Genomic DNA, 56,093 nt, shown 5'->3' with positions numbered 1-56,093 from the left:
GGCAGCGAGGCGTGGACGTGGCCTGATGGTGCCATGCAACATGCCGTCGGTGCGAGCCATCCTTTCGGAGTACGTCTGATGCCGTTGTTCCCGCTGTTCGCAAACCTGCAAGCACGTGCCGTGCTGGTCATCGGTGGTGGCGAGGTCGCCACGCGCAAGGTGCTGGCGCTGCTCAAGGCGGGTGCGCAGATCCGCCTGTATGCGCATGCGCTCTCGCCCGAACTGGCGGAACTGATGCAGGCTGGCCGTTTCGAACAACTGGACGGCGAGTTCGATCCCGCCTGGATCGACGACGTGTGGCTGGTGGTCGCCGCCACCGACGATGGCGAGTTGAATCAACGCGTCGCCGCTGCTGCCGGCGCGCGTCGGCGCCTGGTCAATGTGGTGGACGATGCCGAGTTGTCGACCTATCAGGTGCCCGCCATCGTGGATCGCGACCCGCTGGTCATCGCCATTTCCTCCGCCGGTGCCGCACCGATGCTGGCGCGCCGCCTGCGCGAACGGCTGGAACGCGAACTGGATGTCTCGGTCGGCCGCTTCGCCGGCATGTTCGCGCGTCATCGCGAGCGCATCCGCAGCCAGTTCCCCGACATGAACCGGCGCCGGCGCTGGTTCGATCGCGTCATCGACGGCGACGTGCCCTTGCTGCTGCAGGCCGGCAACGACGACGCAGCCGAAAGCGCCTTCATCGCGGCGCTGGACGATGCCGGCGCGGTGCCGGCGCGCGGCAGCGTGCAACTGGTCGGCACTGGCCCGGGCGATCCCGGCCTGCTCACCATCAAGGCGCTGCGTGCGATGAATCTGGCCGACGTCCTGCTGATCGGCGACGACATCCCCGACGCGGTACTGGAACTGGCAAGACGCGATGCCGCACGCCGCGCCTTGCCGCAGCAGGCCGACGCCCAACAGCATCTGGTGCTGGAACTGGCCACAGAAGGCCTGCATGTGGTCGCGTTGCGCAGTGGCGCCGGTTACAGCGATGCCGATGCTGCGGCCATCGAAGCGGCGCTGCAGGCGCGCGGCCTGGCCTGCGATCGGGTGCCCGGCATTGCTGCGGGGCTTGAAATCAACGCGTGAGCGCTGCGCGTGTGCGCTGATGACACTTCAGGCCTTCGGAAAGCGCTTGCGCGCACTGTCGCGCACATCGATATCGAAGGTCACCTGCAACGCCGTCGGTTCGGCATCGCCAGCACCGGCATCGAAGCTGAAGCGCAATCCCTCGCGGCTGGGCAATTGCCGTGCATGCTGTTCCAGCGCATGGCGCGGCACCGACAACTGCCAATGCTCCGCAGTGCAATTGCAGGCCGCGTCACCGTCGCTCAGGCTGACGCTGTGGCGCAGCAGTCGCGCGCCCTGCCCGCTCGGCAAGCGGCTCAGATTCTCGACCGTGCGTCCGGCAAGCAAATCGGCCAATTCGGCTTCGTCGATGCGGAAGCGCAGCTGCTGAGCTTCAATCTGGATTTTCATGAATGAGCTGACTCCACTGCTCGGGCGTATTGCAATTGACGAACGCGGCGCGTTCGCTGGCGGTGACAGCGATGCGATGGCATTGCAGCGCAGCCTGCAGAGCGCGCAGCGAACGTGACGAACCGGGGCCGGCCATCAGCGCAGTGAGCGCCTCACGCACCACGCCATCCACGGACAGGCGCATCGGCAGCATCTGGTCTTCAAAGGTAACGCAGCGCCGATGCGGTGGCGCCAGCAGCCGCTCCAGCAATGACCGGGACAGCAGCGGCATGTCGACCGGCACCACCACCAGTGTCGTTGCATCGGCCAGCTGATTGATCACGCTGGCCAGGCCACCAAGCGGCCCCAGGTCCGGCTGCGCGTCGGCAATCCCGGCGTAGTCCGGGCGATCGCCGCTGATCACCACATTATGTGCGCCGGCATCGCGCAGCAACGCCTGCATGTGCTCCAGCAATGGACGTCCGCGCCACTGCAGCAGCGCCTTGTCCTGCCCCATCCGCGAGGAACGGCCGCCGGCCAGCACCACGCCCGTCCATGCAGGCCTCGCGTTCATGCCGCCTGCTCGCCGGCACGGCATCGCACGACGTGCAAGTGCTGGCTCACGGCGCGATCGCCGGTGCAGCCGGCTGCAGATGGCCCAGCCCGAACACCTGCGCTGTCGTACCGGGCGCGGCGCCTTCGTCCTGCGGCTCCAGTACCGCCCACGCATTGGCCTGCAACAACGGCGCCACGCGGAACGACTCCTGCTGGGGCAGGATCTGCACGCAGAGCACTCCGGCAGCGCTGCAGGTCAAACGTGCGCGCAGGTGTTGCCGCCACAGCGGTCGTGCCTGCATCGCGGTTTCCAGCGCAACCTGCACGCCGCGCTCGGCCGGCATGCCAAGCAAACCGCGCAGCGCCGGCTCCACGAAAAAGCGCAGCCCGGCAGCGCTGGCCATCGGATTGCCCGGCAAACCGACATACAACGCACCGTCTGCGAAGCGCGCCAGCAGCACCGGCTTCCCCGGCCGCACCGCAACCTTGTGGAACAGCACCGCCGCGCCATGCCGTGCCAAGGCATCGGGCACGAAATCGTAGCGACCGCGCGACACCGCACCGGTGCTCAGAATCACCTCGGCGCCCGCATCTCGCGCCTGTGCAAGCGCGAGATCGAAACCGGCATCGTCATCGCCCACCTGTCCATGCCAGACCAGTTCGGCACCGGCTGCCCGCAGCTGGCTGAGCAGATAACTGCTGGTGCCATCGCGAATCTGGCCAGGCCGCAACGGCTGCGCCGGATCGCCAATCAACTCGCGGCCGGTCGCAATCAAGGCCACACGCGGACGCCGCACCACCTGCACCCGCGCACAGCCCAGCCCGGCCAGCAGCATCAGGTGTGCGGCGCGCAAGACGGTGCCGGCCTCGATCACGCGGTCGTGCAAGGCCACATCTTCCCCACGTCGACGAATATGCTGACCGGCGCGGATATCGGCGCGCAGCCGGACGCGACCGGGCCGCGCGTCATCGTGCGCCAGCACGTCCACCTGCTCGATCGGCACTACGGCATCGGCGCCCGCGGGCAAACCGGCGCCGGTCATGATTTCCCACGCGCTGCCCGCCGCAATGCCACCTACATCTTCGCCTGCGGCAACGCTGCCACCGATCACATGTTCGCTGCCGGCGATCGCGCCACGGCCGGCGGTGACCAACGCAAATCCATCCATCGCGCTGTTGTCGAACGCCGGCAACTCCGCCGGGCTCGACAACGCCTGCGCAAGCACACGCCCTTCGGCATCGGCACTGTCCACCCACTCGCCGGCAAGCACGGCGATCTGCCGATGGACAATCGCAAGTGCGTCGGCGTAGCTGATCATGAGCAAGGCACGGTCGACCGGTGGATGACCTGGCTAGGATACCGGCCCCCGACGTGGCCGGTACAGGCGCAGCGATCGCGGCATCACCGCACCCTGCTGCACGCATTCCCTCGTCTCGACCAGGGCGCACGTCGCTTGAAGCCGCTAGAACGCAGCGCCTACACGGCAGATCGCAAAGTGACACCCAGTTCCCCCACGGTATTCATGCCGCATGCAACTCGTTGACCTTGTGGGCTGGCTCGCCAGTGCCGTCCTGATTGCCACCTTGATCCGCCAGATCTACAAGCAATGGCGCTCGGATGCGGCACAGGGCGTTTCGCGCTGGCTGTTCATCGGCCAGATCAGCGCCTCGGTGCTGTTCATCCTCTACAGCTACCTGGTCGGCAATGCCGTGTTTATCGTCAGCAACGTGCTGATCCTGCTGACCGCCCTCACCGGGCATGTGCTGCACCGGATCAAGCAGCGTCGGATGGCGCGTCACGCGGGCAGTATCGGCTAGCGCTGCCGCGTTATTTGGCGCTTTTCTTCGCCAGCTTGCGCGGCTTGGCGGGTACGATTGACTTGCTGGCGGCAGACCGCGTTGCGGCCTTTTTCGCCGCGGTCTTGGGCGTTTTCTTCGTCGTGGACGTGCGTGCCGGGCTTGCCTTCGCCACGGCACGTTTTCGTGGCCTGGGCACGGCCTCGGCCTGCGTTGCTGGCTCGACTACCGCTTCGGGCACATGCACGCTGATCCAGGTCGGCGCATGATCGCTGGCCTTTTCCAGTGCACGTACCCACTTGTCCACGCCGGCGTCCTGCAGCCCAGGCGCCAGGGTGCGGTTGAGCAGCAGGTGGTCGATGCGCAAACCACGATCGCGCGCAAAATGCTGGCGAAAATAGTCCCAGAAGGTGTAGATCGGCGTTTCGCCATGCACTGCAAGCAGGCTGTCGGTCCAGCCCTGCTCGAGCAGGGTCTGGTACGCCTGGCGACTCTCCGGCTGCAGCAACGCATCCTTGCGCCAGCCCTTGGGGTCGTAGATGTCGGCATCGGTCGGCACCACGTTGAAATCGCCGATCAGTGCTACCGGGTGCGGTAAGTCCACCAGCGTCCTGGCGTGCCGGATCAGGCGTTGAAACCACGCCAGCTTGTAGTCGAACTTCGGCCCGGGCTGCGGATTGCCATTGGGCAGATACAGGCAGGCCACCACCACCCCGTGAATTGCAGCCTCCAGATAACGGCTCTGCGTATCGCCGCAGTCCCACGGCAGCCCGCGACGGATTTCCACCGGATCGGCGCCGTGCGCCAGCAATGCCACACCGTTCCACGACTTCTCGCCTTGCCAGATCACGCCATAGCCGGCATCGCGGATCGCCTGTTCCGGAAAGGCGTCCTGCGTGGCTTTCAATTCCTGCAAGCCGACGATGTCCGGTTGCTCGCGCTGTAGCCATTCCAGCAGATGCGGCAGCCGGCTAGTGATGCCATTGACGTTGAATGTCGCGATCTTGCGGGCGGTGGCGGACATGGGTGAGCGACCAGGCATGCGTAGCTGCGCAGCATCGCCGCCATGGCATTAAGCAGATGCTCAAGCGAGGTGAAGCTCCGTTGGATATCTGCGCACGCGCTCACGCCTCGCAAACCATCAGCCTCCGTAGGCTGGCCCCACCACTCATTGTTGGAGATCGCATGCGACAGTCCGCGCTCTGGATTGCCCTGCTGTGCGCCGGCTGCTCGCGCAGCCCGCCTTCGGTTACCCCGCCGGGCGCGCCTGAAAGCGCCAAGACCAATGTGCTGGAAGCCGGCGCCAGGGTCCTGCAACCGACCGGGCCGGTCGGCAAGCTCGACATCTACCTGGTGGGTTTCCATCCGATGAAAGACGCACCGGATGTACAGATGGAAGCGCATCACTACTGCCATCAGGTCAATGAAGACCTGGCGCAATGCGCGCTCTACGACGGCAACACCGATCAGGCCAACCTCACCGGTATCGAGTACATCATTTCCGAACAACTGTTCGCACAGTTGCCAGAGCACGAGCGCAGCTTCTGGCATCCGCACAATGGCGAAATCCTGTCGGGCCAGCTATCCGCGCCCAACCTGCCGCTGGTTGCGGAGAAAGAACTGATGCGCAGCAAGCTCAACAGCTATGGCAAGACCTGGCACACCTGGCACTCGCGCAACGGCACCGCCGCGGGCGATGCATTGCCGCTGGGCGAGCCGATGCTGGCCTGGTCGTTCAATCGCGATGGCGAGGTGCAGCAACCGCTGATCGATCAGCGCGACAAGCTGGCCACGTTCTCTACCGCGCAACGTCGCGCCAATCGCCAGGACCTGACCCCGGTGGCCAGGCCGCAGCACGGAGTGGATGCCTTGCGGCCGCACTTCGGCAATGCCGAACCGATCCCCGGGGTGGTCGACGCAAGTACCCCATCCGACTGAACCCTCAAAACCTGGCCGCCCGTAGCAACTGCAATCGGGGCCAGGCATTCGAAGTCCATCGACAAGGTGCGGACGAGCGGACGCGATCTCACACGTCCATACCGTCACGCAGGCGCCGTAACGCCTTGCCCATCCACAGATGCCGGACACGCTGCATGCGCTCGACCGATGGCCCAGCGCGCTCTCGCTCATCTGCACCCTGCAGGCTCAACGTGACACAACTGCCCTCGCATCCAGGCGCAGTCTGCACATGCAGCAACACGCCCAGCTGCAGGCCGCGACCGCCATCAACCTGGTAACGCACCGATTCACCCAGGCGCGCCTCACCACGCTGCAACCCGACAATACCGCGCCGGCACCAGGTGGCCTGCGGCGCCCAGCGCGATGCATGCCCATCGCCAGCGACCAGCTCCGCCACTCCACGCAGGATGCGTCGCTGCACATTGGCATCGCACCACGCATCCAGGATCTGGTGCGGCTCGGCCCGGATGATCAGGCGACGTATCCGCAGCATCGGGTCTTCAACAACGGCAACCGGTATTGCCGGCAAGCCAGGCATGCCTCAGCGCCCAGCACCCTTGCTGCTGGCCTGCAGCGTCTTGGCAGCCGCCAGATGCTCGGCGACATGGCTGCGCGTGGTCTGCAGATGCGCCAGCACCTGTGCCGTCTTGGCCGCAGGAATCAGTTGCTTGTCCAGCGCCGCCAGCGCATCGGTGTGGTCCTTGACCATTGCCGTGACGTACGCAGCCTCGAAGGCCTTGGTATCGAGCTTCTGCAACATCGCCAGTTCGGTCTTGCCCTTGCTCATCTGCGCCTTGGCAGCGGCAGCAGACAGGTCCGGCGACCACTTGGCCAGCTTCTGATTGTTGTCGGTATGCTCCTTGACCATCTGCATCGCATAGTCGCGCACGCCACCTTGCACCTGCTTCTGCAGCGCGAGATTGGCCGCACCGATTTCACTGGTGTTGATGGCGCTCAGGGTGCCTAGCGCCTCACGCTCCTTCGCGCTCGGGGAATTAGTGCCCGCCTGTTGCTGGGCAGTGGCGGGCATGCCGGCCTGCGTTGCGTTCTGCGCATGCGCAGCGGCGGTGATGCCTAGACACAGGGTCAGCGCCGCAAACATCGGGTGACGTACTTCCATATGGATCTCCAGCCAGAAGGTGTGCCTGCATGCTGGACCTCGTCGCGTGACCCGATCGTCGTACCGGCGTCGAAAGCTGGAGAGGAAACCGTGCTGCACCGCAGTGCGCTTCACATGGAGTGAAGGTGGCATGGCGTCCGTGTTGGGTGACTTCGGACGGTGCTGGCACACTGAGCAACCAGCTCCTGTTTCGAAGGACCATGGCTCGAGCCGTCCGGCTGACTTGGAATACTCAGCATTCAGGACCGCGAATGCGCACTTGCAAGACTGCCCGTAAAGCGAGGCCCGCCGGGTCAGGCACCGGGATCCGCAGGTCCGAGCTGATGCGCCGACAGGATTTCGTCGATGCGTTTGACGATTTGCGCCGCCTGCTCCTGCGACTCTGCGGCAGCGGTGATCTTCTCTGCACGTGCGTGGAATACATCCCAGAAATCGTCCGGATGCTGGCGACGAATATCAGGCAATGCATCGGCAAGTTGTTTCAATTGCGCGTCGATATCGGGGGTCATTGGGGGTCTCCTTGTGTGCCCACGCTACCGCCGTGCTGGTGAGCCTGATGCCAACATGGCAGTCTGTGCATCGCATCGCCTGTGTTTGCGCGACAATGGCGCCATGAGCAGCCACGACATCTCCCCTGCAAATGCCCGCATGCGCGCTCTGCAAGGCGCCTTGCTGATCGACATCCGGCAGTTGCACGAGCGTGCCGGCGGCCAGGCCGAAGGCGCGTTGGCGATTGCGCAACACGATCTGGAAACCGCACCCGCACAGCATCTGTCGGAGCAGGCGCGCGAGATCGTGCTGATCTGCCAGAGCGGCAAGCGCTCGGCACACACGGCGGAGATCTTGCGCGCGCAAGGCTATACGCAGGTGTCTTCGGTACTCGGTGGCACCGCCGCATGGACCGGCGCCGGCCTCCCCTTGGTACGCCCTACCCTACCGCCGGACGAGCAGGATTTTCTCGAGCGCTACTCGCGCCATCTGCTCCTGCCGCAGGTCGGTCTGGACGGCCAGCAGCGTCTGGCGCGTTCGCGCGTGTTGCTGGTCGGTGCAGGCGGTCTCGGCTCGCCGGCGGCGTTCTATCTGGCTGCCGCCGGCGTCGGCCACCTGCGGATCGCCGATGACGATGTGGTGGACCGCAGCAATCTGCAGCGCCAGATCCTGCATGTGGAAGACAGCGTCGGCGTCGCCAAGGTCAGCTCGGCCGCGCAGCGCATTGCCGCGCTCAATCCACGTGTGCAGGTCGAAGCGCTGCAGGCACGCGTGACTGCCGGCAATGTCGAAGCCCTGCTGAAGGACGTGGATGTCGTGGTCGACGGCGCCGACAATTTTCCTGCGCGCTATCTGCTCAACGATGCCTGCGTCAAACTCAGCAAACCGCTGGTCTACGGCGCGGTACAGCAGTTCGAAGGGCAATTGAGCGTGTTCGATGCCGGCCGCAAGCGCGGCCATGCACCGTGCTATCGCTGCCTGTTTCCCGAGCCGCCGCCGCCCGAATTCGCCCCCAGCTGCGCCGAGGCCGGCGTGCTGGGCGTGCTGCCCGGGGTGATCGGATTGCTGCAGGCCACCGAGGCGATCAAGTTGCTGCTGGGCATCGGCGAGACCCTCACCGGGCGCCTGCTCAGCTTCGATGCATTGGCAATGCGCTTTCGCGAAATCCGGCTGCCGCCCGACCCGCATTGCCCGGTGTGTGCTCCCGGTGTCGCATTCACCGGGTATGCCGACTACGCCGCGTTCTGCGGCAGCGCAGTCGGCTGAGAACGGCCTGATCGGCGCTGGTTGCAGCCTCGCGTCCGGACGCCGCGTTCTAGTGTGACGTGGAAGAGGCGGTCTACCACACCGGGCTGCGCCCTCCACGTGGCTGCCATCAGCTCGCGCAGCGTCGACGTTTAGTGCCGAAGGCACGAAAGGACCGACGTGCACCCAATGCCGCCCGCTTGGCGGCGAGCAGGGCCCCACTGTTTGTGGCGCGTGCTGTACCAAACGCTCAAAGCGCGTAAGGAATCACCCGCACGCTCTCGCCCGCCTCGAAACGCCGTGCCTGCTCGGGCAACACGATCAAGGCATTGCTGTCGGCCGCGCCACGCAGCAGGTGCGATGCATCGCCACGATGCGGCAATGCCGTCAGACGCCCGTCTTCGCCGCACTCCAGCCGCCCGCGCAGGAACTCCAGGCGCTCGTGGCGTTTTTCCCATGGACTGGCAAGGGCCGCATGCCATAGCGGGCGCGGCTCGCTACGTCCCTGCAGGCCATCCAGCAGCGGCACGCCGTAGGCGATCAGCGTCGCCAGCACCGAGACAGGATTGCCCGGCAGACCCAGTACCAGGCAGCGGCCGATCTGGCCCAGCACCGCCGGCATACCCGGCCGCATGCGCACGCGCCAGAAGTGGATGCGGCCCAGTTCGCCGATCAGCTGCGGCAGATAATCCTTTTCCCCCGCCGAGACGCCGCCGCAGGTGATCACCACATCGAAGGCCGCAGCCGCGTCCTCCAGCATGGTGCGGATGCGTTGCGGATCGTCCGGCAGGGTCGGCCATGCAGTCGGCGCGTAGCCTAGTGCGCGCAGCTGCGCCATCAGCATGTCGCGGTTGCTGTTGTAGATCTGTCCCGGCCCCAACGGCATGCCCGGCTCCACCAGCTCATCGCCGGTGGCCAGCACCGCAATGGTCGGCCGCGGCGCCACCGCAAGCCGCGACAGACCGAGCGCAGCCGCCAGTCCGATCCGCGCAGGCGTCAACACCTGGCCGCTCTGCACCACCAGATCGCCCGCGCGCAAGTCACTGCCGGCCTGGCGCACCGCCGCACCCGGCGCAGGCATGGTATGGAAACGCACCACGCCATCGCGTTCCTGCGCATCCTCCTTCGGGATCACCGTATCGGCGCCATCGGGCAGCGGCGCACCGGTGGTGATGCGCAGGCATTGGCCGGCGCTCAGCTTGCCGGTCCAGCGCTCGCCAGCGAATTGCTCGCCGATCAGTTGCAACGACGCATCGCCGCCAGCGACATCGGCATGCCGCAACGCGAAGCCGTCCATCGCGCTGTTGGCGAAGGGCGGCAACGCGATCGGTGCGATCAGATCGGCAGCGCTGATCCGCCCGTCGGCACGCGAGGTGGCGATGTTCTCGTCGGGCGGACGGCTGTTGGCAGCGACGGCCTGCAGGATCTGCAGCGCCTGTGCATAGGGAATGCGGGAGGGATAGTCGGTCATGGCACGCAGGATACCAGTGCACCACGACGACTCAGAATGCCAGGCACTGCCAGTGCAGATGCCAGAAGGAATCACTGCACCTTCCTGGCGTAGCTCGCGGCACTGGACCACGGCAGTTGCAGGCGCTGCGGCCACTCCATCTGACGATCATTGGCCAGGCACGGGCCGTTACCTGCTTACTTGCCCTTGACGTGCTTCATCAACCGCCTTTTGCGCGCCACCTGCCGTTCGGTGAGCGTGTTCTTCTTGCCCTCGTACGGATTGGCACCTTCGCGGAAGATGAAACGCACCGGCGTGCCGACCAGCTTGAAGCGCTTGCGGAAGAAGTTTTCCAGATAGCGCTTGTACGACTCCGGCAGCACCTTCAGGCGCGTGCCGTGCACGATGAAGGTGGGCGGATTTGCGCCACCCGGATGCACGTAACGCAGCTTGGAAACGTGGCCACGGATGCTCGGCGGCGGATTGGTCTCGTAGGCGATTTCCAGCGCCTGGTTGACTTCGCTGGTGCTGAATTCGTGCGTGGCCGACGCATGTGCACGGTGAATCGCCTGGAACAGCTCGCGCATGCCCGAGCCGTGCAGCGCGGAAATCCGCACCGCCTCGGCCCAGCTGACAAAGCCCAGCTTGCGCGCCAGCAGGTCTTCGGCCTGCGCACGCTGGTAGTCGCTCTGCCCGTCCCACTTGTTGATCGCCACCACCAGGGCGCGGCCAGCGTCCAGGATGGCGCCCAGAATGGTCGCGTCCTGGTCGGTAACGCCTTCGCCGGCATCGAGCATCAGCACCGCAACCTGGCATTGCTCGATCGCCTGCAGCGTCTTGAACGCGCTGAACTTCTCCACCGCCTCCTCGACCTTGCCGCGGCGACGCAGGCCGGCCGTATCGATCAAGCGGTACTGGCGCCCGTCGCGGTCCATGTCCACGGCGATCGAATCGCGCGTGGTGCCCGGCACTTCCGAGGCAATCATGCGTTCTTCGCCGAGCAGGCGATTGACCAGCGTCGACTTGCCCACGTTCGGGCGGCCGACGAAGGCGATGCGCACACGCGCCGGGTCGGTATCCAGCAGTTCGCCGGCACCTTCCTCGGGCAGACGTGCGCCGACTTCCTCGAGCAGTTCGTCGATGCCCTGCCGATGCGCGGCAGACAACGCCACCACATCGGAGAACCCGTAGCGCGCGAATTCCGAGCGCACGGTCTCTTCGTCGGTGCCGTCGATCTTGTTGATGACCAGCACGGTCGGCCGCGCCAGCTTGCGCAGCCAGGCCAGGATCTCGTCGTCCAGCGAGGAGGCGCCTTCGCGGCCGTCGACCACGAACAGCACCAGATCGGCCTCGCCGGCAGCGGCGCGGGCCTGCCGCGCGGTGGCGCCGGCCAGGCCTTCCTCGTCACCGGCAATACCGCCGGTATCGACGACGATGAACGGGCGTTCCTCGTCGAGACGACAGACCCCGTAGTTACGGTCGCGGGTGACGCCGGGCTGGTCGTGGACCAGCGCGTCACGGGTGCGCGTCAGCGCATTGAAGATGGTGGACTTGCCGACATTGGGCCGTCCGACCAGGGCGACCAGGGGCAGCATCGCGAAGTCCTTATTGTGCCAACCGGAAGGCGGTGATATCGCCATCGGTGTTTTGTACCAACAGAATGCCGTCCACGACGATCGGCTGCGCCAGCAGCGTGTCGCGTCCAGCGCGAGCGCGCGCGGCCAGTGCACCGTCGCTGAGTTTCAGCCAGTGCAGATAGCCCTTGTAATCGCCGACCACGGCGTAATCGCCCTGGATGGCCACACCGGTCAGGGAGCGACGCGCCAGCGCGGCCTGCGACCACATCGCCGCCCCGCTGCTCTTGTCCAGGCCCCACACCGAGCCGGCGTTGTCGGAGACCACCACCACTGCCGACGACACGCCAACGCCACCGGCGCCGCCGTGATCGCGCGTCCACAGCGGACGGCCGCTCGGGCCTTCCAGTGCGAGGGTTTCGTTCTTGAAGCTGGTCGCATACAGCGTGGTGCCATCGAGCACCGGGGCGCCGTCCACATCGGCCATGCGCTCCAGCTCGGTGCGGCCTTCCGGCACGCCGATCGCCTGTTCCCACAACGGGCGGCCGTCCTGCAGCGCCAGGGCGCTCAAGGTGCCGCTGTCGTTGCCGACGAACAGCACGCCCGGGCCGGTCACGATCGGCGCATTGCCGCGCACCGACAGGGTCGGGCCTTCTTCGGCATGGAACCAGCGACGCTCGCCGGTGGCCGCGTCGAAGGCGCTGACGCGACCATCGTTGCTGCGCACCAACACCAGGTTCTGTGCAATCGCCGGTGCGGCGATGACTTCGTTCGGCACCTTGGCACGCCATTTTTCGGTGCCATCAGCCTGGTTCAAGGCAATCACGTCGCCAGACAGGGTGCCGATCACCACCAGGCCTTCGCCGACGCCGGGGCCACCGGACAGGCGCTGCTTGAACTTGCGATCGTTACGCTCTTCCTTCTTGGGCTTGTATTCCCACACGCGCTTGCCGGTCTGCAGGTCCAGCGCCTGCACGCCGCCGGTAATCGCCGCGGCGTACACCTTGCCATCGGCCACCGCCGGACGCTGGCGCACGCCGATATGGCCTTCGCCCTTGCCCACGCCGGTGGACCAGATCTTGTCGACCTTGACCGACGGCTCGAACTTGACCAGCTCGGCAGGTTCCTGCGCCTTCTTGGCAGCAGCGTCCTTCCCGGCAAACCAGCCCTTGACGGTGCTGCAACCAGCCAGCGACACGCCCATCAGGGCGATCATTGCAATGCGCTTGTACATATCAACCTGCTTCATCAAATCGGCTCCGCCGGATCGGGCACCTTGCCGCCCACATCCATCAGCTTGGTTTCCAGCAAACGGCGCTGCGGCGAGGCCACGTCCACCGTGGTCAGGGCCTTGGCGTAGAGCGCACGCGCTTCGTCCGGCTTGCCCTGCACGACCAGCGCATCGGCGCGGATCTCCAGGCTGGTGTGGTCCTGCGCATCGGCCAGCAGCTTGATCGCTTCGTCCGGCTTGCCGCTTTCGGTCAACACACGCGCCAGGCGCTGCTGCACGATCTGCTTGAGCTCGCCTTCGGCCGGCACGTCGCGCAGGGTCTTGATCGCTTCGGCATGCTTGCCGGCATCCACCTGGGCCTTTGCCAGACGCAATGCAGCCAGTTCGGCGTAGACACCGCCCTTGCCGTCATCGAGCGCCACGATGTCCTTGGCCGCCTTGTCCAGGTCCTTGCCCTGGATGGACTTGACCACCGCTTCGTAACGGGTATTGGCTTCCACCGATTGGGTGGCGGTGTGCTTCTGCCACCACTGCCAGCCCAGGATCAGGGCCAGGCCCACCACGATGCCGCCTACCAGCCCTGCGCCATTCTTTCTCAACCAGGAACGAACGCGTTCGCCTTGTTCGTGTTCGTCCAGCAGATCGTCGATCGCCATGCGTACTCTCGCTCCGTCATCCCGGAGGCGCGGAACATCAATAGGGAAAAATGAAAAACCGCAGTCCGCTTCACTCGGAAGCAGGTACCACGGAGCCGTCGGAGGATACCGCAAAACGGGCCACGTTAGCGCGCTGGAACGGTTTCACATCGACGATACTGCCGCCTTGCTGAACCTCTACCGCCGACGCATTACCCAGCACGATGCGACCCACCTGCCCTGGCGAATAACTGCGACGCTCGCCGGCACGCACCAGTGCCTTTTCGACCGCGCTGCCATCCGGTGCCAGAATCTGCACCCAGCTGTCGCCGCTGAAACTCAACGACAAACTGCCGCCACTGGCGGCCGACACTGCAGGGGTCTCGACCTCGGGCGTGGCCCGTGGCACCGGCGTCATCGACGCGATGTACGGCGCCGGCTGCTCGCGCGGCGCGCTGGCCGGCTGCGTGGCAGCGTTGGCCGGGGTGCCGGTCCCGGGCGCTTCCGGCATGCTGTCCAGCGATACCGTGCTGGGCGCCTTGCCATCCAGATGCGAACGGGTCGCGTACCACACCGGCACCGCGAACACGCCGGTGATCACCACATACATCGCCTTGCGCGCCGTGCTTTCCAGGATGCGCCGCGCCCGCGGCGTATGCGTGTGGCTGACCAGCTTGACCGGCTCGATCGGCGCAATCGCCGCTTGCTGCAGCAGCGGCTCCAGGTCCACATGCAGCAAGCGCGCATAGCTGCGCAACTGACCGCGCACGAAGACCGGCGCACCCAGGCGTTGCCAGTCTTCCTGCTCCAGCGAGCGCACCACGTGCGCCGGCATGCGCAGCTTGCCGGCGACTTCGTCCACGCTCAGACCTGCCGCTTCGCGCGCGTCGCGCAAATGCTGTCCGCAGCCCTTTTCCTGCTCGAAAGGGTTCGGATTGGAATCACTGATCACAATGCATTGGCCCCGGGGTTAGCGGTCGCTGCGTCAGGAAATTCCTTGACCAACCGCTGTTGATAACGGCTGGCAGCTACCTTGTCGCCTAGCCCTTGCTCAATCTGAATGGCGAGTTGTAACACGGAAGCGGTTGCCGGTGCAGCCGCAAGCCGTCGTTCAATAAACGCACGCGCTTCGAAATAATTGCGATTGGTCACCTCGGAGCGCGCCATCGACTCGAGTGCGTATGGATTCCGCGGATCCAGTTCCAGCGCCTTGCGCAAGTCGCCGACCGCCCGCTGCGGCTGCCCGGCCTTGAGTGCGCAGCCACCTGCATTGCCCAACGCGGAGGCTGGCGATGCGTAGTTTCTGTCGGTCAGGGCGCGATCGAACCAGATCAGCGATTCGGCCGGCGAGCCGTTCGCGCACAACCACGCGCCGTAATTGTTCAGGACATCGCCGCGCTGCGGCGCAAGCTCCGCGGCCCGGCGGTATGACGCACCGGAGCCGGCAACATCGCCCTTGGCGCCTTGAATCAGCGCCAGCAGACCAATGGCATCCACCGACTGGGGATCTTTCTTCAAGGCTGCACGGACCTGCTCTTCGGCAGCGACGTAGTCGCCTGTCTGCAGCCGATTATTGGCCAGGCCCAGCTTCTCCTGCACCGCCAGACGATTCTTTGTCGCGGTGCTGTCGCGGAACGAATGCACCTGCGCGACCTCCTCGACCGTCTGGACCGAGCCGGCCTTGGCATTGCGACCACCGCAGCCGACCGCGCACAGTGCGATCGCCACAGCCGCCATGGCTGCTAGATCACGCTGCCGCATCTCGACCGGCCTGCCCTTCCAGGGTGCGCAGGAAATCCGCCTGACGACGGGTGCGGTCCATAACCTGCCCCTTGAGCTGCCCGCAGGCGGCGTCGATATCGTCGCCACGGGTCCGCCGGACCATCGTCAGCACTTGTGCGTCGAGCAGGATCTTCTGAAACGCGCGGATCTCGGTCTCGCCCGAGCGCTCGTAACGCGTGCCCGGGAATGGATTGAACGGAATCAGGTTGACCTTGCCGGCGTCCTTGGACTGCACCGCATTGTCGAACTGACGCATCAACCTGGCCAGCTGGCGCGCATGCTCGGGCTGGTCGTTGATGCCTTTCATCAAGGTGTATTCGAAGGTGACCGAATCGCGCTTCTTGTTGCCGCGCAGATAGCGCGCGCAGGATTCCATCAGCTCGGCGATCGGGTATTTCTTGTTCAACGGCACCAGGCTTTCGCGCAGCGTGTCGTTGGCCGCATGCAGCGAGACCGCCAGCGAGACATCGCTTTCGGTCGAGAGCCGGTCGATCATCGGCACCAGGCCGGAGGTCGACAGCGTCACCCGCTTGCTGGCCAGGCCGTAGCCCAGGTCGTCGCGCATCACGCTCATCGCGCGCACGACGTTGTCGAAATTCATCAGCGGCTCGCCCATGCCCATCATCACCACATTGGTGAGGCGGCGCTGCTGGTGCGGCACGTTGCCCAGATGGCGCGCCGCCACCCACACCTGCCCAACGATCTCGGCGGTGGTGAGGTTGCGGTTGAAGCCCTGGGTGGCAGTCGAACAGAAGGTGCAGTTCAGGCCGCAGCCGACCTGGGACGATACGCACAGCGTGCCGCGGCCCTTGTCGGGGATGTAGACGGTTTCGATCGCGTTCTTGCCGTCGGTGCCCATGGCCAGCAGCCACTTGTGGGTCCCGTCGGTGGACGGCTTGTCGAACACGACATTCGGGACGAGGACCTCGGCGTGCTGGTGCAACTTCGCACGCAGCGCCTTGCCGAGGTCCGTCATCTGGTCGAAATCGGTGACGTAGCGATGGTGGATCCACTTCATCACCTGATGGGCACGGTAGCGCGCTTCGCCGAGCGTGTCGGCGAAGAAGCGCTCCAGTCCCTCGCGGTCGAGGTCGAGCAGGTTCTGCTTGCGCAGTTCCGGGGTACGGACGGGAACGTCCTGCAGCACGGAGGGGATCACGACCTCATTCACGATTCGACTCTCTCGGCCTCAGCGCGAGACCACTTCGGTGGCGGCAAAGAAATACGCGACTTCGTTGGCAGCGTTCTCGACCGAATCCGAGCCGTGGGCGGCATTGGCATCGATCGAGTCGGCGAAGTCGGCGCGGATGGTGCCCGGCGCAGCGTCCTTGGGATTGGTCGCGCCCAGCAGGTCACGGTGTGCGGCAACGGCGTTCTCGCCTTCCAGCGCCTGGATCATCACCGGGCCGGAGATCATGAACTCGACCAGCGCGTTGAAGAACGGACGCTCGCGGTGCACGGCATAGAAGCCTTCGGCTTCGCGACGCGACAGCTGCTTGTACTTGGACGCCACGATCTTCAGGCCGGCCTTCTCGAAACGGCTGTAGATTTCGCCGATGACGTTCTTGGCAACGGCGTCGGGCTTGATGATGGACAGGGTGCGCTCCAGCGCCATGGGAGGATCTCCGTTGGGCGGGCCACTGAAGGCCCGAGGTTATCATGAAAAAAACCCGCGTCAAAACGCGGGCTTAGGCTTCTTTGCGATGGTCAATTCTATCCCTTCGTCGCTGCATTTGCACACCGCCCCCTGAATCGTGCTGCGTTGCCACATGACCGCCACAGCGTCCAGCCCGTAGACTCAAACAATCGTTTGATTGAGTTCCGCCCCGCGCATGCCCAAGCCCGCCCACTTCTCCACCAAGGACCGCATCCTCGGCGCGGCCGAGGAGCTGTTCGCCCAGCATGGCTTCGCGGGAACCTCGCTGCGCCAGCTGACCACCCAGGCCGACGTCAATATCGCGGCGGTCAATTACCACTTCGGGTCCAAGGAAAACCTGGTCAACGAAGTGTTCCGTCGCCGCATGGACGAGATGACCGCCGCGCGCCTGCAGCAACTGGAGGCGGCCAGGAAGTCACAGCCGGGCGAGCTCACCGCGGTGCTGGCGGCCTTCGTCGAGCCGGCGCTGGCAATGGCGCAGGACCGCCAGAGCGGCGGCGCGTTCGTGCGGGTAATTGCGCGCGCCTATGCTGAAAAGAACGACAACCTGCGCAAGTTCCTGTCCGACCACTACGGGCATGTGCTGCGCGAGTTCGGCAAGGCCATCGCTGCCTGCGTGCCGGGCCTGAGCAAGGAAGAGCTGTACTGGCGCCTGGATTTCCTGGCCGGTGCGCTCACCTATGCAATGGCCGATTTCGGACTGATCAAGCGCCCGGCCGGGGTCAGCGAGGCCGACCACCGCGCGCGCGCCGCGCGCGAACTGATTCGTTTTGCGGAACCTGGTTTCCGTACCCATTCCACACCGTAGTCGCTCACACCAAAGGCTCATCGCTATGTCCAATCCGTTGCTAGTCCGTCGTGCTGCCGTGCTCGGTGCCGGCGTCATGGGCGCGCAGATCGCCGCGCACCTCACCAATGCCGGTGTCGACACCGTGCTGTTCGACCTGCCTGCCAAGGAAGGTCCTGCCGACGGCATCGTGCTCAAGGCCATCGCCAACCTCGGCAAGCTCAGCCCTGCCCCGCTCGCCAGCAAGGCCCTGGCCGAGGCGATCACGCCGGCCAACTATGAAAGCGGTCTGGAGCAGCTGCGCGATTGCGACCTGATCATCGAAGCGATCGCTGAGCGCATGGACTGGAAGCAGGACCTGTACAAGAAGATCGCCCCGTTCGTGTCCGATCACGCCGTGCTGGCCTCCAATACCTCCGGCCTGGGCATCAACAAGCTCTCCGACGTGCTGCCCGAGCAATTGCGTCACCGCTTCTGCGGCGTGCATTTCTTCAATCCGCCGCGCTACATGCACCTGGCCGAACTGATTCCGGCCAAGGGCACCGACAAGGCCGTGCTGGAAGGACTGGAAAGCTTCCTGGTCACCACGCTGGGCAAGGGCGTGGTGTATGCGAAGGACACCCCGAACTTCATCGGCAACCGCATCGGCGTGTTCTCGATCCTGTCCACCATCCACCACACCGCCGAGTTCGGGCTGGGCTTCGATGAAGTCGATGCGCTGACCGGCCCGCTGGTCGGGCGCCCCAAGTCGGCGACCTACCGCACCTCGGACGTGGTCGGCCTGGACACCATGGCGCACGTGATCAAGACCATGGGCGACACCCTGCCCGACGATCCGTGGCACCAGTACTTCAAGTCGCCCAAGTGGCTGGAGGCGCTGATCGGCAAGGGCGCGCTCGGCCAGAAGGTCGGTGCCGGCATCTTCCGCAAGGTCGGCAAGGACATCGTGGTGCTGGACCTGGAGAAGCAGGATTACAGAACCGCCGATCGCAGCGCGGCGCCGGAAGTGGTCGAGATCCTCAAGATCAAGAACCCGGCCGAGAAGTTCGCCAAGCTGCGCGAAAGCCAGAACCCGCAGGCGCAGTTCCTGTGGGCCACCTTCCGCGACCTGTTCCACTACAGCGCCTACCACCTGGCCGATATCGCCGAAACCGCGCGCGACGTGGATCTGGCGATCCGCTGGGGCTACGGCTGGTCGCTCGGCCCGTTCGAGACCTGGCAGGCCGCCGGCTGGAAGCAGGTAGCGCAGTGGATTGCCGAAGACATCTCCAACGGCAAGAGCATGAGCAGCGCGCCGCTGCCGAACTGGGTGTTCGACGGCCGCGACGGCGTGCATGCGGCCGAAGGCTCGTACAGCCCGGCGCGCGACGCCAAGCTGCCGCGCTCGGCACTGCCGGTGTACAAGCGCCAGCGCTTCCCCGATCCGCTGCTGGGCGAGCAGTTCTCGCCGGGCGAGACGGTGTTCGAAAACGACGGCGTGCGCATGTGGCATGACGGCGACGACATCGCCGTGGTCAGCTTCAAGACCAAGATGAACACCGTCTCCGATCACGTGCTCAATGGCCTGCAGGAGGTCGTTGGCCGCGCCGAGAGGGACTTCGCCGGGCTGGTGATCTGGCAGCAGAAGGAGCCCTTCTCCGCCGGCGCCGATCTGGCCGGCGCGCTGGGTCTGCTGCAGGCCGGCAAGGTCGATGCATTCGAAGCGCTGGTCGCCAACTTCCAGGCCACCAGCCAGCGCATCAAGTACGCGCAGGTGCCGGTGATTTCGGCCGTGCGCGGGCTGGCGCTGGGCGGCGGCTGCGAGTTCCAGATGCACAGCGCCAAGACCGTGGCTTCGCTGGAAAGCTATATCGGTCTGGTCGAAGCTGGCGTTGGCCTGCTGCCTGCCGGCGGCGGCCTGAAGGAAATCGCCGTGCGTGCCTCGCAGGCCGCAGGTCCGGGCGGCGATGTGTTCGCCGAGCTGAAGAAGACCTTCGAGACCATCGCGATGGCCAAGGTGTCCAATTCGGCGGTCAATGCCAAGGAGCTGGGCCTGCTGCGCGCCACCGACAAGGTGGTGTTCAACAGCTTCGAGGCGCTGCACATCGCCAAGGCCGAAGCGCGCGCACTGGCCGAAGGCGGCTATCGCGCCCCGCTGCCGGCACGTCGCATCCAGGTCGCCGGCGACGTCGGCATCGCCACCTTCAAGATGCTGCTGGTCAACATGCTGGAGGGCCGCTTCATCAGCGACTACGACTATGAAATCGCCACCCGCATCGCCACGGTGATGTGCGGCGGCGAAGTCGATCGCGGCGCACTGGTCGACGAAGAATGGCTGCTCAAGCTGGAGCGCAAGCACTTCGTCGAACTGGCCCAGCAGGAAAAGACCCAGGCGCGGATTGGGCACATGCTCAAGACGGGTAAGCCGTTGAGGAACTGAGATTCGGGATTCGGGATTGGGGATTCGTAACAGCGGCTCCCCTGCCCTCCAACATTCTCGCTTCCACCAAATTCATCCGCCGGGCAGGACCATTCAGGAATCAGGATCCGCAGTTGCGAATCCCCAATCCCGACTCCCCAATCCCGGCTATCGGAGATAGCCATGAGCAAGCAGATTCAAGAAGCCTACATCGTCGCCGCCACCCGTACGCCGGTCGGCAAGGCGCCCAAGGGCGTGTTCCGCAATACCCGTCCCGACGACATGCTGGCGCACGTGTTGCGTGCAGTCGTGGCGCAGGCGCCGGGCATCGATCTGTCGCGGATCGACGATGCCATCATCGGCTGCGCGATGCCCGAGGGCGAGCAAGGCATGAACGTGGCGCGCATCGGCGTGCTGCTCGCCGGCCTGCCCAACAGCGTGGCCGGCCAGACCATCAATCGGTTCTGTTCGTCCGGCATCCAGGCCGTGGCGATGGCCGCCGACCAGATCCGTCTGGGCAATGCCGACCTGATGCTGGCCGGCGGTACCGAGTCGATGTCGATGGTGCCGATGATGGGCAACAAGGTCGCCATGTCGCCGAACGTCTTTGCCGACGACCACGTCGCGATCGCCTACGGCATGGGCATCACCGCCGAGAAAGTGGCCGAGGAATGGAAGGTCTCGCGCGAGGATCAGGATGCATTCGCGCTCGCTTCGCACCAGAAGGCGATTGCCGCCATTGCCGCCGGCGAATTCCGCGACGAGATCACTCCGTACGAGATCCTCTCGCACCAGCCCGACCTGGCCGGCAATGTCATCGCGCTGCGCAAGCGGCTGATCGACACCGATGAAGGCCCGCGCCCCGACAGCTCGCTCGAAGGCCTGGCCAAGCTGCGTCCGGTGTTCCGCAACGGCCAGTTCGGCGGCAGCGTCACCGCCGGCAACTCCTCGCAGATGAGCGACGGCGCCGGTGCGGTGCTGCTGGCCTCCGAGCAGGCGATCAAGGATTACGGGCTGACCCCGCTGGCGCGCTTTGTCAGCTTCTCGGTGGCCGGCGTGCGTCCGGAGGTGATGGGGATCGGCCCGATCGCGGCGATTCCCAAGGCGCTCAAGCAGGCCGGCCTGACCAAGGACCAGATCGACTGGATCGAGCTCAACGAAGCCTTCGCCGCACAGGCGTTGGCGGTGATCCGCGACAGCGAGCTGGATCCGTCCAAGGTCAACCCGCTCGGCGGCGCCATCGCCCTGGGCCACCCGCTGGGCGCCACCGGTGCGATCCGTGCCGCCACCCTGGTGCACGGTCTGCGCCGTCGTCAGCAGAAATACGGCATGGTCACCATGTGCATCGGCACCGGCATGGGCGCGGCAGGCATCATCGAAGCGCTGTAAGTCATGCACTGCGGGATCGGCCGCCGGGCCGATCCCGCAACGCCGACCAGGCTGTCAGTCAATCAGGGCGTGCGCGAGCACGCCTTTTTTATGCGCCAGTGCAAACAGTCGTCAGCGAATGCCAGCGACACCATGCATCCGTCGGCGCGCCCGACAGGCACGCGACCAGGCGTCGCGTCCGAGCATGGCTCCTGATGGCAGGTTGACCGTTGCCCGGCGGCGCCAACACATGCCAGCCATTCAATCGTCGGCGTGTATCTACGCTCGCAACGTCGCCGCATCCCGGCCTTGGCTTCACTGCCGCGATTACACGGCAGAGCTGCGCCTAACGCGCCACCAGCCACTGACCGGCACGCGCACCGGCGAACACCAGCGCCAGCCCGGCCACCAGCGTGATGGCCAGATACACGCCGATCATCGCGGACCGATCCGTGCGTGCGAATACCAGGCATTCCATCATCAGCGAGGAGAACGTGGTCAGCCCGCCGATCACACCGACGATCAACAAGGCCCGCAACGGCCAGCTTGCCGGCCCGCGCGCATCCAGCCAGACCAGCAGCACGCCGGCGACGAACGAGCCGAGCAGATTCACGGTCAGCGTGCCCCACGGAAATCCGTTGCCGAAGCGCTGCAGCAACGAAGCACCGATGGCAAAGCGCAGGCCGGAGCCCAGCGCACCGCCGATCATCGCCAACAGCAATTGCTGCCACCACACCGGTGCGTTCATGCGCGCACTCCGCAGGCGGCCAAAGGGGGTTTCAACAAGGTGTCGTGCATGTCGGCATCATCCGGTTTTCTGAGCGAGAAAGGATGCCGGGGCACAGACCTGCCGCCCCGGCGGGGGTGGGCAGGCATCATCAGCGCGCAAGGTGCGTGCGGTTCAAGGAGGAATGCCATCTCCTGTGCGGCCGATTATGCCGTGGGCTTGCCGCCCTTGTCAGCCCGCGCCTGTTCGCGCGCGGCGCGCAGGCGGTCGAGCTTTTCCTTGAGCTTGATCTCCAGCCCGCGCGGCACCGGGTTGTAATAGACCCGCTCGCCCATCGCATCCGGAAAGCCGGTCTGGTCCAGCGCGATCCCGCCTTCGGCGTCGTGGTCGTACTGATAGTCCTGCCCGTAGCCCAGCGTCTTCATCAGCTTGGTCGGCGCGTTGCGCAGATGCAGCGGCACCTCCTGCGTGCCGGTGGCGCGCACCTCGGCCTTGGCCTGGTTGAAGGCGGCATAGCCGGCATTGGACTTGGCGGTGCTGGCCAGATACAGCACCAGTTGCGCGAACGCCAGCTCGCCCTCCGGGCTGCCCAGACGTTCGTAGATATCCCAGGCTTCCAGCGCCATGCTCTGCGCGCGCGGATCGGCCAGGCCGATGTCCTCGATCGCCATGCGGGTCAGCCGCCGTGCCAGATAGGCCGGGTCGCAGCCGCCGTCGAGCATGCGCGTGAGCCAGTACAGCGCGGCATCGGGGTTGGAGCTGCGCACCGATTTGTGCAGCGCCGAAATCTGATCGTAGAACTGCTCGCCGTTCTTGTCGAAACGACGCGTGCGGTCGGCCAGCACCTGCAGCAGCGTCTGCGGAGTGATCTGGCCACCTTCGCCGCCTGCCAGTTCCGCGGCGATCTCCAGCAGGGTCAATGCACGGCGCACGTCGCCGTCGGCCGCGCTGGCAATTTCCAGCAGCGAGGCATCGCTGACCTGGATGCTCTCCTGCCCCAGCCCGCGCTCTGGATCATGCAGCGCACGTTGCAAGGCCTCAACGATGTCCTGCGGCGAAACGCCTTCCAGCACGTGCACGCGGCAGCGCGACAACAATGCCGAATTCAGTTCGAACGAGGGATTTTCGGTCGTCGCACCGACGAACAGGATCGTGCCACGCTCGATATGCGGCAGGAACGCATCCTGCTGCGCCTTGTTGAAGCGATGCACCTCATCGACGAACAACACCGTGCGGCGCCCGCCGGCAAAGCGCTGCGCAGCCTCGGCCAGCACCTGGCGCACCTCGGGCAAACCCGACAGCACTGCCGAGATCGCCTTGAACTCGGCGTCGGCGTAATGCGCCAGCAGCAGCGCCAGGGTGGTCTTGCCGCAACCGGGCGGACCCCACAGGATCATCGAATGCACGCGGCCAGATTCCACCGCGCGTCGCAATGCGCTGTCGGGCGCGAGCAGTCGCTTCTGCCCGACCATCTCGTCGAGGGTGCGCGGACGCATGCGCTCGGCCAGCGGGCGCAGGTGCTCGCCGTCTACGCTGAGCAGATCGGCTTCGGGAGTGATGGGGAGCTTGGTTCGTGCCACGCGGCATTGTATCGCGTCAGCCAACGACCTTCTGCGAACACGGCCGTTGGCTGCACGACTGCTGCAAGCAACGGCTTACTGCGCGTCGCCGACCACGTCCACACCCTTGCCCGGCGTGTAGCGGAAGGTGTCGGCCGCGAATGCCGGATTGCGCTTCCAGCCGCTGAAGCTGATCGCAGTGCGCTGGCCGACCGCATCCACCACTTCCATCCTGGCCAGGCCATCCTTGCCGAACCCCAGCGAGGCCATCTGGAAACTGGCTTCGGTGTCGACCTTGGGCGTCAGCGACAGCCATTGCAGTCCGTCACGTGGCGCCGCTTCTTCGCTGACGTCGTATTGCTTGTCCAGGCGCGCCGGGTCGATCAATGCAACCAGTGGGCTGTTCTGTTCTTCGCTGCCCTGCGCACGCACGGTCACCTGCTCCAGGTCCGGGTCGAACACCCACACCTTCTTGCCATCGGCCACGATCAGCTGCTTGTAGGGCTTGGCGTATTCCCAACGGAACTGGCGCGGCGCCGACAATGCCACCCGCCCGCTCGCGCGTTCCTTGACCCGGCCGTTGGCATCGGAGACCTGCTGACTGAACTGCCCGTCCAGGCCTTTCAGGCCGCGTGTGAACGTGTCCAGCTCCTGACGCGCACCGGCAAACGCGGTGCCGGCGAACAGGGCGGTGGCGAGAACGGCATAACGGAGCTGGCGATGCATCGCGGTGTTCCAGAAAGGGTATGCGGGAATTCTGATACTTCCTAGATGAATGGGCGAGCGCTATCGCACAAGGCGTTCAGATCGCGGCCGCTGCCAGTCGATTCATCTCACTGCGCCGTCTGTACCCTGGACAGATCGCCGTACACGATCTGCCCGCGAAAGCCGCGCCGCACCTGCTGGTAGAGCTCGCGAAACGCACGGTAATCCTGCGGCTGACACAGCGCCTGCGGCCCACGTACTGCTGCGCGTTGCAAGCGATGCACCGCCGTCACCGTCTGGCCCTGGCGCGCCCACTCGACCGCGTACTCGCCAGCAGCGTTGCGAAAGCGGCTGCTGCGCGGAATCGCGATGATCGGCACCGTCGCCGGGAAGCTCACCACATAGGTCTCTTCGCGCACGCTGTCGTTGCAGTAGAACGGGGTCAGGTTGTCGTCGGCCGAGGTGGTCGTATAGATGCCTCGGGTGGATTCGGCACCGGGCATATCGGGCAAGGTCATACCGCCGACCACCGAAAAATCCACCGCATCCTCGGCCTGGAAGGAATAGCGATAGTTGAACGGCGCATCCAGATCCAGCGGGTCGCCCTGGATCAACAGATCGCCGGTGCCGTCGAAGCCGGACTGCGCAATGATCGACTCCTCGATGCGATTGCGGTTCTGCGCATTGAGCTGCACGAACATCGCACGCAGCCCCACCTCGCCGGTCTGTCCGCTGTCGAGCGTGGTCAGGCCGTGTAGCCCGCCCTGCGGGGTAAAGCGGTACTCGGTACGCGCGACGTAGCGGTTGACCTTGCGGTCGTTGGGCGGGGTATGCGTGACCTTGCCGTCCAGCGTATGCACCACCGGCGCCCCGAGGTCGCCGGCCGGCAACTGGCCGAAGCGCGCGTACGGATTGGTCGAATCGACATACAGATCGAACGCCGGGATGTAGGTGATGGCGTGATTGAAGCGGCCGAGCACCGGGATCGGCGGCAGCGTCGGCCCGCCTTCGGCACCGATCAGCACCGGTGTGCTGGCAATGCCCTTGGCCGCCAGCAAGGCTTCCAGGATCACGGTGTGGTCCTTGCAGTCGCCATAGTGGTTGGACAGAATGCTGTCGGCGCTGTTGGGCTCCAGCCCGCCATTGCCTAGGTATACCGCCACGTAGCGGATATTGCGCGCCACCCACGCGTACAGCGCAGCGGCCTGCGCCCGCGGCGCGTCGATGCCGCGGGTCACCTCGTCGGCCAGCGACTGGATCGCCGGCGTCACCGCGGCGGCGCGGCCACCCTTGACGTGATAGGCCAGGCCCATCTGCGCCCAGCTGTCGAAGGTGCTGGCCATCAAGGTGGGGCTGAACTCCCAGGTCGCCGCGCTCCAGTTCTGGTTCTTCATCGGCGTGGTGCGCTGATAGCGCCACTCCCAGCGCGCCTGATCGCCACGCACCACCGGCCGGGTCCCGCCCTGCAAGCCGCGCACCGACAAATGCATCGGCAATGCCTTCGGTGCCACCAGCGTGACCACCGCATCGTCGTATTGCGCGAACACGCTGAAGGTCTCCCACAGACTGAAGTAGCCGGGGAAGTATGGGGTGTTCTGCGCACGCCGCACGCGATAGACGATGCGCGCGCCCGGGGCCAGATTCGGGAACACCACCACCTTGACCTTGCGGTCGGCATACATCGCCGCCGCTGCGCTGGAGTAGCTTTCCTGGGTGTAGATCTTGTCGGGCGCCACATCCTGGCGCAGTCCTTCGGCGGTGACGGTGTAGGCCTGCAGCACCTCCAGGGTTTCCATCTTCTCGCTGTAGCTCAGCCGCACCTGGCTGAACTGCTCCACTGCCGACTTGGTCTTGAGCAGGATCTCGTACTCGTCGGTTTCCACGCTGCTGGCATCGGCACGCACTTCGTAGTCGGCGCGATAGCGCACGAAGCTGTAGTTGGTGTCGGCCTGCGTGCGCGCCACAGCGGCAGCAGGCGCGGGCTGTTGCTGGGCCTGGGCCTGGGCCAGCAATGGCAGTGAGATCAGCAGCAGCAACAGCAACACGGAACGACGCAGCATGGGTCTCGATCGCGGCGGGCCGGAGCGGCCCTCGGGCATCAGGGTAGCCGGTGTGCGCCGCAGCGTCAGGCACCGGCCTCCAACATTGCCGCATCCATGCGCATGTGCATACGCGCGCACACTCCGCATCAGCACGGAACGCGGCGTCGACCAGGCCGATACGCGCCGCGTCGCCGGCCGCCGATTACTTGGGCGGCGGCGGTGCCAGCACGGTGCGATCGCCATTGTGCTCGGGCGGGCTGACCACGCCGGCCGCTTCCATCGCTTCGATCAGGCGTGCGGCGCGGTTGTAGCCGATCTTCAAGCGCCGCTGCACGCCGGAGATCGAGGCACGCCGGGTTTCGGTGACGATGCGCAAGGCTTCGTCGTACAGGGGGTCTGACTCGTCGCCGCCACCGCCGCTGCTCTCCGGCAAACCGGTCGCACCGACCACGGTGCCATCGCCCATGGTCTGCACTTCGTCCAGCACGCCTTCGACGTAGGACACCGGCCCGCTGGCCTTGAGGTGCTCGACCACCCGATGCACTTCCTCGTCGCTCACGAAGGCACCATGCACGCGGTCCGGCAGCGCAGTGCCGGGCGGCAGATACAGCATGTCGCCATTGCCCAGCAGCGCTTCGGCGCCGGACTGATCCAGGATGGTGCGCGAGTCGATCTTGGAGCTGACCTGGAACGCCACGCGGGTCGGGATATTGGCCTTGATCAGGCCGGTGATCACGTCCACCGACGGCCGCTGCGTGGCCAGGATCAGATGGATACCGGCCGCACGCGCCTTCTGCGCCAGGCGCGCGATCAACTCTTCGACCTTCTTGCCGACGATCATCATCATGTCGGCGAATTCGTCGATGAAGATCACGATGAACGGCAGCGTCTCCAGCGGCCGCGGCGCCTCTCCCAGTTCGGGATTGGGCTTGAACAGCGGGTCCATCATCGGCTGGCCGGCGTCGATGGCGTCCTTGATCTTCTTGTTGAAACCGGCCAGGTTGCGCACGCCCACTGCGCTCATCAGCTTGTAGCGGCGCTCCATCTCGGCCACGCACCAACGCAGGCCGTTGGCGGCCTCCTTCATGTCGGTGACCACCGGCGCCAGCAGATGCGGGATGCCCTGATAGACGCTCAATTCGAGCATCTTCGGGTCGATCATCAGCATGCGCAGTTCCTTGTGCGAGGCCTTGAACAGCAGGCTCAGCACCATCGCGTTGACCGCCACCGACTTGCCCGAGCCGGTTGTGCCGGCCACCAGCAAGTGCGGCATGCGCGCCAGGTCGGCCACCGTCGGGCGCCCGGCGATGTCCTTGCCCAGGGCCAGGGTCAGCGGACTGGCCGACTTGTCGTATTCCTTGGAGCGCAGCAGCTCGGACAGGAAGATCATCTCGCGGCTGACGTTGGGGATCTCCAGGCCGATCACCGACTTGCCCGGGATCACGTCGACCACACGCACTGACTTGACCGACAGCCCGCGCGCGATGTCCTTGTCCAGCGAGCTGATCTGGCTGACCTTGATGCCCGGTGCCGGCTCGATCTCGAAGCGGGTGATCACCGGGCCCGGATAGGCCCCGACCACCTGCGCCTCGATGCGGAAATCCTTGAGCTTGAACTCGATCTGCCGCGACAGCGTCTCCAGCGTCTCTTCCGAATAGCCCTTGGCCTGCGGCTTGGGGTCGTCCAGCAGGGCCAGCGGCGGCAGGTCGGAGCCGTCGGTGCTCACGCCCTGGAACATCGGGATCTGGGTATCGCGCTTGGCGCGCTCGCTCTTTTCCACCACCGGTGCCGGCGGCGGCTCGATCTTGACCGGCTCGCGCTTGGCCTGCTTGACCGCATCGACCTTGCGCACTTCCTCGCGCTCTTCGCGCATCACACGGGTCTGCTGCCACTCGGTGGCCTGGTGGGTTTTGCGCTGCATCAGCGGCCCCAGCGCCAGCACCCAGGTGCCGATGCGCTCCATCACCGCAAACCACGACAGGCCGGTGGCCAGGGTGATCGACACCAGCAGCAGCACCAGCACGAACAGGTTCGCGCCCAAGGCCCCGAACCCGGCGCTCAGCGAATTGCTAACCAACCGCCCCAGGATCCCGCCAGCGGCGGCCACGTCGCCGCTGAACAGGCGCAGATGCAGGAAGCCGGTCGAAGCGATCAGGAAACCCACCATGCCGACCAGCCGCAATGCCGGCCCCAGGTCGGCCTCGGCCTGTCCTTCCTTGTCCATGCCGAACAAGGCGATCCAGGCCACCGCGCCCAGCACCACCGGCAGCAGGAAGGCCACATAACCGAACAGCTGCAGCAGCACGTCGGCCGTCCAGGCACCGACGCGGCCGCCCATGTTGTGCACCGGCGCGACCACGCTGCCGGTCTGCGACCAGCCCGGATCGGCGCTCGAATAGGTGAACAGGCTGGCCAGCAGATACAGCAGCAGCGGCGCCACCGCGATCAATGCCAGATCGCGCCAGAGCTTTTGCCGACGCGGATTGTCCGCCGCCGCTGTCTTGCGCGAGGACGTCTTGCCCTCAGCGGGCTTGCTGCGTTCGGGAACCTGCTTTGCCACCTGTAGCCAGACCTTAGAAAAATGCTGTTAGTGGTTGATAATAAACGACTGAGGCCACGGTTTCAGCTGTTGCATGCGCATCGCCTGCCCAGGCATGCGATGGTCAACAAAAAACGCCGCACGGGGCGGCGTTGATTACGCGTACTGGGTGGACCATGCCATCTGCGGTTCAAGCAGTTCCATCGCGCCGCCTTGATTCACCGGGTGGGGACCGCCACTCTATGCCGCCACAGGGGCGCGAATTCACCCGCCTGCCCTGCCAATTCCTAGATCGCGAGTATACATGAGCGCCTCTTCTGCCAGTCCCGCCAAGCATTCCCGTCTGCTGATCCTGGGCTCCGGCCCGGCCGGCTGGACCGCCGCGGTCTACGCCGCCCGCGCCAACCTCAAGCCGGTGGTGATCACCGGCCTGCAGCAAGGCGGCCAGCTGATGACCACTACCGAAGTCGACAACTGGCCGGGCGACCCCCACGGCCTGATGGGCCCGGACCTGATGAGCCGCATGCAGGCGCATGCCGAGCGCTTCGAGACCGAGGTGATCTTCGACCACATCCACACCGCCGACCTGTCGCAGCGCCCGTTCCGTCTGACCGGCGACGGTGCCGAATACACCTGCGACGCACTGATCATCTCCACCGGCGCCACCGCCAAGTACCTGGGCATCCCCAGTGAGGAAGCCTTCAAGGGCCGCGGCGTGTCCGCCTGCGCCACCTGCGACGGCTTCTTCTACAAGGACCAGGACGTGGTGGTGGTCGGCGGCGGCAATACCGCGGTCGAAGAAGCGCTGTACCTGTCCAACATCGCCCGCAAGGTCTACCTGGTGCATCGCCGCGACACGCTGCGCGCCGAAAAGATCATGCAGGACAAGCTGTTCGCCAAAGTCGCCGCCGGCAAGATCGAAACCGTCTGGCACCACGCCATCGATGAAGTACTGGGCAACGATGCCGGCGTCACCGGCGTGCGGGTCAAGTCCACCCTCGACGGCAGCACCCGCGAGATCGTCGCGCACGGCTTCTTCGTTGCCATCGGCCATCATCCCAACACGCAACTGTTCGACGGCCAGCTGGCGATGAACAACGGCTACCTGGAAATCCGCTCCGGCCTCAACGGCGCGGCGACCGAGACCTCGGTGGCCGGTGTGTTCGCCGCCGGCGACGTCGCCGACCAGCACTACCGCCAGGCGATCACCTCGGCCGGCTTCGGCTGCATGGCCGCGCTGGATGCCGAGCGCTACCTCGACAAGAGCGCCTGAGGTGGCTGCTGACCGCCGGCCGCGCCGCGCGGGCAGCGCCGAAACCAGCGGACCGTGCGCATGAGCGTCACCGCCCGCTGGTGCCGCCGGCTGGACGAGCTTCCGGCCGAGGCCTGGGATACGCTGCACGACGGCGCGCACCCATTCATTTCTTATGCGTTCCTGGAAGGCCTGGAGCAGGAGGGCTGCCTGCGCCCGGACTGGGGCTGGAACCCGCTGCACCTGACACTATGGGATGGCGACACGCTGGTCGCCGCCGCGCCGGGGTACCTGAAGAACAACTCGCATGGCGAGTTCGTGTTCGACCACGCCTGGGCGCACGCCTATGCGCGCTACGGTCAGGAGTACTTCCCCAAGTGGCTGTGCGGGGTGCCCTACTCGCCGGTGACCGGACCGCGCCTGCTGGGCGCAGCGCGCTGGCGCCCGCAGTTGCTCGCGGCGATGCGTACGCTGGTGGAGCGCAGCGGGCTGTCGTCGGCGCACGTCAACTTCCACCCGGCCGACGAAGACACCGCCTTCGACGCCGACTGGCTGGAGCGCAACGATCTGCAGTACCACTGGCACAACGCTAGTGGCTGGAGCGATTTCGAAAGCTTCCTGGCCGCGATGGACCATAAACGGCGCAAGAACATCCGCCAGGAGCGCGCCAAGGTGCAGCGGGCCGGCGTGCAGTTGCGCGTGGTGCATGGCGATGAAGCCAGCGACGCCGACCTGGAAGCGATGTACGGTTTCTATCTCAAGACCTTCAACGAATACGGCAATTCGCCCGCGCTGACGCCGGAATTCCTGCATCACCTGGCCCGGCACCTGCCGCGCCAACTGGTGATGTTTCTGGCCGAGCTGGACGGGAAACCGATCGCCGGCGCGCTCTGTCTGCGCGGGCGCGACACGCTGTACGGGCGTTACTGGGGCGGTGAAGCCCTTCCGGGGCTGCATTTCGAAACCTGCTACTACCAGGGCATCGAATACTGCCTGCGCGAGGGCTTGGCTCGCTTCGAGCCCGGCGCGCAAGGCGAGCACAAGATCGCGCGCGGCTTTCTGCCGACCCTGGTCCGCAGCCGCCACTGGATCGCCGACCCCGGCTTCCGCGAGCCGCTGGCGCAATGGTGTGCCGACGAGCGCCAGGCGGTGGCCCGGCACGCACGCGAGCTGTCCGAGCACAGCCCGTTTCGCGACTGAGCCGCGCGGCGGCGACGTAGGGCGTAGCCGCCGCTGATCGCCGGCCGGGCGTCTTGCGGACGTCGGAGCAAGGCGGCCAAATCCACCCAGAGAACACTCGTCTGGCGAGTGCGAACCACGCGCCCGGCACCGCGGTGCTCGCGGACGCATGCCGCAAAGTGTGTCGACCACACACGCGGTTCGTCGCGCCGGCGATGGTCGTCGCCCTGGGTGCAGCATGTACGCCACGCTCTACACTGCGCGCATGTCCCGCGCCCTTCCCTACCTGCTGGCGGCCGATCCGGCCGCCCCGTTTCCGCCGGCCGAGTCCGCGTTGCGCGAGCCGGACGGCCTGCTCGCCATCGGTGGCGACCTGTCGCCGCAGCGCCTGCTCAACGCCTATGCCAGTGGCGTGTTCCCGTGGTTCTCGGAAGGCCAGCCGATCCTGTGGTGGAGCCCGGACCCACGCACGGTGTTTCGCACCGATGGCGTGCGCCTGTCCTCGCGCTTCCGTCGCCAGCTGCGCAGCAGCCACTGGATCGTGCGCGCCGATACCGCCTTCGCGCAGGTGATCGATGCCTGCGCGTCGATTCCGCGTGCCGGCCAGAATGGCACCTGGATCACCACGCCGATGCAGCAGGCCTATCTCGAACTGCATCGGCTGGGCCATGCGCATTCGCTGGAAGTATTCGATGGCACACGCCTGGTCGGCGGCATCTACGGCGTGGCGGTCGGCCGGATGTTCTTCGGCGAGAGCATGTTCAGTGTCGACAGCGGCGGCTCCAAGGTGGCGCTGGCGGCGCTGGCCGCGCACCTGCACTCCCGCGGGTGGCCGTTGCTCGACGCACAGGTGGAAAATCCGCACCTGATGCGCCTGGGGGCGCAACGCCTGCCACGTGCAGAGTTCCTGCAGCAGGTGCGGCTGCAGGTCGGCCAGGCGGCGGCACCCGGCAGTTGGTCCGAACGCTACGGCGAGCGGCCTGCCAGCGCACTCGCTGAAGTCCGCTTAACATAAAATTTGCACCGCGGGGAGATGGGGCGTAAAATGCCGTCCCTTACGGCCCTTCCGGGCCAGCCGTGATTGCACAGGATTACATGTCGAAAGACGACTCCATTGAATTCGAAGGCAGCGTCAGCGAGACGCTCCCCAACACCACGTTCCGGGTCAAGCTGGAAAACGGGCATGAGATCATCGCCCACATCTCCGGCCGCATGCGCAAGAACTACATCCGCATCCTGACCGGCGACCGGGTCAAAGTTGAGATGACTCCCTACGACCTGACCAAGGGTCGTATTACCTACCGCATGAAGTAAGCGGTTCTGGTGTGAGACGCGAGGCGGCCAATGGCCGCTTTTTGTCGTTCCCGAGATTTGCGTATCGGGTTGGCAGCGGCGATCCGGCAGTGTCGGCTTGCGTCTGTCTTCGCTTGCACCTTGCCTCCGGCGCTTACGCCTCGATCGCTACCCTGCCCAAGCTCCGGAAGCGCGCTGTCGTTGCTCCTCGCGAGCCGCGACCGCCGCCCGGCTTCTGCGCGCCCCTCACTCGGGCCACAAGTTCTGAGGGCATAAAAAAACCGCTCTTTCGAGCGGTTCTTTCGTTTCAGGACCGCAAGGCGATCAGTCGACCGTTGCCGGCAGCAGACGCTCTGGTTCCGGGTGCGCTTCCACCACCAGTTCGCCATCCTTGACGTCGATACTGACCCGACCGCCTTCCACCAGCTTGCCGAACAACAGTTCGTCGGCCAGCGGACGCTTGATCTTCTCCTGGATCACACGCGACATCGGGCGCGCGCCCATCAATGGATCGAAGCCGTGCTGGGCCAGCCAGTCGCGCGCAGTCGGGGTGGCCGACAGCGAGACGTGCTTTTCCTGCAGCAGCATTTCCAGCTCGATGATGAACTTGTCCACCACCCGCAGGATGTGATCGAAGCCCAGCGGCTGGAACTGCACGATCGCATCCAGGCGGTTGCGGAACTCGGGCGTGAAGCCGCGGCGAATCGACTCCATCGCATCGGTGGAGTGATCCTGCTTGGTGAAGCCGATCGACCGCCGCGACGCCTGGGTGGCGCCGGCATTGGTCGTCATCACCAGGATCACGTTCTTGAAGTTCGCCTCGCGCCCGTTGGTGTCGGTCAGAATGCCGCGATCCATGACCTGCAACAGGATGTTGAAGATGTCCGGATGCGCCTTCTCCACCTCATCCAGCAGCAGCACGCAGTGCGGCGTCTTGACGATTTTCTCGGTCAACAGACCGCCTTGATCGAAGCCCACATAACCCGGAGGCGCACCGATCAGGCGGCTGATCGAATGCGCTTCCATGTACTCGGACATGTCGAAGCGCACCAGTTCGATCCCCAGCTGCAGCGCGAGCTGCTTGGTGACCTCGGTCTTGCCGACACCGGTGGGGCCGGCGAACAGGAAGTTGCCGATCGGCTTTTCCGGATTGGCCAGGCCCGAGCGCGCCAGCTTGATCGAACCGGCCAGCGTCTCGATTGCCGGGTTCTGCCCGAAGATCACCATCTTCAGGTTGCGCTCCAGATGCTGCAGCACGTCCTTGTCGGTCGCGCTGACCTGCTTGGCCGGAATCCGCGCCATTTTGGCGACGATGGTCTCGATCTCCTCGATATCGATCAGTTCCTTGCGCTTGCCTTCCGGCAGCAGACGCTGACGCGCACCGGCCTCGTCGATCACATCGATCGCCTTGTCCGGCAGCAGGCGGTCACCGATGTGCTTGACCGACAGGTCTACGGCCGCCTGCAGCGCGTCATCGGCATAGGTCACACCGTGATGCGCCTCGTACTTGGGCTTGAGGCCCTGCAGGATTTCGAAGGTCTCGCCCACGGTCGGCTCGACGATGTCGATCTTCTGGAAGCGACGCGCCAGTGCACGGTCCTTTTCGAAGATGCCGCGGTATTCCTGGAACGTGGTCGAGCCGATGCAGCGCAGCTCGCCCGACGACAGCGCCGGCTTGATCAGATTGGACGCATCCATGGTGCCACCCGACGCCGATCCGGCACCGATGATGGTATGGATCTCGTCGATGAACAGCACCGCGTTGGGCACCTTCTTCAGCGCCGCCAGCACGCCCTTGAGGCGCTTTTCGAAGTCGCCGCGGTACTTGGTGCCGGCCACCAGCGCGCCCAGGTCCAGCGAGAAGATCACCGCATCGGCCAGTACCTCCGGCACGTCGTTGTCAACGATGCGCTTGGCCAGACCTTCGGCGATCGCGGTCTTGCCCACGCCGGCCTCGCCCACGTAGAGCGGGTTGTTCTTGCGGCGGCGGCAAAGCACCTGGATGGTGCGCTCGATTTCGTCGCCACGGCCGACCAACGGGTCGATCTTGCCGTTGCGGGCCTGCTCGTTGAGATTGGTGGCGAACTCGGCCAGCGCATCGCCCTTGGCCTCGCCCTCCCCGCCCTCGCTCTTGGGCTCGCCATCGGAGGCGGACGGCTGCTCACCGTCCTCACCCAGCTTGGCGATGCCGTGGGAGAGGTAATTGACGATATCCAGACGGGTGATGTCCTGCTGGTTCAGGAAGTACACCGCGTGCGAATCCTTCTCGCCGAAGATCGCGACCAGCACGTTGGCGCCGGTGACTTCCTTCTTGCCCGAGGATTGCACGTGATAGACCGCACGCTGCAGCACGCGCTGGAAGCCCAGGGTGGGCTGGGTGTCGCGGCCATCGTCTTCGGCCAGGCGCGAGACCGAGGCCTCGATCGCCTGCTCCAGATCGTTGTGCAAACGCACCTGGTCGGCGCCGCAAGCCTTGAGGACGGCCTGGGCGGACGGGTTGTCCAGCAGCGAGAGCAGCAGGTGCTCGACGGTCATGAACTCATGACGCGCCTCGCGTGCTCGCTTGTAGCACTGGCCGATGGTTTGCTCTAGGTCTTTGCTGAACATTGGTAACTCCGAACGGCTGTTGCCAACAATATGCGGCTTTTGTTGGGATTTACCACAACCCTATCGGATAGGCATGTTCAGACGGCGTTAGCATGTGATTGCAGCCACAGTGTTGCGCTGCTGGAATGATCGGATTGACGCCTCAGGTCTGTTCCATCGTGCACAGCAGCGGGTGCTGGTTCATGCGCGAAAATTCATTGACCTGCGCCACCTTGGACTCGGCGACTTCGCGGCTGTAGACCCCGCAGACGCCGCGTCCACGGGTATGGACATGCAGCATGACCTGGGTGGCCCGCTCCAGATCGAGGTTGAAAAACTGCTGCAGCACCGTCACCACGAAGTCCATCGGGGTGTAGTCGTCGTTCAGCAAAAGCACCTGGTAGCGCGGCGGTGGCGCCACTTCAGGCTTGCTGGCTTCGACGGTGAGGCCGTGATCGTGTTCGTGTGAGGTCTTACGAGGCATCCGGGCATTATACGGTTCATCGCCGCACGCATTGGACGATTTACGCCGCGCCCCGCACAATTTGTCTCCGATTCCATGGCTGGCCCTTGATGACCGATTCCCTGACCGCGCGGTTGCTGGCGCCGTCGTTCACTGCCGACTTGTCCAGCTCCGTGCACCTTGCCGGGTCGCAGCGCCGCTTGACCTGGCTTCAAACCGTACGGTTCGCCGCTAGCGCGAGCGCCGCCCCGATCACGCAGGACCCGCAGCGATGAGCGCTTCCGACCAACGCTGGCATCCGGATGTCACCGTAGCCACCGTGGTGGTGCGCGACGGGCGCTTCCTGCAGGTGGAAGAGACCATCGGCGGCAAGCTGTTGTTGAACCAGCCTGCCGGGCATCTGGAACCGGATGAGAGCCTGCTCGATGCGGCGGTGCGCGAGACGCTGGAAGAGACCGGCTGGGATGTCCGCCTGACCCATTTCATCGGCACCTATCAGTGGGTCGCCCCGACTGGCCAGTGCTTCCTGCGGTTTGCGTTTGTGGCCGAGGCCGTGACCCACCATCCCGAGCGCAGCCTGGATACCGGCGTGGTGCGCGCGTTGTGGATGACGCCGGACGAATTGCGCAGCGCGAGCGAGCGCCTGCGCAGCCCGCTGGTGTGGGAGGTGGTGGCCGACTATCTGGCCGGCCAGCGCCATCCCTTGGCCTTGGTGCGGCACGTCGCATGAGTACGCCGCGGATCGTTGTCGGTGTCTCCGGCGGTGTGGATTCGTCGGTGGCGGCCTGGCGGCTGGCCCAGCAGGGCGAGTCGATCGCCGGGCTGTTCATGCAGAACTGGGCCGACGATGGCAGCGGCGATTGCCGCGCCGAGGACGACCGCCGCGATGCGGTGGCGGTGTGCGGGGTGCTGGGCATCCCGTTCCACTTCCGCGATTTTTCCGGTGAATACTGGAGCGGCGTGTTCGAGCACTTCCTGGCCGAATACGCGGCCGGGCGCACGCCGAACCCGGACGTGCTGTGCAACCGCGAGGTCAAGTTCAAGCATTTTCTGGAGGCGGCCCAGGCGCTGGGCGCCGAGCGCATCGCCACCGGCCACTATGCGCGGGTGGCGCACAGCGGCGGGCGCTGGCGCCTGCTGCGCGGCGCCGACCGCAGCAAGGACCAGAGCTATTTCCTGCATCAGCTGGGCCAGACCCAGCTGGCCGCGACGCTGTTTCCGATCGGCGATATGGAAAAAAGCACGCTGCGCCGGGTCGCCCAGGACGCCGGTCTGCCGACCCATGCCAAGAAGGATTCCACCGGCATCTGCTTCATCGGCGAGCGCGATTTCCGCGAGTTTCTGGGCCGTTACCTGCCCGCACGCAGCGGCGAGATCCGCGACCCGCAGGGGCAGCGCATCGCCGAGCATCCGGGGGTGTTCTATTTCACCCTCGGTCAGCGCGAAGGCCTGAACATCGGTGGCGTGCGTGGGCGTGCCGCCGCGCCGTGGTACGTGGTCGGCAAGGATGTGGCGAGCAACGTGCTGTATGTGGACCAGGACCGCGACAGCCCGCTGCTGCAATCGCGCTGGCTGCAGTCCGAGCAGGCCCATTGGGTTACCGGGGCACCGCCCGCGCGCAGCTTCGGCTGCACCGCACAGACACGTTACCGGCAGCCCGACGAGCCGTGCACGGTGGAGGTGCAGGACGATGGCAGCGTGCAGGTGCGTTTCGAGCGGCCGCAGCGGGCGGTGACGCCCGGGCAGTCGCTGGTGTTGTACGACGGCGAGGAATGCCTGGGTGGCGCAGTCATTGCCGCCACCGATGCGCCGCTGGAACGCCAACTGGCGGGATCTTCTTTTTCACCTGAGGTAGTGGCTTGATGAGTTCTTCCATGGATCACCGCGTGCTGGCGCTTGCCGGCGTCGCCCAGGCCCTGCAACAGGTGCGGCGGATCGCCGAAACCGGGCATTCGGAGGCTGCGACGGTGCGTACCGCCATGGACAGCGTGTTCCGGGTGGATGCGTCCTCGCCGGAGGCCGTGTACGGCTCGGTCGCGGATGTGGCGCAGGGCCTGCGGGTGCTGCACAACTATTTCCACAACCAGGGCCAGGACGAGGTCCTACCGCGACTGGCGCTGGCAGTGCTGCAGCTGGAGCGCCGCTTCGTGCGCGACACCGCCACCGTCGCCACGGTCTCCAATGGCATCGAGGCAGCGGCGCGGCAGGCACACAGCCTGGGCGACAGCGGCCACCCGGATGTGCTGAGTTCGCTTGGCGGGCTGTATGCGCAGACCATCAGCCACCTGCGCCCCAAGGTCATGGTGCAGGGCAATCCGCATTACCTGGGCCAGGCCGGCGTGGTTGCGGAAATCCGCGCGCTGCTGCTGGCCGCGGTCCGCTCGGCCGTGTTGTGGCGGCAGATGGGTGGCAGCCTGTGGGATTTCCTGTTTGCCAAGCGCGCAATGATCGAGGCGGTGGACCGCGCGCTGCGCTAAACCACTGACGATCCCGGTGTGCTACACGCGCTGGCGGTCGCTGGCGCGTGTCAACGAAGATTGAACGGGCGAGACGATGTGGCGATCGTCGCTAAAGACAAAGGGGGTACGGCCGATACAGCAACCGTGACTCTGCCGAGAACGCCCATGTATTCACGTCCACTTATCCGTCTGGCCGCCCCTTTGGCCCTGACCTTGCTGTTTCCCTTCGCTGTCGGATTCGACTGGCCCGCTTCGGTGCGCTGGGCGATCCTGGCGACCATGACGCTCAGCTGGCTCGGTTTCGCTGCCTGGGTGACCTACTCCCAGTTCCGGCGTCATCCGGACCAGACCCGCATCCTGCGCGAGCAGGACCAACTGCTCAACGAACTGCGTACGTTCGTCAGCAACGAAGTCGACGGTTCGCGTTCGGAAGTCGAGCGTGCCCGCGAACTGATCCGCCAGGCCGTGTCCGGTCTTGGTGGCAGCTTCGAAGCGATGAATCGCAAGTCGCGCCAGCAAAGCCAGGCATTGGCCCGTATCGTCGACCGTGCCGGTGACGACGGCAGCGCCGGTGTCGACGTCGCCCGCTTCGCCCAGCACGCCAGCTCCCGCATGGAGCAACTGGTGGAAGCGCTGGAACAGGTGAGTGGCCAAAGCACCAACACCGTGCACCACATCGATGAGATGGCCCAGCACCTGGATGGCATCTTCGCGCTGCTGGAAGACGTCAAGTCGATCGCCGACCAGACCAACCTGCTGGCCTTGAATGCCGCCATCGAAGCAGCCCGTGCCGGTGAAGCCGGTCGCGGCTTCGCGGTGGTCGCCGACGAGGTGCGCAACCTGTCCGAGCGTTCCACCACCTTCAACGAACAGATCCGCAAGCTGGCACACAGCTCCAAGGAATCGATCGCCAAGGTGCGTGAAACGGTCTCGCAGCTGGCCTCGCGCCACATGGATCGCTCCCGCGAAGCCCGCCACGAATCGGCGGCGATGCTGGAGAACGTCGCGCAGATCAACGCCTCGCTGGGCGACGGCATGCGCGAAATTTCCGAATGCGCGCGCTCCATCGACGGTAGCGTGGCCGAAGCGGTGCGTGCCCTGCAGTTCGAGGACATCGCCACGCAGACGCTGAGCGGTATCCACACCCACCTCGATCGCCTCACCGCGATCAACCGCGAAGCGGTGGCGCTGCAGGAACTGCTGCATCGCAATGGCGGCGTGTACGACAGCGATCTGGTCGCCGCGCTGGCCAAGGTGTCCAACCGCCTGCGCGACATGCGTGTGGAATGGGAGCGCCCGCCGCACAAGCCGGTGGCGCAGCAAGGCATGGGCGCCGGTACGGTCGAGCTGTTCTAAGACCGATGCCACGCACTGTCTGATTTCCGACATTCCCCGGCCTTCCGGGGATTTGTCGTTCCGCAACAACCTGGTATTCCGCTGATGACGCTCCTTGCCCCGCCCACCGATGCACCCACGGCCGTGCTGGAATCAGCCGCGCTGGCGGCTGCACACGCCCAGCGCATCGCACAAAGCGACGCTGCCCGGCCCGCGCTGCGCAGCGTGCGCATGCCGGCCGCGCTGGAACGGCTGGAGCGTGCCGCCCGTGCGGAAGTGCAGGCAATGCAGCACCCGCGCCGTAGCTGCAGCGAAGAAGAACTGCTGTTCGCGACCGTGGCCTGGGACCTGGGGCTGGATGGCGCCGCTGTGGACGTATCCGGACGCTGACGTTTCTGTGCGACAGCGGGGCGTGCCTCGGCAGGCGCCCCGCTGGCTGTATCCACTGCCCGACCTGTGGCGTTTGTGCATCAGGCCGTGCCACCCGGCGTGGCGCCGAACAGGCAATGCCGTGCGATTGCAGCAACAGGGTGACGTCTCCCCTGCCCGTCTGCTCGACGACTTATACGACACCAAGTCGGATGTAGAGCGCCTAGCTCAGTAGCTTGGCAGCAGGGCCCTTGCCTGCCCACCGTTGCGGGACACGCCGTGAATCCGTCCCTCGATGCTCTTACTGCGGCATCCATGCCGCTCAAGGTCCCGCGATGATGAGCGGGCTGCACCGGCACGACGTAGCTTCCGCTCTGAATTGCGACGTGTACCCTTTCGGTAGTCAGGCGTGTGATGGATCAGGTGTGGATCGCCTGGCTTTGCAGGTTGGTTGCAGGGCCCTTGCCCGCCCACCATCGCAGGACACGCCGCAAGTACATCCATGTAGGCTCTTACGCGGCATCCATGCCGCGTAAGGTCCGGCGACGGTAGGCGGGCAAGGACCTGTCGAGATAGTCGGTGTGTGTGGTTGCAAGCAGAGCATGAGGTGCATTGTTCGGATCACCTTGCGTCCGAAAATCCTCCTCACGCAAGCCGAATAACAGGCAGGCTTTCGACAGGCAGGCTATGGACTTCTCAAAGTCTCAAGGCCTTGCAATATGTGTGTTTTTGTCTGGCCACCGACCAACTCTCTGGCGCGGTGCCCCTGCCGGTTGCTGGAACCCGAGGAGCCTCCAGGGATGGATTCACGGCGTGTCCCGCAAGTGGCGAGGGCATCGCGCCCTCGACTCGCTGAGCTTTCGAGCGGCGCATTTCAATAGGCGGCGGGCGACGCCTGGCGCTGCGACAGCTTGCGTCAGTTGGCAAGGACCAGACGTGCGCCGAGGCGCATGCCGGCTTCGGCTTCGCGCAGCCACTGCGCCATGTCGCGCGGCGACAGCGGCCGCGAATAGAAGTAGCCCTGGATTTCGTCGCAGCCCTGCTGGCGCAGCAATGCGTCTTCCTGCACCGTTTCCACGCCTTCGGCGACCACCTGCATGCCCAGCGCGTGGCCCAGATGCACGATGGCCTGGGTCACTTCGGCGGTGTTGGCGTCGTCGAGCATGCCTTGCACGAAGCTGCGGTCGATCTTCAGGCGCTGCACCGGGAAGCGGTTGAGGTAATGCAGGTTGGAGAAACCGGTACCGAAGTCGTCCACCGCCAACAGCACACCATTCTGTTCGAACAGCTCGAAGCAGCGGCGCAGCGAGTCGGAATCGCGGATCAAGGCCGATTCGGTCAATTCCAGTTCCAGACGCGATGGCGACCAGCCGTTGTCGCGGCAGATTTCCAGTACGCGCTCGGCAAAGCCGCGCTCGCGCAACTGCACCGCAGAGACGTTGACCGCGATGCGGCTGAAGTTGAGCCCGGCCCGGTCCCAGACCACGGCCTGACGGCAGGCCTCGCCGATCACCCATTCGCCCAGGCGCACGATCTCGCCACACTCCTCGGCAATCGGAATGAACTCGACCGGGCTGCACTGGCCATGGCCGGGGCGATTCCAGCGCATCAGCGCTTCGATCGCCGGCGAGGATTCGCCCACCGTATTGACCAGCGGCTGATAGACCAGGGTGAACTCTTCGCGTTCCAGCGCACCTTGCAGCGCGTGTTCCAGCTCCAGGCGGCGCTGGGCACGCATCAGCACGTCCTGGCTGTAGTAATGGAAGGTGTTGCGGCCCGATTCCTTGGCTGCATACATCGCCGCATCGGCGGCGCGCAGCAGGCTGTCGAAATCCGACAGGCCTTCACCTTGCAGCGCGATACCGATGCTGGCACCGAGCTTGAGGGTGACGTGATCCTTGCGCAGCGGTTCGCCCAGCGCGCTGATCAGCTTACGCGCAACATGGCCGGCGTCTTCCGGTTCGGAGAGATCACGCAGCAGCACGATGAATTCGTCGTCGCTGAAACGACCGAACAGGTCGCTGTTGCGCAGATGCTGGTGCAGGCGTGCGGAGGCCAGCTTGAGCAGATTGTCGCCGGTGGCGTGACCGAACGAATCGTTGATGCTTTTGAAGCCATCCAGATCTATCAGCAGCATCGCCAGTACCTGGCCGCGCTCGTGCGCTTCGCGGATCGCGTTCTCTGCCTGCTCGCGCAGCAGGAAGCGGTTCGGCAGACCGGTCAGGCGATCGTAGTGGGCCAGCAACTCGATGCGCTCGTTGGCTTCGCGTTCGCGGGTGACGTCGCGGAACAAGGCGACGAAGCGCGGCGGCAGGCCTTCACGACGGTCCAGCTCGATCAGCACCTGTACCCAGATCCGCTGGCCGGAATTGCGGTAGAAGCACAGCTCCAGCTGTTCGGGCAGGCCGCCGTCGGAGATACGCAGCAGCGCCGCCTCGAAGGCGTCGCGCGAATCCTGCGTGTACAGCGACAGCGCCTGCTCCAGGGTGATGTTTTCCTTGCGCAGGCCATGGATGCGGTAGCACTCCTCGGTCCACTGCATGCGCCGGGTGTCGACCTCGATCTCGCAGCCGCCAATCTTGCCCAGCGCAGACACGCGGTTGAGCAGCTCGGTGCGCCAGCGAATCAATGCATCGGTCTGGCGCTGCTCGGTGACGTTCTGCAGCTGGCCGAGCAGACGCACCATGCCGCCATTGCCGTCGAACACCGGCTGTGCCCAGACCCGCAGGTGATGCGGATTGACGCCGGCAAGCCCGTTGATCTCCAGCTCGAAATGCACCGGCAGGCCTTCGTGCTTGATCTTGCGCCAGGCACTGCGCAGATGCGCGACCGACGGCCGGCCCAGCAGGCGCAGGATGTCGCGAATACCCTGCAGGCGCTGCTGGGTCATGCCGAGCTGTTGCAGGAAATCCGGCGACACCCACAGCGTGTCCTTGAGCGTGTCCCAGCTCCAGCTGCCCATGCTGGCGATGCGCTGGGCCTCTTCGAGCTGGGCCTGCTGCTCGCGCAGCTGCTGCTCGAGCAACTTGTGGTGGTGCACATCGGTATGCGTGCCGACCATGCGCAGCGGGCGGCCGTCGGCGGTCCGCGACACCACGCGGCCGCGATCCAGGATCCAGCGCCACTGGCCGTCGTGCTGACGCAGACGGAATTCGGCGGTATAGGTATCGGTACGGCCGTCCAGGTGCGCCTGCACGGCCGCACTGACCAGCGCGTGGTCGTCGGGATGGATCAGCCCGGACAACGCGGTGAGATTGTTCGGCAGCGGCTGCTCGGAATAACCCAGCATGCGGGTCCAGCGCTCGGAGCGGTAGACCACATCGGCTGGAATGTCCCAGTCCCACAGACCGTGATCGGCGCTGTCCAGGCCGATTTCCCAGCGGCTGGTACCGTCGGCACCCATCGGCTCGGGAATGCTCAGGGTGAAGGCCATGACCTGGCCGTGTTCGTCGCTGACCGCGCGCAGCCAGCCCTCCAGACGCCCGCCACCGGTACCCGGCAGCACGCAGGCGGTCATGCCGCCGCTGTTGGCCACCTGGGCCCGACTGCTTTCCAGGACTTCGGCATAGGCGCCAAGGGTGGCCGGCAATCCCAACGATTGCGCAACGCGGTTGGCCGCCAGAGGCTGACCATGCGCATCCAACAACACCACCGCCGAGGTCAGCGGGTGCTGCAGCATGCTTGCAATGACGCCTGAGTCCACTCTGGAACACTCCGAAGAATCGACCCCGGCCTTCGGAGTCGCAATGGATAACGGCCGTTTCCCCGATTAGTTGAGGCGTGTGTTTCGGGCTCGACCGAACCGGGACGAGTTGCGGCTAAGATGGTTGCATCGCCAGCACCAAAGGTCGTCCGCGGACCCATGCCTCATCCTGTCGCCGCGCCCGCGTTTTCGTCCGCTCCCGTGTCCCGTCTTCGCCTCGCCGAGCGCCTGCAACAAGGTCTGTGGACCCTGACCGGGCTGTATTTGCTGGTCGGGGTGATCTGGCTGCTGCTGGGCAACCGGCTGCTGCACCTGGCCGGCGCTGCCATGCCGGAACGCTGGTCGGACGCCAGCTTCCTGCTGGTGTCGAGCGTGGTGATCCACTTGGTGCTGCGCCGTTTCGTGGCGTTGATCGTGGAAGAGCACGCGCAACTGGCGCAATCGGAGGCGGTGCTGCAGGCCAAGTTCCTGGCCCTGCCCAGCCCGGCGCTGATCTACGACCTGGCCACGCTGCGCATCCTGGATGCCAACCCGGCAGCGCTGGAATTCTTCGGCTGGGAGCGCGACGAATTCCTGCAGCAGACGCTGCAGGCGATCTGGCCCAACGCCGACGGCGCGCGCCTGGAGGAAATCATCGCCCAGATCCGCGCCAAGGGCGACGCCACCTGCACCCTGCACGAGGATCTGCTGACCCGCAGCGGCCCGCGCCATGTCGAGATCCGCAGCAACCAGCTGCATCTGGCCAGCGGCCCTGCCCGCCTGGTGGTCACCGTGGACCGCAGCGAGGAACGCCAGGCGCAGCATCTGCGTGACGAGGCGCTGCAACGGCTGGAAGAGGCGCAGAGCATCGCGCGGCTTGGCTCATGGCAGTTGGATCGCGCGACCGGACTGGGGCGCTACTCGCCGGCGGTGTACCGCCTGCTCGGCCGCAGCGTGCCGATGCATCGGCGCGAGCATCGGCTGGAAGAACTGTTGACCGCCTCGGACACCGCCACCCAGGCGCGGATCGAACGCATGATCGAGGACATGTGCACCGGTGGCGACGTGCAGATCGATGTGCTGCTGCCGCTGACCGGCGGCGATTCGCAGCCGCGCACCGTGCATCTGCGCGCCGAAAGCGTCACCAACCCGAACGGCGCCCGGCATATCCATGGCACGCTGCAGGACGTCAGCGAGCGCGAGCAGTCGCGCCGCTTGCTGCGCGAGCGCGAGGAGCAGTTCCGCGAGCTGGTCAGGGTGCTGCCCGATGGCGTGCTGATCCTGGCCGACGAGCACGTGATGTATGCCAATGCCGCCGGTTCTGTGCAGTTCGGTTTCCAGGGCGAAACCATCCTGGGCGAGCCGCTGCAGACGCTGGTCGGCGACAGCGACCTGCCGGTGGTGCGCGAGTACCTGCGCGCGGGCAGCGATCGCAACGAGCCGGTGTCCAGCGCACGGGCGATGCGCCGTCGCGATGGCAGCACGTTCTATGCCGGCCTGTCGGCCGGCGATATCCGCTATGGCGGACGCAGCTGCAAATTGCTGGTGGTACGCGACCTGAGCGAACCCGAGCGCATGCGCGATGCGCTGGCTGAGAGCAATGCCGAGTTGCAGGCAATGGCCAAGCGCCTGTTCTCGCTGCAGGAGGACGAACGCCGCGCGATCTCGCGCGATCTGCACGACGACATCGGCCAGGCGATCACGGCAATGAAGCTGTCCGCGCATGCGGCGCTGGACGAGCCGGATCCTGACGCGCGCCGCGAAGACCTGCTGGAAGTGGTGTCGCTGGCCGACAGCACCGTGACCAAGCTGCGTAACCTGTCGATGCTGTTGCGTCCGCCGCAGCTGGATGCGTTGGGCCTGGAAGCGGCGCTGCGCTGGCAGGCCTCGATGCTGTTTCGCGCATCGCCGGTGCGGCTGGAGCTGGATATCCAGGCACTGGACGTGCGCCCGGGCAACGAGATCGAGCAGGCGTGCTTCCGGATTGCGCAGGAAAGCCTGACCAACGCGCTGCGCCACGCCTGCGCCGGCGAAGTGCACATGCGGCTGTACTCGATCGACAGCGAGAGCTTCCGCCTGGAAGTCAGCGACGACGGCGATGGCTTCGAGCCGGAAGGCCCGCGTGGGCTCGGGCTGATCGTGATGCGTGAGCGTGCGCAAACCGTCGGCGGTGCGCTCGCGATAGAATCAGCACCCGGAGCAGGCACGCGCGTGACGTTGCGCCTGCCCTATCACCCGGTCGGCGAGTCCGTCCACGACGATGGTGGACGTTAAGTCATGTGGAGCCCCGTAATCCCGCCCGGACTGGAAATCGTCAAACCCACCCGCCTGGGCGCGGGCAACCCCGAACTGCTGCATCTGGTGGACGCTGCCGCATCCGGCGGCCCGCCGTTGATGGTGTTCCACATCGATATCGATCACTTCGCCTCGATCAACGAGAACATGAGTGCCGAAGTCGGTGATCAGGCGCTGACGCTGGTGGCGCGCCGGCTGCAGGATTTTCTCGGCACGCGCGGCAAGTTGTGGCGTCATGGCAGCGATGAAATGGTGGTGGTGGCGGTGCGTCGCGAAGACACCCCGCTGCCGGAGGATTTTGCCGAAGAGATCCGCCAGCAGCTGGAACTGCCGCTGTCGGTGCTGCCGTACACCTTGTTCATGACCGGCAAGGTCGGCATCAGCCTGTGCCCGGAACACTCGACCTCGCTGTCGATCCTGCTCGACTACGCCGAAGAAGCCAGCTACCAGGCCGCACGCGAAGGCGGCAATACGGTGCGGCTGTACACGCGCAACTCGACCACCAATGCGCATAGCGAAAGCATCATTGCGCGGCAGATCGTCGATGCGATCCCGCATGGCGAACTGCGGCTGCGCTACCAGCCGCTGGTGAGCGCACGCGACGGCCGCATCGTCGGCATGGAAGCGCTGCTGCGCTGGCAGTCGCCCACGCTGGGCATGCTGGTGCCGGAGCGTTTCATGCGCACCGCCGAGCGTCTGGGGGTGATCGTGCAGATCGGCGAATGGGTGCTGCAGAACGCGGTACGCCAGGCGCGGCTGTGGCGCGACCAGGGCTTCGACGATTTCAGCATCGCGGTCAACGTGTCCACGCTGCAGCTGTTGCGCCCGGGTTTCTTCAACGAAGTGATGGCGATGCTGCAGACCGCCGGCGTGCCGGCGCAGTTCGTCACGCTGGAGATCAACGAAAGCGCGTTGACCAACAACGTCAACTTCGTCCACGAGACAATGGCCAACCTGCGCAACGAAGGCATCAGCCTGAGCCTGGACAACTTCGGTACCGGCGATTCCAGCCTGAGCGCGCTGGTGCGCTATCCGGTGGACCGGCTGAAGATCGATCGCAGCTTCATCAAGAGCGCGCCGGCCGGCAGCCGCGAGGCGGCAATTGCCCGCGCGATCATCGCGATGGGCCACCAGCTCGGCATGACAGTGATCGCCAACGGCGTGGAATCGCAGGCGCAACTGGGCTTTTTGCGGCGCAACGATTGCGACATCTTCCAGGGCTATCTGTTCGGCGAACCGATGTCGGCCGAGTCGGCCGGCATGGCGCTACGCCGCCGCTACCTGCGCCCGGAATCGTTCGCCGAAAGCCGCCCCGACCGCACGCTGCTGCTGCTGGACGACGAAGAAAACGTGCTGCGCTCGCTGGTGCGCCTGTTCCGTCGCGATGGCTACCGCATCCTGGCCGCCGGCAACGTGCGCGACGCCTTCGACCTGCTCGCCACCAACGACGTGCAGGTGATCCTGTCGGACCAGCGCATGAGCGACATGAGCGGCACCGAGTTCCTGGGCCGGGTCAAGATGCTCTACCCCGACACCGTGCGCCTGGTGCTGTCCGGCTACACCGACCTGGCCACGGTCACCGAAGCGATCAACCGCGGCGCGATCTACCGCTTCCTGACCAAGCCCTGGAACGACGACGAGCTGCGCGAGCACATTCGTCAGGCATTTCGCACGCATGATGAGCTGCGTAACGGCCGGGAGTAGGGATTCGGGATTGGGGATTGGTAAAAGCAAAAGCCAACAGCGATATTCCTGAGCCGCAATCGGAGATTCGCTGAGCAAGGCAGACGGCAAGAGCGCGGCAAAACCGTTCTTGCCAATCCCTAATCCCGACTCCCCAATCCCAGCGCGAAGCGCTACCGCGGCTGCCGCACCGGTAGCACGATCCGGAAACTGGCGCCCTGCCCCGGGACGCTTTCGACGTCGATGCGGCCGTGGTGCTTGTTGATGATGCCGTAGGAGATCGACAGGCCCAGGCCGGTGCCGCTGCCGACCGGCTTGGTGGTGAAGAACGGGTCGAAGATGCGTTGCAGCAGGTCCGGGGCGATGCCCGCGCCGCTGTCCTGGAACTGGATCCAGACATTCTCGGTCTCGTCACGGCCGGTGGTGACGGTGATCGTGCCGCGCTCGACGATCGCCTGGCCGGCGTTGAGCAGCATGTTCATATAGACCTGGTTGAGCTCGGACGGCAGGCATTCCACCAACGGCAGCTCGGCGTAATTGCGCTCCAGCGTGACCTTGTACTTGAGCTCGTTCCAGATGATGTTGATCGTGGATTCGAGACCGGCATGCAGGTCGACCATCTTCCACGACTCGGACCGGTCCGAATACGAGAAGTCCTTGAGGTCGCGCACGATACGGGTGACCCGTTCGATGCCCTCGCGCGATTCGGCCATCAACTGCGGCAGGTCGCGGCTGATGAAGTCGATGTCGGCGCGGTTGCGGATCTCGTCGATCTCCGGAATCAGCGCCTTCGGATCCGGCGCCTGCAGTGCGCGCTCATAGGCTTCGATCAGCGTGAACAGGCTGCGCAGGTATTCCTGCAGGCTGCCGAGATTGGAGTGCACGTAACCGATCGGATTGTTGATTTCGTGCGCCACGCCGGCAGCCAGCTGGCCGATGGAGGCCATCTTTTCCGACTGCAGCAGCTTGTCCTGCGCGCCGTTCAAACGCAGATAGGCCTGGCGCAGTTCGGCATGGCGCTGCTGCAGCTCGCGCTCGTAGTCCTGCTGGCCTTCGATGTTGTGGAACAGCGCCAGGAAGTGCCCGACGCCCTGCTCCTCGTTGTAGTACAGATGCGCGATGACCACGCGATCGGCCACCGGCAGGCTGCCGGTCCAGCTGCCCTTGCTGCGCGCCTGATTCAGCGCATCCGACGGCAGCACCTGCGAGATCCGTTCGCCGAGATTGCGGTCGTCGGCAGGATCTTCCTTGCACAGGCTCTGGCGGGCGATGGCGTTGGCCAGGATCAGCTGTCCGTCGGCGCGGAACAGCAGCACGCCCTCGAGCATCTGGTCGCCGAAGGCGCGCAGCATGGTCGAGGACGGTAACAGGGTTTGATTGAGAAAAAACTTGGCAGTCACGGGACAGGGCAGCGTAGAGGACACTTCAATATACGCCGAACCGCCCAGGCCTCGTATTGCGCGGGGCCACGCTCTTGCACGCCGGGCAGCTCAAAGCTGCGCCGCAAACACCTGGTCCAGCCTGCGCGTGCGCTCGGGCACGCTGCGGTGCTTCAGGCCACTGCCAGCGAACGACCGCCGCGCAGCACGCTCGATTGGCCCTTGGCGTCGTAGGAGGGCGCACTCTCGGTGCGGCCCAGATGACGCAGTGCCCAGTTCACTTCGCGGCGCCGGCGTGCCAGCAGCGCGCCATTGGCGCGATTGGCTTCGGCCAGTTCGCGCAGCCGCTCTTCCTCGCCCTGGGGCATTGCCGCTTCCAGCGCGCGCAGTGCCGACAGCTTGTCCTGCGTATGGCGCATCAACCCATCGATGTCGTTCTCGAGTAATGCCTGGCGTTCGCCGGCCAGCGCATCGCTGAGACGTTGCAGGAACTCGTTCACGTTCATCCTTTGGGTCGGGGATTAGCCCGCCAGTTGCTGATTCAGATCCATCATGCGGCTGGCGATGGCATCCGGGTTGATGGAGTAGCTGCCGTTCTGCAACGCATCCTTCACTGCCTGGACGCGACCGGTGTCGATCGCCGAGGACTGCGACAGCGTGCGCTGCAGGTTCTGCAGGTTGGTCGCCTCACCGGTCAGCTTGACGCTGTCGGTCGGCGGCAATGCGGCGATCGGGGACGCGCGATCTTCACCGGCCGAGGCGATCTTGCTGCTCGTGGCCGCGGTACGAAGGGTTGCAGCGGTCGGTAGATTGCCTTCGATTTTCTGGCTCATGTCGGGAACTCCTCTACAGGTCGTAGGGGATAACGGCATGCCAAAAAAAAACTTTATAGCGATTTTCTATCTGGACACCACAACGGTCCCGCTCGCTTCGACGATCCCCTGCACCACCCGGCGCGAAGAGGAATTTTCCACCGAAACCCGCTCGTTCTCGCCGGCATCGGACAGCGCGCGACCGCTCATGCGCACCTCCAGCCCGCCATTGCGCGCCACCAGCGGCACGGTATCGCCGCGCCGGACCAGCCGCTGCGTGACCAGATCGTTGGCCGACAGCAGCGAGCCGGCCGGCAGGATGCGCCGGGCAGTCTTGCCCACCGCCGCCACCGGATCGGCCAGCACCGCACCGACGATGCGCGCGGCATCGCGCTTCTCGATACTGATATCGGCCAGCGAAATGACTTCTCCAGCACTGATGCCCCGGCGCAGCACCAGCACATCCTGGTTGCGGCGCACCTTCAGCGGCACGAACAGGCGCCAGCCGGCCGGCTGCGGGCAGGCCACTTCCACCGTATTGGTGCCGGTCGGCTGCGCCTGCAGCGCGATCGGGCAGGCCGGCATGCGCAAGCCCGGATCGAGCGTGGCCTCGGCCTCGGCATCCGAGCCAACGGTGGCCAGCGCCGCAGCGCGGATGGAATCGACAGACTGATAGCTCTGGGCCCAGGCCGGAGCGGCAGCCAACAAGATGACAAGCAGGAGCAGGCGCATGGGACCAGATCCGGAGGGAGACGGAACAGACAGTGCAAGAGGCGTGCCTGTTTTTTGCCGGGATTGGGGAGTTGGGATTGGGGATTTGTAAAAGCGGCTTGGCGGGTGATTCATTTGGCCGGTGCCAAGGCCCTTTGAGCCAGCGCGTCTATCCGACCAACTGTCTCCGAAGTCTTCAGGGCTGCAGAAGCAGCAACGGCCTGACCAACGCGCTCATTCACGCCTTTGAGCCAATCCCCAATCCCAAATCACCAGATCCCGGCGCTTGAGCCAATCCCGAATCCCGAATCCCGACTCCCGACAGCGCCCCACACCAAACTTAAAACCACTCAAGTTTTCCGAGGGCGCTGTCGATATCTGCCCCATGACCCACGATCTGCTCAACCGCATCGACCAGCGCACGCGTCTGGCTGGCCACAACCGACTGGCCCTGCTGCTGTTCCGGCTGGGCGGGCGCCAGCTTTTTGGCGTCAACGTGTTCAAGGTGCAGGAGGTGCTGCGCCGCCCGGAGCTGTTCCAGGTGCCCGGCCTGCCGACCGAGTTCGCCGGCGTGGCCGACGTGCGCGGGCGCTCGGTGCCGGTGCTGGACCTGGGCCTGGCGATCGGCCACCCGGAGCGCGATGCGCACTCGGAAAACGGCCCCGGCTATCTGGTGGTGGCCGAATTCAACCGCTCGGTCCAGGGCTTTCTGGTCAGTGGCGTGGAGCGCATCGTCAATATTGCGGTGGAAGATATCCACCCGCCACCGGAACTGGGCGCCGAAGCCACTTATTTGACGGCGGTGACGCGCTTCCAGGGCGAGTTGATCCAGGTCATCGACGTGGAAAGCGTGCTCGCCGACATCGCCAAGGTCAGCAAGGACGTGCAGCTGGATCCCTCGCTGCAGCTGGTCGCCTACGACCGGCAGTTCCAGGTATTGGTGGTGGACGACTCGCGCGTGGCGCGCCAGCAGATCCGCAGCGTGCTCGACCAGCTCGGCGTCTCGGCGACCTTGTTGTCCGACGGCCGCCAGGCGCTGGACCACCTCTTGCAGGTGGCTGCATCAGGCGAGAATCCGGCCGACCGCTATGCGATGGTCATCTCCGACATCGAAATGCCGGCCATGGACGGCTACACGCTGACGACGGAAATCCGGCGCACGCCGGGCCTGCAAGGCCTGTACGTGCTGTTGCACACCTCGCTGTCGGGCGTGTTCAACAATGCCATGGTCGAGCAGGTGGGCGCCAATGCCTTCGTGGCCAAGTACAGCGCCCACGAATTGGCCGACTACGTGCTGGCGCGCCTGAAAGTGGTCGCCGAAGCGGCCTGAGCTTGCCAGGCGGCTGCCGGGTCGGAGCCGATGGCAGCGACAAGGCGCTGCGCCGGGCTTCCAAGAGCCCGGCAGCATTGAAGTCGGGGCGGTGTGCATCAACCCGCTTTAAAGTGACATCCGCTGACGCCGGACGTGGCCGGACCGCGCCTCGGTTAGTGCCGAACCTTCCGGCCTGGCGCCTAAGTGAACCAGCTCCGCGACGGACGCAGGTTCACCGCTTCTCCCGGACGGCCAAGCGCCGTTCGTCGGCAGCTCCGATTGTTCTCCGCGTTCCGCGGCCCGCACCACCTCGATTGGCACAAACATTGCTTTCTCCCTGGTAACACTTCGCGGGAGAGCACCGTGTCCAATTCCATCTCGTCCTTTCTAGGCATCCACGGCGATGCTCTGCCGCTACGCGAGCAGCGCATGAAGCTCATTGCCAGCAATCTGAGCAATGTGGATACCCCTGGCTACAAGGCAAAGGATCTGAATTTCGAGGCGGCGCTCAAATCGGCCGAAGGCGTGCGCGACGGCACCCTGCTGCAGACCACCGACGCCAAGCATTACGAGATCGGCAGCAGTGCCGGACTCAACCCATTCCAGATCACCCGCGAATCCGACCAGCCCAGCCTGGACGGCAATACCGTCGATCCCGATGCCGAACGTGCTGCCTACGGCCGCGCCGCGCTGGAATACCGCGCCTCGCTGAGCTTCCTCGAATCCAAGGTGCGCTCGATGCTCACCGCGATCACCGGCCAATAAGTCATGAGCAATCTACCCATCTTCGATGTGGCCGGCTCGGCGCTGCACGCGCAGTCGGTCCGCCTGAGCACCATCGCCTCCAACCTGGCCAATGCCGACTCCGTCGCTGGCTCGGCCGAGGCGACCTACAAGCCGATCGAGCCGATCTTCCAGGCCCAGCAAAGTCGCCAGGACCCCAGCCTGACCTCGGTGAACGTCAAGGAGATCACCACCACCAACGCGCCGCCGATCCGTCGCTACGAGCCCGGCCATCCGCTGGCCGATGCCGATGGCTACGTGTTCTCGCCGGACGTGGACCCGGTCTCGCAGATGGTCAACATGATCTCGGCCTCGCGCAACTACCAGGCCGGCGTGGAAATGCTCAACACCGCCAAGGAACTGGCGCTCGCCACCCTGACCATGGGTCGCTGACCCTCCTAGCTGACCCTTCCCTTACGGACCCTTTCACATGAGCACGATCGGTAGTGACCTCTACACCAGCCTCGGGCTGACTTCCAGCAGCGCCACAGCGACCAAGAAGAAGGAGGAATCGCTCGGCCAGGCCGACTTCCTCAAGTTGATGACCGAGCAGCTGCAGCACCAGGACCCGCTCAAGCCGATGGAAAACAGCGCGTTTCTGGGCCAGCTGGCGCAGTTCTCCACCGTGCAGGGCATCGGCGACCTCAATACCAAGGTCAGCAGCTTCTCGGCGGCGCAGAGCAGCGATCAGGTGCTGAAGGGCGCCTCGCTGGTCGGGCACAACGTGCTGGTGCCCTCCGCACAGCTCGCCATCGATGCCACCAATTCGGCCAAGGGCGTGGTCGCCGCGACCTCGGCCGGCACCGTCAATTTCGAAATCACCGATGCCAACGGCGCCTTCGTCAAACAGCTCAGCGTACCGGCCAGCGCCGCCGGTGAAGTGTCGTTTGCCTGGGACGGCACCGATGCCAACGGCAACCGCATGGCCGCCGGCAAGTACGGCGTGACCGCCACCCAGACCGACACCGCCGGTTCCAAAAGCAAGTTGTCCACCTATGTCGACGCGCCGGTGGACAGCGTCACGATCGGCTCGGACGGCCTGTATCTCAACCTGACCGGGCTAGGCACTTCCCCGCTCGCCAACGTGCTCCGCGTCAGCTGAGCCGGCAACCGACACTTAAAGGACCTCATCCATGGCTTTCAATACCTCGTTGTCCGGCATCAACGCAGCCAATGCCGATCTGAACGTCACCTCCAACAACATCGCCAACGTCAACACGACCGGTTTCAAGGAATCGCGTGCCGAGTTTGCCGACATGTTCCAGAGCACCAGCTACGGCCTGTCGCGCAACGCGGTGGGTTCGGGCGTGCGCGTCAGCAATGTGGCGCAGCAGTTCTCGCAGGGCAATATCGATCCGACCGGGCGCAGCCTGGACCTGGCCGTCTCCGGCGAAGGCTTCTTCACCGTGACCTCCAACGGCGCCAAGATGTACACCCGCGCCGGCAACTTCCAGACCGATGCCAATGGCTACGTGATCAATCCGCAAGGCGCGCGCCTGCAGGTCTTCGCCCCCAACCCGAGCGGTAACGGCTTCGACGTCGGCCGCCTGTCGGACCTGCAGCTGCTGACCACCGACAGTCCGCCCAAGTCGACCTCCACGGTCAACCTGGCCTTCACCCTGCCCGGCAATGCCACCGCCCCGTCGGTGACCCCGTTCAGCCCGGCCGACGACAAGACCTACAGCCACTCCACCGGCGGCATCAACGTCTACGATTCGCTGGGCGTCAGCCATGTGCAGACCTCCTACTTCGTCAAGACCGCCAACCCGAACGAGTGGCAGGTGCACAACTACGTGGACGGTGCCGCGGTCGGCGCGCCCACCACGCTGCAGTTCTCCGATACCGGCGCGTTGACCACCCCGGCCAACGGTATCATCACGATGGACCCGTTCACCCCGAGCACCGGCGCCGGCGTGCTGAACATGCAGCTCAACGTCAGCGGCTCGACCCAGTACGGCGAAGCCTTCGCGCTGCGTGACACCCGCCAGGACGGTTATGCCAGCGGCAAGCTCAACGAGATCAGCATCGATACCAGCGGCGTGGTGTTCGCGCGCTACTCCAACGGCGCCGACAAGCCGCTGGGCCAGGTCGCGCTGAGTACCTTCGTCAACCCGCAGGGCCTGCAGTCGCAGGGCAACAACATGTGGGCCGAGAGCTACACCTCCGGTGCCGCCCGCACCGGCGCGCCGGACACCTCGGACCTGGGCCAGATCGAATCCGGCTCGCTGGAATCCTCCACGGTGGACCTGACCGAGCAGCTGGTGAACATGATCGTGGCCCAGCGCAACTTCCAGGCCAACTCGCAGATGATCTCGACCCAGGATCAGGTCACGCAGACGATCATCAATATTCGTTAACGGCTGGGATGAGTGATTGGGGATTAGGGATTGGCAAGAGCCGGTACTCCGTCAAGCGGATACCGGCCCTGCCCCCCTCTTCTGCCAGGTCGCAATAGCCCGCGTTTACGAATCCCGAATCCCGACTCCCCAATCCCGGTGCCTCATGGACAAAGCTCTCTACGTTGCGATGACCGGCGCCCGCGCCTCCCTGCAGGCGCAGGGCACCGTGTCGCACAATCTCGCCAACGTCGATACGGTGGGGTTCAAGGCTGCGTTGGCCAATACCGAGGCGTTCAAGATCCAGGGCAAGGGCTATCCGTCGCGGATCGATGCGCTGCATGTGGACCAGGGTTTCGACCGCAGCCAGGGCCACCAGAAGGTCACCGGCAACCCGCTGGACGTGTCGCTGCAGCAGGACCGCTGGCTGGCGGTGCAGTCGCCCGACGGCAGCGAGGCCTACACCCGCAACGGCGAGCTGGCGCTTACTGCCAACGGCCAGCTGGTCACCGCCAATGGGCATGCGGTGCTGGATGAGGGCGGCAATCCGATGACGATCCCGCCGCACCAGGCGATGGAGATCGGCAGTGACGGCAGCATCTCGATCATTCCGCAGGGCGAAGGCCCGCAGACCATGGCCATCGTCGGCAAGATGAAGGTGGTCGATGCCCCCGCCGACCGTTTGACGCGGCGCCCGGACGGGCTGATGCGTAACACCAGCACCGACCCGGCGCAGGCGTTTGCGGTGGCCACCGGAAAGACCATCAACAGCGGCATGCTGGAGGGCAGCAACGTGGACGCCGCCGGCGCGCTGGTGGAGATGATCCAGCTGCAGCGGCAGTTCGAAATGCAGGTCAAGATCATCAAGAATGGCGACGACAACGCGCAGTCGGCCAATTCGCTGCTGCGGGTCAGCGGCTAAGCGCCACTGGCGCCCATTGACGCACCGCTGGTTGGCTTGCCGCGCTGCCGAGCACCTGGATGGCGGCCACCCCGTTTGCTGCAGAGCGGCTGGTTTGTGACTTGGCTGCAGGGCCCTTGCCCGCCCACCCTCGCGGGACACGCCGCAAGTACGTCCGTGTAGGCTCTTACGCGGCAT

At 65.4% G+C, this 56,093-nt stretch carries 51 protein-coding genes and 1 riboswitch; of the genes, 24 read left to right on the top strand and 27 right to left on the bottom strand.

Translation table 11 applies throughout. From position 1 onward, the window contains the following. Positions 1-78 precede the first annotated feature (78 nt). Positions 79-1,077: a siroheme synthase domain-containing protein gene (locus DYQ94_RS16940; RefSeq protein WP_160954736.1), complete on the top strand. Its 999-nt coding sequence runs from the start codon at positions 79-81 to the stop codon at positions 1,075-1,077. A gap of 27 nt (positions 1,078-1,104) precedes the next feature. On the opposite strand, the gene DYQ94_RS16935 is transcribed toward DYQ94_RS16940, so the two are convergent. The 3 genes from DYQ94_RS16935 to DYQ94_RS16925 are packed head-to-tail and all read right to left on the bottom strand — an operon-like array spanning position 1,105 to position 3,320. After that, positions 1,105-1,467 (bottom strand): hypothetical protein, encoded by a 363-nt coding sequence (locus DYQ94_RS16935; RefSeq protein ID WP_160954737.1) that lies wholly within the window; start codon positions 1,465-1,467, stop codon positions 1,105-1,107. Then, positions 1,451-2,020 (bottom strand): molybdenum cofactor guanylyltransferase, encoded by a 570-nt coding sequence (locus DYQ94_RS16930; RefSeq protein ID WP_054592682.1) that lies wholly within the window; start codon positions 2,018-2,020, stop codon positions 1,451-1,453. The genes DYQ94_RS16935 and DYQ94_RS16930 overlap by 17 nt, the downstream gene beginning before the upstream one ends. Positions 2,021-2,066: 46 nt before the next feature. Then, positions 2,067-3,320 (bottom strand): molybdopterin molybdotransferase MoeA, encoded by a 1,254-nt coding sequence (locus DYQ94_RS16925; RefSeq protein WP_160954738.1) that lies wholly within the window; start codon positions 3,318-3,320, stop codon positions 2,067-2,069. A 211-nt stretch (positions 3,321-3,531) separates the two neighbouring features. Between DYQ94_RS16925 and DYQ94_RS16920 the strand changes: the two genes are divergently transcribed. Further along, positions 3,532-3,819, top strand: coding sequence for a PQ-loop domain-containing transporter (locus DYQ94_RS16920; RefSeq protein ID WP_104606617.1), 288 nt, complete (start codon positions 3,532-3,534; stop codon positions 3,817-3,819). 10 nt (positions 3,820-3,829) lie between these two features. On the opposite strand, the gene xth is transcribed toward DYQ94_RS16920, so the two are convergent. Continuing rightward, a complete protein-coding gene (xth, locus tag DYQ94_RS16915) occupies positions 3,830-4,822 on the bottom strand; it encodes an exodeoxyribonuclease III (RefSeq protein ID WP_160954739.1) in 993 nt (330 codons plus the stop codon). 161 nt (positions 4,823-4,983) lie between these two features. Between xth and DYQ94_RS16910 the strand changes: the two genes are divergently transcribed. Further along, positions 4,984-5,736 (top strand): OBAP family protein, encoded by a 753-nt coding sequence (locus tag DYQ94_RS16910; protein WP_126966720.1) that lies wholly within the window; start codon positions 4,984-4,986, stop codon positions 5,734-5,736. Between the two features lie 88 nt (positions 5,737-5,824). Here DYQ94_RS16910 and DYQ94_RS16905 read toward each other — a convergent pair whose 3' ends face one another. The 3 genes from DYQ94_RS16905 to DYQ94_RS16895 form a co-directional block, all read right to left on the bottom strand. Continuing rightward, positions 5,825-6,250, bottom strand: coding sequence for a hypothetical protein (locus DYQ94_RS16905; RefSeq protein WP_126966719.1), 426 nt, complete (start codon positions 6,248-6,250; stop codon positions 5,825-5,827). A gap of 48 nt (positions 6,251-6,298) precedes the next feature. After that, positions 6,299-6,877: a DUF4142 domain-containing protein gene (locus DYQ94_RS16900; RefSeq protein WP_126966718.1), complete on the bottom strand. Its 579-nt coding sequence runs from the start codon at positions 6,875-6,877 to the stop codon at positions 6,299-6,301. 293 nt (positions 6,878-7,170) lie between these two features. Next, positions 7,171-7,386, bottom strand: a complete 216-nt coding sequence (locus DYQ94_RS16895; RefSeq protein WP_016904861.1) for a hypothetical protein — start codon at positions 7,384-7,386, stop codon at positions 7,171-7,173. A gap of 103 nt (positions 7,387-7,489) precedes the next feature. On the opposite strand from DYQ94_RS16895, the gene moeB reads away from it, so the two are divergent. Next, the gene (moeB, locus tag DYQ94_RS16890) at positions 7,490-8,632 is read left to right on the top strand and encodes a molybdopterin-synthase adenylyltransferase MoeB (RefSeq protein WP_126966717.1); all 1,143 of its coding nucleotides are present in this window, start codon (positions 7,490-7,492) and stop codon (positions 8,630-8,632) included. Between the two features lie 229 nt (positions 8,633-8,861). On the opposite strand, the gene DYQ94_RS16885 is transcribed toward moeB, so the two are convergent. The 8 genes from DYQ94_RS16885 to ndk form a co-directional block, all read right to left on the bottom strand. Further along, on the bottom strand, positions 8,862-10,082 hold the full coding sequence (locus DYQ94_RS16885; protein WP_126966716.1) for a molybdopterin molybdotransferase MoeA: 1,221 nt from the start codon (positions 10,080-10,082) through the stop codon (positions 8,862-8,864). Positions 10,083-10,258: 176 nt separating this feature from the next. Then, the gene (gene der / locus DYQ94_RS16880; RefSeq protein ID WP_024940126.1) at positions 10,259-11,656 is read right to left on the bottom strand and encodes a ribosome biogenesis GTPase Der; all 1,398 of its coding nucleotides are present in this window, start codon (positions 11,654-11,656) and stop codon (positions 10,259-10,261) included. Between the two features lie 10 nt (positions 11,657-11,666). Then, the gene (bamB, locus tag DYQ94_RS16875) at positions 11,667-12,884 is read right to left on the bottom strand and encodes an outer membrane protein assembly factor BamB (RefSeq protein ID WP_046342719.1); all 1,218 of its coding nucleotides are present in this window, start codon (positions 12,882-12,884) and stop codon (positions 11,667-11,669) included. Further along, entirely contained in the window at positions 12,884-13,522 is a 639-nt protein-coding gene (locus DYQ94_RS16870) for a YfgM family protein (protein ID WP_054590942.1), read from the bottom strand. Before DYQ94_RS16870 ends, bamB begins: the two co-directional genes overlap by 1 nt. Positions 13,523-13,592: 70 nt before the next feature. Then, positions 13,593-14,453, bottom strand: a complete 861-nt coding sequence (locus DYQ94_RS16865; RefSeq protein ID WP_126966715.1) for a helix-turn-helix domain-containing protein — start codon at positions 14,451-14,453, stop codon at positions 13,593-13,595. Next, a complete protein-coding gene (gene pilW, locus DYQ94_RS16860) occupies positions 14,450-15,238 on the bottom strand; it encodes a type IV pilus biogenesis/stability protein PilW (RefSeq protein WP_065031392.1) in 789 nt (262 codons plus the stop codon). The genes DYQ94_RS16865 and pilW overlap by 4 nt, the downstream gene beginning before the upstream one ends. Positions 15,239-15,248: 10 nt before the next feature. Further along, positions 15,249-16,454, bottom strand: coding sequence for a dual-specificity RNA methyltransferase RlmN (gene rlmN, locus DYQ94_RS16855; protein ID WP_039527310.1), 1,206 nt, complete (start codon positions 16,452-16,454; stop codon positions 15,249-15,251). An 18-nt stretch (positions 16,455-16,472) separates the two neighbouring features. Next, positions 16,473-16,898 (bottom strand): nucleoside-diphosphate kinase, encoded by a 426-nt coding sequence (gene ndk / locus DYQ94_RS16850; RefSeq protein WP_024940120.1) that lies wholly within the window; start codon positions 16,896-16,898, stop codon positions 16,473-16,475. Positions 16,899-17,115: 217 nt separating this feature from the next. On the opposite strand from ndk, the gene DYQ94_RS16845 reads away from it, so the two are divergent. From DYQ94_RS16845 to DYQ94_RS16835, 3 genes are all read left to right on the top strand, one after another. Further along, on the top strand, positions 17,116-17,748 hold the full coding sequence (locus DYQ94_RS16845) for a TetR/AcrR family transcriptional regulator (protein ID WP_024940119.1): 633 nt from the start codon (positions 17,116-17,118) through the stop codon (positions 17,746-17,748). 25 nt (positions 17,749-17,773) lie between these two features. After that, the gene (locus DYQ94_RS16840) at positions 17,774-20,146 is read left to right on the top strand and encodes a 3-hydroxyacyl-CoA dehydrogenase/enoyl-CoA hydratase family protein (RefSeq protein ID WP_126966714.1); all 2,373 of its coding nucleotides are present in this window, start codon (positions 17,774-17,776) and stop codon (positions 20,144-20,146) included. Between the two features lie 162 nt (positions 20,147-20,308). Continuing rightward, the gene (locus tag DYQ94_RS16835) at positions 20,309-21,514 is read left to right on the top strand and encodes an acetyl-CoA C-acyltransferase (RefSeq protein ID WP_102256773.1); all 1,206 of its coding nucleotides are present in this window, start codon (positions 20,309-20,311) and stop codon (positions 21,512-21,514) included. Between the two features lie 325 nt (positions 21,515-21,839). On the opposite strand, the gene crcB is transcribed toward DYQ94_RS16835, so the two are convergent. From crcB to DYQ94_RS16810, 5 genes are all read right to left on the bottom strand, one after another. After that, positions 21,840-22,241: a fluoride efflux transporter CrcB gene (gene crcB / locus DYQ94_RS16830; RefSeq protein WP_126966713.1), complete on the bottom strand. Its 402-nt coding sequence runs from the start codon at positions 22,239-22,241 to the stop codon at positions 21,840-21,842. 114 nt (positions 22,242-22,355) lie between these two features. Continuing rightward, a riboswitch (Fluoride riboswitch) is annotated at positions 22,356-22,424 on the bottom strand. Positions 22,425-22,426: 2 nt separating this feature from the next. Further along, positions 22,427-23,716 (bottom strand): replication-associated recombination protein A, encoded by a 1,290-nt coding sequence (locus DYQ94_RS16825; RefSeq protein ID WP_226427869.1) that lies wholly within the window; start codon positions 23,714-23,716, stop codon positions 22,427-22,429. A gap of 159 nt (positions 23,717-23,875) precedes the next feature. Next, the gene (gene lolA / locus DYQ94_RS16820) at positions 23,876-24,505 is read right to left on the bottom strand and encodes an outer membrane lipoprotein periplasmic chaperone LolA (RefSeq protein ID WP_016901760.1); all 630 of its coding nucleotides are present in this window, start codon (positions 24,503-24,505) and stop codon (positions 23,876-23,878) included. A 107-nt stretch (positions 24,506-24,612) separates the two neighbouring features. After that, a complete protein-coding gene (locus DYQ94_RS16815) occupies positions 24,613-26,544 on the bottom strand; it encodes a DUF3857 domain-containing transglutaminase family protein (protein ID WP_126966712.1) in 1,932 nt (643 codons plus the stop codon). Between the two features lie 184 nt (positions 26,545-26,728). Beyond that, entirely contained in the window at positions 26,729-29,086 is a 2,358-nt protein-coding gene (locus DYQ94_RS16810; protein ID WP_104574548.1) for a DNA translocase FtsK, read from the bottom strand. Between the two features lie 283 nt (positions 29,087-29,369). Here DYQ94_RS16810 and trxB point away from each other — a divergent pair, with 283 nt between their 5' ends. From trxB to infA, 4 genes are all read left to right on the top strand, one after another. Continuing rightward, positions 29,370-30,338, top strand: coding sequence for a thioredoxin-disulfide reductase (gene trxB / locus DYQ94_RS16805; RefSeq protein ID WP_016901755.1), 969 nt, complete (start codon positions 29,370-29,372; stop codon positions 30,336-30,338). A 60-nt stretch (positions 30,339-30,398) separates the two neighbouring features. Continuing rightward, on the top strand, positions 30,399-31,517 hold the full coding sequence (locus DYQ94_RS16800) for a GNAT family N-acetyltransferase (protein WP_126966711.1): 1,119 nt from the start codon (positions 30,399-30,401) through the stop codon (positions 31,515-31,517). 244 nt (positions 31,518-31,761) lie between these two features. Continuing rightward, the gene (aat, locus tag DYQ94_RS16795) at positions 31,762-32,511 is read left to right on the top strand and encodes a leucyl/phenylalanyl-tRNA--protein transferase (RefSeq protein ID WP_126966710.1); all 750 of its coding nucleotides are present in this window, start codon (positions 31,762-31,764) and stop codon (positions 32,509-32,511) included. An 80-nt stretch (positions 32,512-32,591) separates the two neighbouring features. Further along, positions 32,592-32,810, top strand: a complete 219-nt coding sequence (gene infA / locus DYQ94_RS16790) for a translation initiation factor IF-1 (RefSeq protein WP_002813418.1) — start codon at positions 32,592-32,594, stop codon at positions 32,808-32,810. Between the two features lie 303 nt (positions 32,811-33,113). On the opposite strand, the gene clpA is transcribed toward infA, so the two are convergent. Together clpA and clpS are read right to left on the bottom strand one after the other, a co-directional pair. Beyond that, the gene (gene clpA / locus DYQ94_RS16785; RefSeq protein WP_039527343.1) at positions 33,114-35,396 is read right to left on the bottom strand and encodes an ATP-dependent Clp protease ATP-binding subunit ClpA; all 2,283 of its coding nucleotides are present in this window, start codon (positions 35,394-35,396) and stop codon (positions 33,114-33,116) included. 142 nt (positions 35,397-35,538) lie between these two features. Next, complete coding sequence (clpS, locus tag DYQ94_RS16780; protein ID WP_016901748.1) at positions 35,539-35,859, bottom strand: ATP-dependent Clp protease adapter ClpS; 321 nt, start codon at positions 35,857-35,859, stop codon at positions 35,539-35,541. 250 nt (positions 35,860-36,109) lie between these two features. Between clpS and DYQ94_RS16775 the strand changes: the two genes are divergently transcribed. The 5 genes from DYQ94_RS16775 (at position 36,110) to DYQ94_RS16755 (ending at position 40,022) form a co-directional block, all read left to right on the top strand. After that, positions 36,110-36,568 (top strand): NUDIX hydrolase, encoded by a 459-nt coding sequence (locus DYQ94_RS16775; protein ID WP_024940110.1) that lies wholly within the window; start codon positions 36,110-36,112, stop codon positions 36,566-36,568. Further along, positions 36,565-37,701, top strand: a complete 1,137-nt coding sequence (mnmA, locus tag DYQ94_RS16770; RefSeq protein WP_054590953.1) for a tRNA 2-thiouridine(34) synthase MnmA — start codon at positions 36,565-36,567, stop codon at positions 37,699-37,701. Before DYQ94_RS16775 ends, mnmA begins: the two co-directional genes overlap by 4 nt. Further along, positions 37,701-38,315 carry a high frequency lysogenization protein HflD gene (gene hflD / locus DYQ94_RS16765; RefSeq protein ID WP_126966709.1) on the top strand — a complete coding sequence of 205 codons (615 nt, stop codon included), beginning with the start codon at positions 37,701-37,703 and terminating at the stop codon, positions 38,313-38,315. Before mnmA ends, hflD begins: the two co-directional genes overlap by 1 nt. A gap of 60 nt (positions 38,316-38,375) precedes the next feature. Continuing rightward, the gene (locus DYQ94_RS16760; protein ID WP_180968744.1) at positions 38,376-39,653 is read left to right on the top strand and encodes a methyl-accepting chemotaxis protein; all 1,278 of its coding nucleotides are present in this window, start codon (positions 38,376-38,378) and stop codon (positions 39,651-39,653) included. Between the two features lie 84 nt (positions 39,654-39,737). Further along, positions 39,738-40,022: a hypothetical protein gene (locus tag DYQ94_RS16755; RefSeq protein WP_047128680.1), complete on the top strand. Its 285-nt coding sequence runs from the start codon at positions 39,738-39,740 to the stop codon at positions 40,020-40,022. 895 nt (positions 40,023-40,917) lie between these two features. Here the strand turns inward: DYQ94_RS16755 and DYQ94_RS16750 are convergent. Continuing rightward, entirely contained in the window at positions 40,918-43,704 is a 2,787-nt protein-coding gene (locus DYQ94_RS16750) for a sensor domain-containing protein (RefSeq protein ID WP_179465880.1), read from the bottom strand. A 120-nt stretch (positions 43,705-43,824) separates the two neighbouring features. Here DYQ94_RS16750 and DYQ94_RS16745 point away from each other — a divergent pair, with 120 nt between their 5' ends. Together DYQ94_RS16745 and DYQ94_RS16740 are read left to right on the top strand one after the other, a co-directional pair. Beyond that, the gene (locus DYQ94_RS16745) at positions 43,825-45,957 is read left to right on the top strand and encodes a sensor histidine kinase (protein WP_081008513.1); all 2,133 of its coding nucleotides are present in this window, start codon (positions 43,825-43,827) and stop codon (positions 45,955-45,957) included. Positions 45,958-45,960: 3 nt separating this feature from the next. Beyond that, a complete protein-coding gene (locus DYQ94_RS16740; RefSeq protein ID WP_016901733.1) occupies positions 45,961-47,682 on the top strand; it encodes an EAL domain-containing protein in 1,722 nt (573 codons plus the stop codon). Between the two features lie 152 nt (positions 47,683-47,834). On the opposite strand, the gene DYQ94_RS16735 is transcribed toward DYQ94_RS16740, so the two are convergent. The 4 genes from DYQ94_RS16735 to flgA all read right to left on the bottom strand — a co-directional run bounded on the left by DYQ94_RS16735 (position 47,835) and on the right by flgA (position 50,584). Beyond that, positions 47,835-49,061: an ATP-binding protein gene (locus tag DYQ94_RS16735; protein WP_039527359.1), complete on the bottom strand. Its 1,227-nt coding sequence runs from the start codon at positions 49,059-49,061 to the stop codon at positions 47,835-47,837. Between the two features lie 152 nt (positions 49,062-49,213). Continuing rightward, positions 49,214-49,546 carry a hypothetical protein gene (locus DYQ94_RS16730; protein ID WP_024939614.1) on the bottom strand — a complete coding sequence of 111 codons (333 nt, stop codon included), beginning with the start codon at positions 49,544-49,546 and terminating at the stop codon, positions 49,214-49,216. 15 nt (positions 49,547-49,561) lie between these two features. Continuing rightward, positions 49,562-49,873, bottom strand: a complete 312-nt coding sequence (flgM, locus tag DYQ94_RS16725; RefSeq protein WP_016901729.1) for a flagellar biosynthesis anti-sigma factor FlgM — start codon at positions 49,871-49,873, stop codon at positions 49,562-49,564. A 66-nt stretch (positions 49,874-49,939) separates the two neighbouring features. Continuing rightward, a complete protein-coding gene (gene flgA, locus DYQ94_RS16720; RefSeq protein WP_126966708.1) occupies positions 49,940-50,584 on the bottom strand; it encodes a flagellar basal body P-ring formation chaperone FlgA in 645 nt (214 codons plus the stop codon). Positions 50,585-50,948: 364 nt separating this feature from the next. Here flgA and DYQ94_RS16715 point away from each other — a divergent pair, with 364 nt between their 5' ends. The 6 genes from DYQ94_RS16715 (at position 50,949) to flgF (ending at position 55,916) form a co-directional block, all read left to right on the top strand. Beyond that, positions 50,949-51,893 (top strand): chemotaxis protein CheV, encoded by a 945-nt coding sequence (locus DYQ94_RS16715; RefSeq protein WP_016901727.1) that lies wholly within the window; start codon positions 50,949-50,951, stop codon positions 51,891-51,893. A gap of 345 nt (positions 51,894-52,238) precedes the next feature. Continuing rightward, complete coding sequence (gene flgB, locus DYQ94_RS16710) at positions 52,239-52,640, top strand: flagellar basal body rod protein FlgB (protein ID WP_024939612.1); 402 nt, start codon at positions 52,239-52,241, stop codon at positions 52,638-52,640. Between the two features lie 3 nt (positions 52,641-52,643). Further along, a complete protein-coding gene (gene flgC / locus DYQ94_RS16705; RefSeq protein WP_005914451.1) occupies positions 52,644-53,051 on the top strand; it encodes a flagellar basal body rod protein FlgC in 408 nt (135 codons plus the stop codon). 37 nt (positions 53,052-53,088) lie between these two features. Beyond that, on the top strand, positions 53,089-53,760 hold the full coding sequence (locus DYQ94_RS16700; RefSeq protein WP_016901725.1) for a flagellar hook assembly protein FlgD: 672 nt from the start codon (positions 53,089-53,091) through the stop codon (positions 53,758-53,760). A 31-nt stretch (positions 53,761-53,791) separates the two neighbouring features. Beyond that, entirely contained in the window at positions 53,792-55,015 is a 1,224-nt protein-coding gene (gene flgE / locus DYQ94_RS16695; protein ID WP_016901724.1) for a flagellar hook protein FlgE, read from the top strand. A 145-nt stretch (positions 55,016-55,160) separates the two neighbouring features. Next, positions 55,161-55,916 (top strand): flagellar basal-body rod protein FlgF, encoded by a 756-nt coding sequence (flgF, locus tag DYQ94_RS16690; protein ID WP_005921307.1) that lies wholly within the window; start codon positions 55,161-55,163, stop codon positions 55,914-55,916. Positions 55,917-56,093 lie beyond the last annotated feature (177 nt).

The organism is Xanthomonas sp. LMG 8993 (genome assembly GCF_009835065.2).
Taxonomy (GTDB): Bacteria; Pseudomonadota; Gammaproteobacteria; order Xanthomonadales; family Xanthomonadaceae; genus Xanthomonas; species Xanthomonas arboricola.
The sequence above is the reverse complement of the archived record's forward strand: the minus strand, read 5'-3'. Positions and strand labels throughout refer to the sequence as shown.

What these genes read in the sequence shown, in the direction of transcription:
- flgA (WP_126966708.1), bottom strand. Translation starts at nt 50,584, where the DNA reads ATGCGCCTGCTCCTGCTTGTCATCTTGTTGGCTGCCGCTCCGGCCTGG.
- flgM (WP_016901729.1), bottom strand. Translation starts at nt 49,873, where the DNA reads ATGAGCCAGAAAATCGAAGGCAATCTACCGACCGCTGCAACCCTTCGT.
- ndk (WP_024940120.1), bottom strand. Translation starts at nt 16,898, where the DNA reads ATGGCGCTGGAGCGCACCCTGTCCATCATCAAGCCCGACGCCGTTGCC.
- DYQ94_RS16775 (WP_024940110.1), top strand. Translation starts at nt 36,110, where the DNA reads ATGAGCGCTTCCGACCAACGCTGGCATCCGGATGTCACCGTAGCCACC.
- DYQ94_RS16835 (WP_102256773.1), top strand. Translation starts at nt 20,309, where the DNA reads ATGAGCAAGCAGATTCAAGAAGCCTACATCGTCGCCGCCACCCGTACG.
- trxB (WP_016901755.1), top strand. Translation starts at nt 29,370, where the DNA reads ATGAGCGCCTCTTCTGCCAGTCCCGCCAAGCATTCCCGTCTGCTGATC.
- DYQ94_RS16800 (WP_126966711.1), top strand. Translation starts at nt 30,399, where the DNA reads ATGAGCGTCACCGCCCGCTGGTGCCGCCGGCTGGACGAGCTTCCGGCC.
- DYQ94_RS16745 (WP_081008513.1), top strand. Translation starts at nt 43,825, where the DNA reads ATGGTTGCATCGCCAGCACCAAAGGTCGTCCGCGGACCCATGCCTCAT.
- DYQ94_RS16825 (WP_226427869.1), bottom strand. Translation starts at nt 23,716, where the DNA reads ATGCGTCCGCGCACCCTCGACGAGATGGTCGGGCAGAAGCGACTGCTC.
- moeB (WP_126966717.1), top strand. Translation starts at nt 7,490, where the DNA reads ATGAGCAGCCACGACATCTCCCCTGCAAATGCCCGCATGCGCGCTCTG.
- aat (WP_126966710.1), top strand. Translation starts at nt 31,762, where the DNA reads ATGTCCCGCGCCCTTCCCTACCTGCTGGCGGCCGATCCGGCCGCCCCG.
- DYQ94_RS16870 (WP_054590942.1), bottom strand. Translation starts at nt 13,522, where the DNA reads ATGGCGATCGACGATCTGCTGGACGAACACGAACAAGGCGAACGCGTT.
- DYQ94_RS16730 (WP_024939614.1), bottom strand. Translation starts at nt 49,546, where the DNA reads ATGAACGTGAACGAGTTCCTGCAACGTCTCAGCGATGCGCTGGCCGGC.
- DYQ94_RS16885 (WP_126966716.1), bottom strand. Translation starts at nt 10,082, where the DNA reads ATGACCGACTATCCCTCCCGCATTCCCTATGCACAGGCGCTGCAGATC.
- DYQ94_RS16845 (WP_024940119.1), top strand. Translation starts at nt 17,116, where the DNA reads ATGCCCAAGCCCGCCCACTTCTCCACCAAGGACCGCATCCTCGGCGCG.
- clpA (WP_039527343.1), bottom strand. Translation starts at nt 35,396, where the DNA reads ATGTTCAGCAAAGACCTAGAGCAAACCATCGGCCAGTGCTACAAGCGA.
- flgC (WP_005914451.1), top strand. Translation starts at nt 52,644, where the DNA reads ATGAGCAATCTACCCATCTTCGATGTGGCCGGCTCGGCGCTGCACGCG.
- mnmA (WP_054590953.1), top strand. Translation starts at nt 36,565, where the DNA reads ATGAGTACGCCGCGGATCGTTGTCGGTGTCTCCGGCGGTGTGGATTCG.
- DYQ94_RS16715 (WP_016901727.1), top strand. Translation starts at nt 50,949, where the DNA reads ATGACCCACGATCTGCTCAACCGCATCGACCAGCGCACGCGTCTGGCT.
- DYQ94_RS16700 (WP_016901725.1), top strand. Translation starts at nt 53,089, where the DNA reads ATGAGCACGATCGGTAGTGACCTCTACACCAGCCTCGGGCTGACTTCC.
- DYQ94_RS16925 (WP_160954738.1), bottom strand. Translation starts at nt 3,320, where the DNA reads ATGATCAGCTACGCCGACGCACTTGCGATTGTCCATCGGCAGATCGCC.
- crcB (WP_126966713.1), bottom strand. Translation starts at nt 22,241, where the DNA reads ATGAACGCACCGGTGTGGTGGCAGCAATTGCTGTTGGCGATGATCGGC.
- DYQ94_RS16840 (WP_126966714.1), top strand. Translation starts at nt 17,774, where the DNA reads ATGTCCAATCCGTTGCTAGTCCGTCGTGCTGCCGTGCTCGGTGCCGGC.
- DYQ94_RS16920 (WP_104606617.1), top strand. Translation starts at nt 3,532, where the DNA reads ATGCAACTCGTTGACCTTGTGGGCTGGCTCGCCAGTGCCGTCCTGATT.
- der (WP_024940126.1), bottom strand. Translation starts at nt 11,656, where the DNA reads ATGCTGCCCCTGGTCGCCCTGGTCGGACGGCCCAATGTCGGCAAGTCC.
- flgE (WP_016901724.1), top strand. Translation starts at nt 53,792, where the DNA reads ATGGCTTTCAATACCTCGTTGTCCGGCATCAACGCAGCCAATGCCGAT.
- DYQ94_RS16755 (WP_047128680.1), top strand. Translation starts at nt 39,738, where the DNA reads ATGACGCTCCTTGCCCCGCCCACCGATGCACCCACGGCCGTGCTGGAA.
- DYQ94_RS16905 (WP_126966719.1), bottom strand. Translation starts at nt 6,250, where the DNA reads ATGCTGCGGATACGTCGCCTGATCATCCGGGCCGAGCCGCACCAGATC.
- DYQ94_RS16895 (WP_016904861.1), bottom strand. Translation starts at nt 7,386, where the DNA reads ATGACCCCCGATATCGACGCGCAATTGAAACAACTTGCCGATGCATTG.
- DYQ94_RS16900 (WP_126966718.1), bottom strand. Translation starts at nt 6,877, where the DNA reads ATGGAAGTACGTCACCCGATGTTTGCGGCGCTGACCCTGTGTCTAGGC.
- lolA (WP_016901760.1), bottom strand. Translation starts at nt 24,505, where the DNA reads ATGCATCGCCAGCTCCGTTATGCCGTTCTCGCCACCGCCCTGTTCGCC.
- xth (WP_160954739.1), bottom strand. Translation starts at nt 4,822, where the DNA reads ATGTCCGCCACCGCCCGCAAGATCGCGACATTCAACGTCAATGGCATC.
- DYQ94_RS16940 (WP_160954736.1), top strand. Translation starts at nt 79, where the DNA reads ATGCCGTTGTTCCCGCTGTTCGCAAACCTGCAAGCACGTGCCGTGCTG.
- DYQ94_RS16910 (WP_126966720.1), top strand. Translation starts at nt 4,984, where the DNA reads ATGCGACAGTCCGCGCTCTGGATTGCCCTGCTGTGCGCCGGCTGCTCG.
- DYQ94_RS16740 (WP_016901733.1), top strand. Translation starts at nt 45,961, where the DNA reads ATGTGGAGCCCCGTAATCCCGCCCGGACTGGAAATCGTCAAACCCACC.
- DYQ94_RS16815 (WP_126966712.1), bottom strand. Translation starts at nt 26,544, where the DNA reads ATGCTGCGTCGTTCCGTGTTGCTGTTGCTGCTGCTGATCTCACTGCCA.
- flgF (WP_005921307.1), top strand. Translation starts at nt 55,161, where the DNA reads ATGGACAAAGCTCTCTACGTTGCGATGACCGGCGCCCGCGCCTCCCTG.
- hflD (WP_126966709.1), top strand. Translation starts at nt 37,701, where the DNA reads ATGAGTTCTTCCATGGATCACCGCGTGCTGGCGCTTGCCGGCGTCGCC.
- pilW (WP_065031392.1), bottom strand. Translation starts at nt 15,238, where the DNA reads ATGGCGGCTGTGGCGATCGCACTGTGCGCGGTCGGCTGCGGTGGTCGC.
- bamB (WP_046342719.1), bottom strand. Translation starts at nt 12,884, where the DNA reads ATGAAGCAGGTTGATATGTACAAGCGCATTGCAATGATCGCCCTGATG.
- infA (WP_002813418.1), top strand. Translation starts at nt 32,592, where the DNA reads ATGTCGAAAGACGACTCCATTGAATTCGAAGGCAGCGTCAGCGAGACG.
- DYQ94_RS16935 (WP_160954737.1), bottom strand. Translation starts at nt 1,467, where the DNA reads ATGAAAATCCAGATTGAAGCTCAGCAGCTGCGCTTCCGCATCGACGAA.
- clpS (WP_016901748.1), bottom strand. Translation starts at nt 35,859, where the DNA reads ATGCCTCGTAAGACCTCACACGAACACGATCACGGCCTCACCGTCGAA.
- DYQ94_RS16930 (WP_054592682.1), bottom strand. Translation starts at nt 2,020, where the DNA reads ATGAACGCGAGGCCTGCATGGACGGGCGTGGTGCTGGCCGGCGGCCGT.